Origin of the sequence: Novosphingobium sp., from assembly GCF_024642085.1 — a bacterium.
GTDB lineage: Bacteria > Pseudomonadota > Alphaproteobacteria > Sphingomonadales > Sphingomonadaceae > Novosphingobium.
On the sequence record NZ_JAHEBV010000008.1, the window covers coordinates 56,439 to 105,970 of the forward strand.

48 protein-coding genes, 1 tRNA gene and 1 pseudogene (1 of these 50 only partly in view) are annotated in these 49,532 nt (G+C 63.7%); 30 read left to right on the forward strand and 20 right to left on the reverse strand.

Annotated elements, in window-relative coordinates:
• The 8 genes from Q0L62_RS05235 to cobA form a co-directional block, all read left to right on the forward strand.
• Positions 1–748 carry the 3' portion of a CmpA/NrtA family ABC transporter substrate-binding protein gene (locus tag Q0L62_RS05235; RefSeq protein WP_296677449.1) on the forward strand. The gene continues 662 nt to the left of window position 1, outside the view, so 748 of the gene's 1,410 nt are visible here — the last part of the coding sequence; its start codon lies beyond the left edge, outside the window; its stop codon occupies positions 746–748.
• 13 nt (positions 749–761) lie between these two features.
• Positions 762–1,769 carry an ABC transporter permease gene (locus Q0L62_RS05240; RefSeq protein ID WP_296677452.1) on the forward strand — a complete coding sequence of 336 codons (1,008 nt, stop codon included), beginning with the start codon at positions 762–764 and terminating at the stop codon, positions 1,767–1,769.
• Between the two features lie 2 nt (positions 1,770–1,771).
• Entirely contained in the window at positions 1,772–3,457 is a 1,686-nt protein-coding gene (locus tag Q0L62_RS05245; RefSeq protein ID WP_296677455.1) for a nitrate ABC transporter ATP-binding protein, read from the forward strand.
• Positions 3,458–3,514: 57 nt separating this feature from the next.
• Positions 3,515–4,768: an alginate export family protein gene (locus tag Q0L62_RS05250; RefSeq protein ID WP_296677458.1), complete on the forward strand. Its 1,254-nt coding sequence runs from the start codon at positions 3,515–3,517 to the stop codon at positions 4,766–4,768.
• Between the two features lie 279 nt (positions 4,769–5,047).
• Positions 5,048–7,495 (forward strand): nitrite reductase large subunit NirB, encoded by a 2,448-nt coding sequence (gene nirB, locus Q0L62_RS05255; RefSeq protein ID WP_296677546.1) that lies wholly within the window; start codon positions 5,048–5,050, stop codon positions 7,493–7,495.
• A complete protein-coding gene (nirD, locus tag Q0L62_RS05260) occupies positions 7,492–7,845 on the forward strand; it encodes a nitrite reductase small subunit NirD (protein ID WP_296677461.1) in 354 nt (117 codons plus the stop codon). Before nirB ends, nirD begins: the two co-directional genes overlap by 4 nt.
• Before the next feature lie 2 nt (positions 7,846–7,847).
• On the forward strand, positions 7,848–10,409 hold the full coding sequence (locus tag Q0L62_RS05265; RefSeq protein WP_296677464.1) for a nitrate reductase: 2,562 nt from the start codon (positions 7,848–7,850) through the stop codon (positions 10,407–10,409).
• On the forward strand, positions 10,406–11,281 hold the full coding sequence (gene cobA, locus Q0L62_RS05270; protein WP_296677467.1) for a uroporphyrinogen-III C-methyltransferase: 876 nt from the start codon (positions 10,406–10,408) through the stop codon (positions 11,279–11,281). Before Q0L62_RS05265 ends, cobA begins: the two co-directional genes overlap by 4 nt.
• Before the next feature lie 548 nt (positions 11,282–11,829).
• Here the strand turns inward: cobA and Q0L62_RS05280 are convergent.
• From Q0L62_RS05280 to Q0L62_RS05300, 5 genes and pseudogenes are all read right to left on the reverse strand, one after another.
• A complete protein-coding gene (locus tag Q0L62_RS05280; RefSeq protein ID WP_296677553.1) occupies positions 11,830–12,135 on the reverse strand; it encodes a hypothetical protein in 306 nt (101 codons plus the stop codon).
• Between the two features lie 79 nt (positions 12,136–12,214).
• Positions 12,215–12,523 (reverse strand): annotated as a pseudogene (locus Q0L62_RS05285) (Arm DNA-binding domain-containing protein); the annotation flags it as partial.
• A gap of 133 nt (positions 12,524–12,656) precedes the next feature.
• A tRNA-Gly gene (locus Q0L62_RS05290) sits at positions 12,657–12,730 on the reverse strand.
• Positions 12,731–12,788: 58 nt separating this feature from the next.
• Entirely contained in the window at positions 12,789–13,562 is a 774-nt protein-coding gene (locus Q0L62_RS05295) for an enoyl-CoA hydratase (RefSeq protein ID WP_296677470.1), read from the reverse strand.
• Between the two features lie 12 nt (positions 13,563–13,574).
• The gene (locus Q0L62_RS05300; RefSeq protein ID WP_296677472.1) at positions 13,575–14,366 is read right to left on the reverse strand and encodes an SDR family NAD(P)-dependent oxidoreductase; all 792 of its coding nucleotides are present in this window, start codon (positions 14,364–14,366) and stop codon (positions 13,575–13,577) included.
• Between the two features lie 100 nt (positions 14,367–14,466).
• Between Q0L62_RS05300 and Q0L62_RS05305 the strand changes: the two genes are divergently transcribed.
• A complete protein-coding gene (locus tag Q0L62_RS05305) occupies positions 14,467–15,645 on the forward strand; it encodes an acyl-CoA dehydrogenase family protein (RefSeq protein WP_296677474.1) in 1,179 nt (392 codons plus the stop codon).
• Between the two features lie 15 nt (positions 15,646–15,660).
• Here the strand turns inward: Q0L62_RS05305 and Q0L62_RS05310 are convergent, their stop codons facing one another.
• From Q0L62_RS05310 to Q0L62_RS05335, 6 genes are all read right to left on the reverse strand, one after another.
• Complete coding sequence (locus tag Q0L62_RS05310) at positions 15,661–16,269, reverse strand: 2-hydroxychromene-2-carboxylate isomerase (RefSeq protein WP_296677475.1); 609 nt, start codon at positions 16,267–16,269, stop codon at positions 15,661–15,663.
• Positions 16,263–16,985: an SDR family NAD(P)-dependent oxidoreductase gene (locus tag Q0L62_RS05315; protein ID WP_296677477.1), complete on the reverse strand. Its 723-nt coding sequence runs from the start codon at positions 16,983–16,985 to the stop codon at positions 16,263–16,265. The genes Q0L62_RS05310 and Q0L62_RS05315 overlap by 7 nt, the downstream gene beginning before the upstream one ends.
• Positions 16,982–17,428 carry a hotdog fold thioesterase gene (locus tag Q0L62_RS05320; RefSeq protein WP_367183255.1) on the reverse strand — a complete coding sequence of 149 codons (447 nt, stop codon included), beginning with the start codon at positions 17,426–17,428 and terminating at the stop codon, positions 16,982–16,984. Before Q0L62_RS05320 ends, Q0L62_RS05315 begins: the two co-directional genes overlap by 4 nt.
• Before the next feature lie 43 nt (positions 17,429–17,471).
• Positions 17,472–19,001: an NAD(P)/FAD-dependent oxidoreductase gene (locus Q0L62_RS05325; RefSeq protein ID WP_296677479.1), complete on the reverse strand. Its 1,530-nt coding sequence runs from the start codon at positions 18,999–19,001 to the stop codon at positions 17,472–17,474.
• A gap of 128 nt (positions 19,002–19,129) precedes the next feature.
• A complete protein-coding gene (locus tag Q0L62_RS05330) occupies positions 19,130–19,717 on the reverse strand; it encodes a DUF2585 domain-containing protein (protein WP_296677481.1) in 588 nt (195 codons plus the stop codon).
• A complete protein-coding gene (locus Q0L62_RS05335) occupies positions 19,714–20,244 on the reverse strand; it encodes a GNAT family N-acetyltransferase (RefSeq protein WP_296677484.1) in 531 nt (176 codons plus the stop codon). The genes Q0L62_RS05330 and Q0L62_RS05335 overlap by 4 nt, the downstream gene beginning before the upstream one ends.
• Positions 20,245–20,334: 90 nt before the next feature.
• Here Q0L62_RS05335 and crtI point away from each other — a divergent pair, with 90 nt between their 5' ends.
• The 12 genes from crtI to Q0L62_RS05395 all read left to right on the forward strand — a co-directional run bounded on the left by crtI (position 20,335) and on the right by Q0L62_RS05395 (position 34,946).
• Complete coding sequence (gene crtI, locus Q0L62_RS05340) at positions 20,335–21,840, forward strand: phytoene desaturase family protein (RefSeq protein WP_296677486.1); 1,506 nt, start codon at positions 20,335–20,337, stop codon at positions 21,838–21,840.
• A complete protein-coding gene (locus Q0L62_RS05345; RefSeq protein WP_296677489.1) occupies positions 21,837–22,418 on the forward strand; it encodes a TIGR00730 family Rossman fold protein in 582 nt (193 codons plus the stop codon). The genes crtI and Q0L62_RS05345 overlap by 4 nt, the downstream gene beginning before the upstream one ends.
• A 180-nt stretch (positions 22,419–22,598) precedes the next feature.
• Entirely contained in the window at positions 22,599–25,325 is a 2,727-nt protein-coding gene (locus tag Q0L62_RS05350) for a TonB-dependent siderophore receptor (protein WP_296677490.1), read from the forward strand.
• A 101-nt stretch (positions 25,326–25,426) separates the two neighbouring features.
• Positions 25,427–27,154, forward strand: a complete 1,728-nt coding sequence (ggt, locus tag Q0L62_RS05355; RefSeq protein WP_296677491.1) for a gamma-glutamyltransferase — start codon at positions 25,427–25,429, stop codon at positions 27,152–27,154.
• Positions 27,154–27,690: a GNAT family N-acetyltransferase gene (locus Q0L62_RS05360; protein ID WP_296677551.1), complete on the forward strand. Its 537-nt coding sequence runs from the start codon at positions 27,154–27,156 to the stop codon at positions 27,688–27,690. The genes ggt and Q0L62_RS05360 overlap by 1 nt, the downstream gene beginning before the upstream one ends.
• A 31-nt stretch (positions 27,691–27,721) precedes the next feature.
• Positions 27,722–28,615, forward strand: a complete 894-nt coding sequence (locus Q0L62_RS05365) for a prephenate dehydratase (RefSeq protein WP_296677493.1) — start codon at positions 27,722–27,724, stop codon at positions 28,613–28,615.
• A 60-nt stretch (positions 28,616–28,675) separates the two neighbouring features.
• Complete coding sequence (locus Q0L62_RS05370) at positions 28,676–29,341, forward strand: hypothetical protein (protein ID WP_296677494.1); 666 nt, start codon at positions 28,676–28,678, stop codon at positions 29,339–29,341.
• Complete coding sequence (locus Q0L62_RS05375) at positions 29,338–30,645, forward strand: DUF4350 domain-containing protein (protein ID WP_296677497.1); 1,308 nt, start codon at positions 29,338–29,340, stop codon at positions 30,643–30,645. Before Q0L62_RS05370 ends, Q0L62_RS05375 begins: the two co-directional genes overlap by 4 nt.
• Positions 30,642–31,613 (forward strand): MoxR family ATPase, encoded by a 972-nt coding sequence (locus Q0L62_RS05380; RefSeq protein ID WP_296677498.1) that lies wholly within the window; start codon positions 30,642–30,644, stop codon positions 31,611–31,613. The genes Q0L62_RS05375 and Q0L62_RS05380 overlap by 4 nt, the downstream gene beginning before the upstream one ends.
• Before the next feature lie 5 nt (positions 31,614–31,618).
• Entirely contained in the window at positions 31,619–32,962 is a 1,344-nt protein-coding gene (locus Q0L62_RS05385) for a DUF58 domain-containing protein (protein ID WP_296677500.1), read from the forward strand.
• Positions 32,962–34,020, forward strand: coding sequence for a stage II sporulation protein M (locus Q0L62_RS05390; protein WP_296677503.1), 1,059 nt, complete (start codon positions 32,962–32,964; stop codon positions 34,018–34,020). The genes Q0L62_RS05385 and Q0L62_RS05390 overlap by 1 nt, the downstream gene beginning before the upstream one ends.
• Positions 34,017–34,946 carry an RDD family protein gene (locus tag Q0L62_RS05395; protein ID WP_296677505.1) on the forward strand — a complete coding sequence of 310 codons (930 nt, stop codon included), beginning with the start codon at positions 34,017–34,019 and terminating at the stop codon, positions 34,944–34,946. The genes Q0L62_RS05390 and Q0L62_RS05395 overlap by 4 nt, the downstream gene beginning before the upstream one ends.
• A gap of 24 nt (positions 34,947–34,970) precedes the next feature.
• Here Q0L62_RS05395 and Q0L62_RS05400 read toward each other — a convergent pair whose 3' ends face one another.
• Entirely contained in the window at positions 34,971–35,417 is a 447-nt protein-coding gene (locus Q0L62_RS05400) for a hypothetical protein (protein ID WP_296677507.1), read from the reverse strand.
• A gap of 189 nt (positions 35,418–35,606) precedes the next feature.
• Between Q0L62_RS05400 and Q0L62_RS05405 the strand changes: the two genes are divergently transcribed.
• The 7 genes from Q0L62_RS05405 (at position 35,607) to Q0L62_RS05435 (ending at position 40,531) form a co-directional block, all read left to right on the forward strand.
• Positions 35,607–36,074, forward strand: a complete 468-nt coding sequence (locus tag Q0L62_RS05405; protein WP_296677509.1) for a GNAT family N-acetyltransferase — start codon at positions 35,607–35,609, stop codon at positions 36,072–36,074.
• Positions 36,071–36,595, forward strand: coding sequence for a GNAT family N-acetyltransferase (locus Q0L62_RS05410; protein WP_296677511.1), 525 nt, complete (start codon positions 36,071–36,073; stop codon positions 36,593–36,595). Before Q0L62_RS05405 ends, Q0L62_RS05410 begins: the two co-directional genes overlap by 4 nt.
• Positions 36,596–36,644: 49 nt before the next feature.
• Complete coding sequence (gene ispG, locus Q0L62_RS05415; protein WP_296677513.1) at positions 36,645–37,784, forward strand: flavodoxin-dependent (E)-4-hydroxy-3-methylbut-2-enyl-diphosphate synthase; 1,140 nt, start codon at positions 36,645–36,647, stop codon at positions 37,782–37,784.
• A 49-nt stretch (positions 37,785–37,833) separates the two neighbouring features.
• Positions 37,834–38,358, forward strand: coding sequence for a TIGR02281 family clan AA aspartic protease (locus Q0L62_RS05420; RefSeq protein ID WP_296677515.1), 525 nt, complete (start codon positions 37,834–37,836; stop codon positions 38,356–38,358).
• 29 nt (positions 38,359–38,387) lie between these two features.
• On the forward strand, positions 38,388–39,281 hold the full coding sequence (locus Q0L62_RS05425; protein ID WP_296677517.1) for an EamA family transporter: 894 nt from the start codon (positions 38,388–38,390) through the stop codon (positions 39,279–39,281).
• Positions 39,281–39,760 (forward strand): GNAT family N-acetyltransferase, encoded by a 480-nt coding sequence (locus Q0L62_RS05430; protein WP_296677519.1) that lies wholly within the window; start codon positions 39,281–39,283, stop codon positions 39,758–39,760. The genes Q0L62_RS05425 and Q0L62_RS05430 overlap by 1 nt, the downstream gene beginning before the upstream one ends.
• Positions 39,761–39,832: 72 nt before the next feature.
• The gene (locus Q0L62_RS05435) at positions 39,833–40,531 is read left to right on the forward strand and encodes a murein L,D-transpeptidase catalytic domain-containing protein (RefSeq protein ID WP_296677521.1); all 699 of its coding nucleotides are present in this window, start codon (positions 39,833–39,835) and stop codon (positions 40,529–40,531) included.
• Between the two features lie 67 nt (positions 40,532–40,598).
• Here Q0L62_RS05435 and Q0L62_RS05440 read toward each other — a convergent pair whose 3' ends face one another.
• Positions 40,599–41,972 carry a L,D-transpeptidase family protein gene (locus Q0L62_RS05440; protein ID WP_296677523.1) on the reverse strand — a complete coding sequence of 458 codons (1,374 nt, stop codon included), beginning with the start codon at positions 41,970–41,972 and terminating at the stop codon, positions 40,599–40,601.
• Positions 41,973–42,241: 269 nt separating this feature from the next.
• Between Q0L62_RS05440 and gnd the strand changes: the two genes are divergently transcribed.
• Positions 42,242–43,234, forward strand: coding sequence for a phosphogluconate dehydrogenase (NAD(+)-dependent, decarboxylating) (gene gnd, locus Q0L62_RS05445; RefSeq protein ID WP_296677525.1), 993 nt, complete (start codon positions 42,242–42,244; stop codon positions 43,232–43,234).
• A complete protein-coding gene (locus tag Q0L62_RS05450) occupies positions 43,234–44,082 on the forward strand; it encodes a MipA/OmpV family protein (RefSeq protein ID WP_296677527.1) in 849 nt (282 codons plus the stop codon). The genes gnd and Q0L62_RS05450 overlap by 1 nt, the downstream gene beginning before the upstream one ends.
• Here the strand turns inward: Q0L62_RS05450 and Q0L62_RS05455 are convergent.
• The 7 genes from Q0L62_RS05455 to Q0L62_RS05485 form a co-directional block, all read right to left on the reverse strand.
• Positions 44,079–44,948 (reverse strand): enoyl-CoA hydratase-related protein, encoded by an 870-nt coding sequence (locus Q0L62_RS05455; RefSeq protein WP_296677528.1) that lies wholly within the window; start codon positions 44,946–44,948, stop codon positions 44,079–44,081. The genes Q0L62_RS05450 and Q0L62_RS05455 overlap by 4 nt on opposite strands.
• On the reverse strand, positions 44,945–46,174 hold the full coding sequence (locus Q0L62_RS05460; RefSeq protein ID WP_296677531.1) for a cytochrome P450: 1,230 nt from the start codon (positions 46,172–46,174) through the stop codon (positions 44,945–44,947). Before Q0L62_RS05460 ends, Q0L62_RS05455 begins: the two co-directional genes overlap by 4 nt.
• Before the next feature lie 3 nt (positions 46,175–46,177).
• A complete protein-coding gene (locus Q0L62_RS05465) occupies positions 46,178–47,539 on the reverse strand; it encodes an NAD(P)-binding domain-containing protein (protein ID WP_296677533.1) in 1,362 nt (453 codons plus the stop codon).
• 67 nt (positions 47,540–47,606) lie between these two features.
• Positions 47,607–47,918, reverse strand: a complete 312-nt coding sequence (locus tag Q0L62_RS05470) for a transcriptional regulator (protein WP_296677535.1) — start codon at positions 47,916–47,918, stop codon at positions 47,607–47,609.
• Entirely contained in the window at positions 47,915–48,361 is a 447-nt protein-coding gene (locus tag Q0L62_RS05475; protein ID WP_296677537.1) for a hypothetical protein, read from the reverse strand. The genes Q0L62_RS05470 and Q0L62_RS05475 overlap by 4 nt, the downstream gene beginning before the upstream one ends.
• Positions 48,362–48,445: 84 nt before the next feature.
• Entirely contained in the window at positions 48,446–49,075 is a 630-nt protein-coding gene (locus Q0L62_RS05480; protein WP_296677539.1) for an SOS response-associated peptidase family protein, read from the reverse strand.
• Positions 49,076–49,292: 217 nt separating this feature from the next.
• On the reverse strand, positions 49,293–49,490 hold the full coding sequence (locus Q0L62_RS05485; RefSeq protein WP_296677542.1) for a hypothetical protein: 198 nt from the start codon (positions 49,488–49,490) through the stop codon (positions 49,293–49,295).
• Positions 49,491–49,532: the final 42 nt, after the last annotated feature.

Sequence of the window (49,532 nt, forward strand, 5' to 3'; positions counted from 1 at the left end):
GATCTCGGTAACGCCGCCGCCGCAGATGCCCGCCACGCTGGAGGCCGGAACGATTGACGGCTATTCGGTGGGTGAGCCGTGGAACCAGGCCGCGGTGAAGAAGAAGATCGGCTCACCTGTAATCACCGACGCAGAAATCTTCCCGGACAATCCCGAAAAGGTTTTCGGGATGACCGATGCCTTTGCTGTCGCCAACCCCAAGACGGTTCAGGCACTGTTGCGGGCGCTGATCAAGGCGCAGCAATGGCTCGATGCCGATGGCGGCAAAAACCGGGCCGAGGCGGTCAAGATCCTGGCGCTGCCCAAATATGTAGGTGCCGATGCAGAAGTTATCTCGGCCTCGATGACCGGCAAGTTCACCTTCGCCCAGGGTGACACCCGCGATGCCCCGGGCTTCAACATATTTTTCGGTAAGTTTGCAGGCTACCCCTACTATTCCGACGCGATCTGGAATCTGACTCAAATGCGCCGCTGGGGCCAGATCGCCAGCGACAAGCCCGACCAGTGGTATTTCGACACGGCCAAAGCGGTCTACCGCCCGGATCTCTACATGACCGCGGCCAAGAGTCTGGTAAGCGACGGCGCGATCCCGGCTGCAGCCGTGCCCGAAACGGATGGCTTCAAAGCGCCCCAGTCCGGCTTTATCGACGGCATAACCTATGATGGCAAACAGCCCAACGCATACCTCGCCAAGTTCCCGATCGGGCTGAAGGCTGGGCAGTCGGTTTCCCCAGCCGGCGTAAAGTGAGGACGTGTTCGATATGAATGCCGCACCGACCAGAAAAGTTGATTTCGCGATGGACCACGAAGTCGGTCCGCCTGCTGACGTGGCGGCCCGGTCCGGGCAGGAGGAGCCGTCCAAACCGGCGCGACGCCTCCTGCCCGCCGGGTTAGAGCTTCCTCCAGCGCGCGCCATATTCGATGCAATGTGGCCGCCGCTAGCTGGTATCGCGGCCTTCCTCTTGTTGTGGGCAATTCTGGCCCCGTTGGTGAAGACGTCGCTGGGTACGCTGCCCGGCCCGAGTGACGTATGGCAGGCTTTCCTTGCTCTGATGAGCGAATATTCGGTCGCCCGCGCCGAAGCGGCAGCGGCTGTTGCTGCGGGGTCGAGCTATGCCGGCCCGCCGACTTTCATCGATCAGATCTTCACCTCGCTTGAAACAGTGGCACTGGGCTTTGTGCTCGCAACGCTGGTGGCGGTGCCGGTCGGACTGGTTGCAGGCATGTCAAAGCGGATCAATGCAGCGATCAACCCGCTGATCCAGGTGATGCGCCCGGTTAGCCCGCTGGCCTGGCTGCCGATTGTGACGATGGTGGTGTCCGCCTCAATCAGCGGCGATGACGGGATGCTGCCCAAAAGCTTCGTGATCTCTGCGGTGGTGGTGATGCTGTGTTCGCTGTGGCCAACGCTGATCAACACGGCGGTTGGCACCGCTTCGATCGACAAGGATTTGCTCAATGTCGGACGGGTGCTGCGGCTGGGCTGGTTTGCCAAGCTTCGGAGGCTCGTCCTGCCCAGTTCGCTGCCGTACATCTTCACGGGTATGCGGCTCTCGCTGGGCACCGGCTGGATGGTGCTGATCGCGGCGGAAATGCTGGCGCAGAACCCCGGGCTGGGCAAATTCGTCTGGGACGAGTTCCAGAACGGTAACGAGAAGTCGCTGGCGCGGATCATGGTCGCGGTGGTGGTGATCGGCCTGATCGGCTTCCTGCTCGACCGGGTGATGATGGCGATGCAAGCCTTCGTCAGCCGCAACCATACGGTGTGATCATGGCCCAGAACCCGATCCTGACTCTGTCAAACGTCACCAAGAACTATACCAGCAAGAGCGGCGGCGTCAGCGAAGTGCTTGGCGGAATCGACCTGGCGGTGGAGGAAGGCGAATTCATCGCGATCCTCGGCTTTTCGGGCGCTGGCAAATCGACGCTGATCTCGGCGATTGCCGGACTGGTTGATCCTGATGGCGGGGAAATCCGCCTGAAAGGTCAGCCGGTCAAGGGCCCGGACAAGGACCGCGGGCTGGTGTTCCAATCCTATTCGCTGTTCCCCTGGCTGACCGTCGAGCAGAACGTCAGCCTGGCGGTCGACGCGGTGCACAAGGACCGCAGCAAGGAACAGCGGGACACGTTGGTTCGTCAGAAGGTTGAGCTGGTCGGGCTAGGCCATGCCCTGGACCGCAAGCCAGCGCAACTTTCCGGCGGCATGCGCCAGCGCGTGGCAGTGGCGCGGGCGCTGGCGATGGAGCCGGAAATCCTGCTGCTCGACGAGCCGCTGTCGGCGCTCGATGCGCTGACCCGCGCCAAGCTTCAGGACGAGATCGAGCGGATCCGGGCCCACGAAGGGCGCACGATCATCTTGGTTACCAACGATGTCGATGAAGCGCTGCTGCTGGCAGACCGGATTGCGGTACTGACCCCGGCACCAGCGGCAAAAATCGGGCGGCTGTTCGATGTCGGCATTGCCCGCCCACGCGACCGTGAGGCCGTCAATGAAGACCGCGCCTATCAGGCTCTGCGGGCCGAGATTGTCGGCTATCTGGGCTCGCTGGTGGCGGGACAACAGCGCAGTGCCGCGGAATATGCCGCGCTGCCCAATGTCACCCCGCTGGATCTGGCGCCCCCGCCGCAAGCCTACCGCGATGCGGCCAAAGGTGGCCCGGCGCGGCGCTACATGGAGTTCTATCGGCTCGGCAAAGTCTACCCCACTCCCAAAGGGCCGCTGACCGTGGTCGAGGACTTTAACCTGCTGATGGACAAGGGCGAGTTCATCTCGTTGATTGGCCATTCGGGCTGCGGCAAATCGACCGTGCTGACCATGGCGGCCGGGCTCAACGCGATCAGCAAGGGCTCGGTCGTGCTCGACAACCGTGAGATCGATGTGGCCGGGCCCGACAAGGCGGTGGTGTTTCAGGCCCCCAGCCTGATGCCGTGGCTGACCGCGCGGCAGAACGTCGCGCTGGGGGTTGAACGGGTCTATCCGCACGCGGCCAAGGCCGAGCGCCGCGAAATCGTCGACTATTACCTTGACCGGGTCGGGCTGGCCGATGCCAAGGACAAGCTCGCCGCCGAGATGTCCAACGGCATGCGCCAGCGCGTCGGGATCGCCCGTGCCTTTGCGCTCTCTCCGCGGTTGTTGCTGCTCGACGAGCCCTTCGGGATGCTCGACAGCCTGACTCGCTGGGATCTGCAGGACGTGCTGGTGGAAGTTTGGAACCGCACCAAGGTTACCGCGGTGATGGTCACCCATGACGTTGATGAAGCGATCCTGCTGGCCGACCGCGTGGTGATGATGACCAACGGACCCAATGCCACGATCGGCAAGATCCTCAAAGTCGATCTGCCGCGCCCGCGCGACCGCAAGCAGCTGCTCCAGCATCCGCAATTCTACGCTTACCGCCATGAGGTGCTGCACTTCCTGGCCGAATATGATCACGGACCGACCGCGGCAGCGGCGTAAAGCAAGTTCCGGGGGGAAGATGCCTGTCGCGGCAAGGTTCGACAGGAGAAATTGACGATGAAGTTTCGTTTCTGTGCGGCGGCCGCGCTTGTGGCCCCGATCGCCTTTGCTCAACCTGCGCTGGCTGCGCCCGGTGATCCGGTCAAGGTCTCGCCCGAGCTGACCATCGATCCGATTATCGATGCGCGGCTGCGCTACGAAAGCGTCGATACGCCGACGCTCGACGCCGACGCAGTGACGCTGCGGATCCGCGCCGGGGCCGAGCTGAAGCACAAGTCCGGCCTGTCGCTGCTGGTCGAAGGCGAAGGGACGCTGGGGATCGTCTCAGAATACAACGCCTTCCCCTTCGTAATCACCGATAGCCAGCGCCGTCCCGGTTTTGCGGCGGTGCCTGACCCCATGAACGTCGAGCTTAACCGGCTGCAGCTGCAGTATAAGGGCAAGGCTGCGACTATCACCGTCGGGCGGCAGCGGATCAATCTTGACGATCAGCGCTGGGTCGGTGCAGTCGGCTGGCGGCAGAACGAACAGACTTATGACGCGGCGCGGGCCGAGCTGAAGTTTGGCAAAGTATCCTTCGATGCGACTTATGCGATCGATCAGCGGACTATCTGGGGCGTGGATGGCGGGCCGCGCGCGGCCTTTGGCGGCAATTTCGTGTTTCTTGGCGCGGGTAGCAAACTTGGCCCCGTCCAGGTCAAAGCCTTCGCCTATATGCTGGACTACGACACCGCCGAACAGGTCGGGGCGCTGGCGACGGTCATGGCCGATACGCAGACCTACGGCCTGCGCGCAGCGGCCAGCTTCAAGCTGTCCCCCAAGGTCACGCTGGGGCTGACCGCTAGCTATGCCCGGCAATCGGACTGGCAGGACAATCCGCTCGACTACGCAGTCGACTACATCGCCGCCGAGGGCAGCCTGAGTTTTGGCAACTTCGGCGTGCTGGCTGGCTATGAAGGCCTGGGCGGCAATGGCACCCGCGCGCTCCAGACGCCGATGGCGACGCTGCACAAGTTCAATGGCTGGGCTGATCTATTCCTGACCACCCCGGTCAATGGCTTGCAGGACTATTACGGCGGAGCTTTGATCAAGTTCCCCAAGGTCAAGGCGCTGCCGGGGCTCAACGCCGCAGTGACCTATCACCGTTTCGAAAGCGATCTGGGCGGGCTGCACTATGGCAACGAATGGGATGCTTCGCTGGGCTTCAAACTTGGACGCTACACCCTGCTTGCCAAATATGCCGATTACGATGCGGCGGCTTTCGGGGCCGATTCCCGCAAGATTTGGCTGCAAGTCGAACTGGCCTTTTAGCAAAATCCCCTAAGGGGAAAAATTGTTGCACTGCACAATTTTCGCTTGCCTGATGGGCAGCGAATCGCTTACACTTGCAGCCAAGCGATAGGTGCCGCCCAATGCAGGGCGAACCAGCACTAGTCGCCCAAGCAGCGAACAATGCGTGGCAACGAAGCCGCCCGATCCGGTCAACCGACCGGGACGAGGCGGCTTTTCTTGTGCGCGCGCGAGGCAAGGAGCATATCGGTGAACGCGCCAGCGACTTTTAAATCGACCGGGACCGGCACCTCCGAGCGGCTGCCTGAACGTCTCGTCGTGATTGGCAACGGCATGGCCGGGTGCCGCGCAGTCGAAGAGATTCTCGAGCGCGATCCGACGCGCTATGCGATCACGATTTTCGGGGCCGAACCAAGGGTCAATTACAACCGGATCATGCTCTCCCCGGTGCTGGCAGGCGAGAAGAGCTTTGACGAGATCGTGATCAATGACGCGGCCTGGTATGCCGACAATGCGATCACGCTGGTCTCGGGCGATCCCGTGGTTTCGATCGACCGCGTCACCCAGACGGTGATCGCCAAGTCGGGCCGGGTCGAGCCATACGACAAACTGCTGATCGCCACCGGCAGCGATCCATTCATTATTCCGGTGCCAGGCAAGGACCTACCCGGTGTAGTGACTTTCCGCGATCTGGATGACGTCGACAAGATGCTCGCTGCCGCTGAGGGCGGTGGCAGCGCAGTGGTGATCGGGGGCGGCTTGCTCGGACTGGAGGCGGCGCATGGCCTCTCGCTGCGCGGCATGGCGGTCACCGTGATCCACCTGATGCCGACCTTGATGGAGCGCCAGCTCGATGAGGCGGCGGGGTGGCTGCTCAAGGAAGAGCTCGAACGGCGCGGGCAGGTGATTCTGACCGGGGCCGATACAGCAGAGATAGTCGGCACCGATGGTCATGTCAGCGGCATCCGGCTCAAGGGCGGGCGCGAAATCGCTGCCGCGATCGTGGTGATGGCAGTCGGGATCCGGCCTGCCACTGCGCTGGCCAAGGCGGCAGGGCTCGATGTCGAGCGCGGGATCATGGTCGATGATCACATGGTCACTTCGGACCCCGACGTGCTCGCGGTCGGCGAATGCGTGCAGCATCGCGGCGCCTGCTATGGCCTGGTCGCGCCGCTGTGGGACATGTGCCGCGCGCTGGCCGATCATGCCACCGGCGCGCCTTCGGGCTATGAGGGATCGGTAACCTCAACCAAGCTTAAGGTATCTGGAATCGACGTGTTTTCGGCCGGCGATTTCTCCGGCGGCGACGGCGCAGAGGACATCGTCATGCGCGATGCAGCGCGCGGGGTGTACAAGCGGGTGATCGTCAAGGACGACAAGCTGGTCGGCGCGGTGCTCTATGGCGATACCGCCGACGGTAACTGGTATTTTGACCTGCTAAAGAACAACGAGGACATTTCCGATATCCGGGAGGCGCTGATTTTCGGACAGGCCTTCGCGTCCGGGGGTGCGCTGCTGGACCCTAATGCAGCCGTTGCGGCGCTTTCCGACAATGCGGAAGTGTGCGGCTGCAACGGCGTTTCCAAAGGCAAAGTCGTCGGATGCATCCTCGGTGGGGCGCACAGCCTCGATGCCGTGCGCTCTGCCTGCAAGGCCAGTGCCAGCTGCGGGTCATGCACCCCGTTGGTCGAGAGCCTGCTCTCGCTCACCCTCGGCGGCGAGGTTGAAAGCGGTCCGAAGACGTTGTGCAAATGCACCAGCTTTGGTCACGATGACGTCCGGCGACTGATCCTGGAAAAACAACTCAAGGCCATCCCGCAAGTGATGCAGGCGCTGCACTGGACCACGCCTGACGGCTGCCATTCGTGCCGCCCCGCGCTCAACTATTATCTGCTCTGCGCTTGGCCGGGTGTCTATGTCGATGAACAGCACAGCCGCTTCGTCAACGAACGGATGCACGCCAATATCCAGAAGGACGGGACCTACTCGGTGGTCCCGCGGATGTGGGGCGGGCTGACCAACCCGCGCGAATTGCGCGCGATTGCCGACGTGGTAGAGAAATACGATGCGCCGATGGTGAAGGTCACCGGCGGGCAGCGGCTCGATATTTTCGGGATCAAGAAGGAGGACCTGCCCTCGGTCTGGCGCGATCTCAACGCCGCCGGGATGGTCTCGGGCCATGCCTATGGCAAGAGCCTCCGCACGGTTAAAACCTGCGTCGGCTCCGAATGGTGCCGCTTCGGCACGCAGGATTCGACCGGGCTGGGGGTGCAGATCGAGCGGATGACCTGGGGCTCATGGATGCCGCACAAGTTCAAGATCGCCGTCAGTGGCTGTCCGCGCAACTGCGCCGAGGCGACGATCAAGGACTTCGGGGTGGTCTGCGTCGACTCGGGTTACGAATTGCACGTCGGCGGCAACGGCGGGATCAAGGTCCGCGCTACCGACTTGCTGTGCAAGGTCGAAACCGAAGCCGAGGCGATGGAGCACTGCGCCGCGTTCATCCAGCTCTACCGCGAAGACGCCTGGTATCTTGAGCGCACCGCGCCGTGGCTTGAGCGCAAGGGGTTGGAGTGGATCAAGGCGTCCCTGTTCGATGATCCGGCCACAGTTGCGCGGCTTGCCGCCAAGTTCCGCTATTCGCAGCAATTCATGCAGGACGATCCGTGGGCCAAACGCGCCGCAGGAGAGGATGCCGAACTGCACCAGCACCTCGCCGAAGTACGGCCGCTGGAACTCACGTCGTGATCGGCGATTGGCTCGACATCGGCCCGGTCGATCAGATCGCCCCCGGCAACGCTCGCACGCTTCCAGTGCGCGGCGGCCCAGATAATGAAGCGGGGGAGATCGCGGTGTTCCACACCCTCGACAACCAGTTCTACGCGCTGGTCAACAAGTGTCCGCACAAACAAGGCCCACTCAGTCAAGGCATCGTCCACGGCACCGTGGTGACCTGCCCGCTGCACAACTGGAACATCTCCTTGAAGACCGGCGAGGCGCTGGGGGATGACAAGGGCTGTGTCCCAACGATCCCACTGCGGGTCGATGCCGGGCGCATCTACCTGCTGCGCGAAGCAGTGGTTCGGAAAGCCGCCTGATCGTGAAACTCGTCCGCACCACTTGCGCCTATTGCGGAGTTGGCTGCGGGATCAATGCGAAGGTCACCGGCCCGCGTCAGGTCGAGATTAAGGGGGACCCCACGCATCCGGCCAATTTCGGCAAGCTTTGCTCAAAGGGCACGCACTTGGGCGAAACCGTTGGTCTCGAAGGCCGCTTGCTCCATCCGATGATCGGCGAGCGGCAGGCCAGGTGGGACGAAGCGCTCGATCTGGTCGCAGGCCGGATGCGCGCATGCATCGCCGAACATGGACCGGATTCGGTCGCCTTCTATGTCTCAGGGCAATTGCTGACCGAGGACTATTACGTCGCCAACAAGCTGATGAAAGGCTTCATCGGTTCCGGCAATATCGACACCAATTCGCGGCTGTGCATGGCCAGCGCCGTCGCCGCGCACAACCGCGCGTTTGGCGAGGATGTTGTGCCGTGCACTTACGATGATCTGGACGAGGCCGATCTGATCCTGCTGGTCGGCTCGAACACCGCCTGGTGCCACCCGGTGATCTGGCAACGGATCGAGCGCGCGCGCGAACGGCGTGGAACAAAGCTGGTGGTGATCGACCCTCGTCGGACCGAAACTGCTGAGCAGGCTGATTTGCATGTGCAGCTTGCGCCTGACGGCGATGTCGCGTTGTTCAATGCGCTGCTGGCCGAGATGGCGGCGCGCGGGTTGGTGGACGATAGCGGGCTGGAAGTTTCCGAGGGGTTTTGGAACAATCTACCTTGTGACCATGGCATCGACCAAGTCACCTTCACCCAACTCGCCGATCTCGTCGCCGCGAACCGCCGCATGGTTACGTTGTTCTCGCAAGGCGCCAATCAGTCGATTAGCGGCACCGACAAGTGCAATGCGATCATCAACCTCCACCTCGCCACCGGCAGGATCAACCAGCCAGGCGCCGGGCCGTTCAGCATTACCGGCCAGCCCAACGCGATGGGCGGGCGCGAGGTGGGCGGGCTGGCCAATATGCTCGCCTGCCACCTCGGCTTTTCGCAAGCCGAGCGTGCCGATGTCGCGGAGTTCTGGAACGCGCCGAACCTTTGCTCCGGCCCGGGCCTCAAAGCCGTCGACATGTTCCGCGAGGTGCACGATGGCCGGATTAAATTCTTGTGGGTGATGGCGACCAATCCAGCAGTTTCGATGCCCGACAGCCAGTTTGTCCGCGAGGCTTTGGCCAAGTGCCCAACAGTAGTAATCTCTGATGTCATCGCCGATACCGATACGGCCAAGTTCGCCCACATCCGCCTGCCTGCGCTTGGCTGGGGCGAGAAGGATGGCACCGTCACAAACTCCGAACGCCGGATCAGCCGCCAGCGCGCGCTGTTCGCGTCACCGAGGGAAGCGCGCGCAGACTGGCAAATCATTTGCCAGGTGGCCGAACGGCTGGGTCACGGCGCGGCCTTCGCCTTTCCCAATCCCGCCGCCGTCTACCGCGAATATGCCGCGATGACCGCGCTGGCAGGCAAGCACGGCAGACTGTTGGATCTCACCGCGCACGCCGAGATCAGCGATGGGGGTTACGATCAGATGCAACCCTTTCTGTGGGGCGGCGCGCATCCCCTCGCCGCGCGCTACCCCACCACCTCGGGTAAGGCGCGACTGGTTGCGGTGACAGCTCCTCCCGCCCTGCACGACCCCGCCTACCCGCTGCGGCTCAACACCGCGCGCTACCGCGACCAGTGGCACACCATGACCCGCACTGGCCTTTCGCCGACGCTCTCGCAGCACCGGCGCGAAGCCTTGTTAGAAATCCACCCTGCCGATGCCGCTGCGCAAGGGTTGAGCGAGGGCGGCCTCGCCCGGGTGATAACGCAAAGCGGCGCGGCCGTGTTCCGGGTCCAGCTAAGCCCAGGCCAAAGGCGCGGCGAGCTTTGCGTTCCGATGCACTGGACCGATCAGCTATCTGGTGAAGGCCGCAGCAATCGCTTGCCCGATCAAGCCTGCGATCCCGTCTCCGGCCAGCCCGGCTTCAAAAATAGCGCGGCCCGCGCCGAAGCGGTTGAGCCTGAATGGCGCGCCTTTTTGGTCAGCCGTGACGCGCCTGACCCGCCGGGCCTGCTCTATTGGTCCCGAGCCAAAGTGGCGGGCGGCTGGCTTTATGAACTGGCTGGTATGGGCATGGTCGATGCCGCTGCGCTGCTGCCCAAAGGCGAACAAATCGAAGTGGTCGATCAAGCGCGCGGCATGCGACGGATCGCAGTGCGCGGCGCTGACGGCGCGCTTGAGGGCGCGCTCTATCTCACCCGCGCGGGCCAGCTCCCGGCCCGCGAATGGGCTGCGGCTCAGCTTGGTCACACCGGAAGCGCTCCGGCCGAACTGCTCGCCGGACGCCCCAGCACGCCGCTGCCGGATCGCGGCGCGATTGTCTGCGTCTGCCACGGAATTGGCGAGCTCGCGATCACCGCAGCTGCCCGCGGCGGCGCTGCCACAATCGATGCTGTCGGCAAGGCCACGTGCGCCGGAACCAATTGCGGCTCGTGCCGCCCGGCCATCGCCCGTCTGCTCGAATTGGTGCTGTCGGACCAAAAGGAGGCCGCAGAATGACCTCACGCCAAGCTCAAGGCAGTCCGACGGATTTTCCCGCTGGCACCGTCTGGCTAGTCGGCGCAGGCCCTGGCGATCCCGAATTGCTGACCCGCAAGGCCGAACGACTAATTGGCGCGGCGAGCGTCGTTTTCCACGATGCCTTGGTCGGTCCAGACATTCTCGAACTCGCCGCACCGTCTGCGCGGCTCATCTATGTCGGCAAGCGCTCTGGCCGCCACTCGAAAGATCAGGCGAGCATCGACCAGCTGATCGTCAAAGCTGCACTGGCGGGCGAACGCGTGGTCCGCCTCAAAGGCGGCGATCCGGCGGTATTTGGCCGCGCCACTGAAGAACTTGAGGCATGCCGCGCAGCTAGTGTCTCGGTGCACATCTGCCCTGGCGTAACCGCCGCCAGCGCTGCCGCCGCCTCGCTCGGCCTCTCGCTCACCCTGCGAGGAACGGCACGCAAGCTGACTTTGGTCACCGCCCATGCCCGCGCAGGCGAAGAGCTCGATCTCGATTGGAAGGCCCTCGCCGATCCGCAGGCAACGCTAGCGATCTACATGGGCAAATCGGCCGTTGCCACTCTTACTCAACGCCTGATTGCGGCGGGCCTGGCCGGATCAACTCCGGTGGCCATGGTCGAAAACGCCAGCCTGCGCAATGAACGGCAATTCCGAACCCGGCTCAGTCTGCTGCCGCTCGCCGCGAAGACCGCTTTGGGGGACGGCCCAGCACTGCTTCTGATTGGCGAAGCACTGCGTGGCGTGGCGCCGATCTTGCGCCTTCCCGCCAATGCCAATGCACGCAAGGATAGAGGTTCCGGCAGCGGATTGGCCACGGAAAGCAGCTCAAAGTGGCCATCTGTGGATGTCAAGCAGGATCGATAGACAATCCGGCATTTTCAAGCTCAGCCAAATACGAATTGGCACCATAAACCAACTACCTGGTTCAGACCCGGGCCCGCAGCTGCACGAAATGGGAGTTGGAAGTCTGCCAGGACGTTGTTCCAAATCTTCTCAATTTTCACGCTGCGGTGGACCTACGAGTCGCATGGTCAGATGTCGCCGGGAACATGGACTGAACTTGCCAGTTCAATGAGGCCTATATTCGAATTGGCCATCATGGCCATCGCAGAAGTCACATGGGACATTCAGATTTAGACCCCGCAGTGCATGATCGGTGCCTTTGGAATGCGGGGCGAAATGTGCGGCCAAAGCGTCCGCTCAAAGCGCGCGATATCTGGGCAATTCGGTTCTTTGGTGACGAGCACAGGCGTCTGCGTGACCGAGCGCTGTTCGATTTGGCCATTCGCGACGTTCGGATCCGCCAATCCATAACCGAACGATTGTCGGCTGTCGCGGCCTGATAGCCAAGTTCGGACCGTTCGCTTCCGGCCTTATGCCGACCTCTACGCAACCGCAATCCAAGGCAGCTTTCAGCGTGTCGATCTGAGCGATTGGTCGAGCAGGATTAGTGAGAACAGGCGGCTGCCGAAACTGTGCACCAGGATGTCGGGCGCCGCTGAGAGGCCGCGCTCGCGCGCGTAGTCAGCGGCTTTGCGCATGCGCTGCCCGAGTCTCTTGGCGAGCCGGCGGTGGATCCACCGGGCGAGCACGTCGACAGTCGCCCAGCCATATTTGTAGATCAGGATCGGCGCGGAATATTTGAGCCGGTTGTCGATCAGCCAACTGAAGTCCTCCTGCCATGCGCCGCGCGTGTTCATGCCGTGAACGACGATCATCCAGCGCAGGTCCCGGCTCGGCGCGCTGGCGAGACGGTAGCGCGTCAGGGCTTAGGGGCGGTTCGTCCTTGCGTGCCGGATCCTTGCCCGCAGCCATAGCGTCGCGGGCTTCGTCGCGTCGTCTGCGCGCCTCTCCCAAGCCGATCTCTGGATAAGGGCCAATCGCCAGCTTCTTCTCGCGTCCGTCAACCCGGTACTTGAACCGCCAGAGTTTTCCGCCGGTTGGCTGGACCGGCAGGAACAGGCCGTGGGAATCGCCCATTCTGTAGGGCTTCGGACCCGCCTTAGCATTGCGGACAGCAACATCGGTAAGTGCGACGATTTCAATCCCTTGCATCCCGGGTGTCCCCCCAGGCTGGGGGTCACTCGAATTGAGCGAAACCCACATGCCCCCAAAATGGCCCCCAGATTCGCAAAATGAGGCGGGAACAGGTGGGCGATAGCGGGACAAATGCGGAGCGGAAACCCCAGGATTTCCGAGGTTTTCGTAGCATTTTCGGGATGTTGTGGGAGGCGGCGGCTGGAGCGGGTGAAGGGAATCGAACCCTCGTATTCAGCTTGGGAAGCTGCTGCTCTGCCATTGAGCTACACCCGCTTGAGCGCGCGCGGCCCTTGCCACAGGGGCCTTTGTCCGGTCAACAGATTCGGGTTGTTCAGCCCTGCTGGTTGCGGCCGCGTTCCATGACTGCGCGGCGGCGTTCTTCTACAGCGGCACCTTCAACGCGGGCATTGCGCGCCGATGAAACCGCGTGTTCATGCGCCATTGCCGGACCGAAGGGCAGTGCATAGCCTTCGTCGATCAGTGTCTTGTAGGCCTGGACCATATTCGGATCGGCGCTGGCCATATCGTGTGCGAGCGCCTTGGCAGCCGGCAGCAGCTCGTCTGCCGCAACCACGCGATTGACCAGGCCCCAGGCGCAGGCGGTCTGCGCATCGAGAAAATTGCCGGTCAGCGACAGTTCCTTGGCCCGGCTGATCCCGATCATCCGGCTGAGTTTTTGCGACAGGCCCCAACCCGGCATTACCCCGACCCGGGCGTGGGTATCGGCAAAGCGGGCGTTCTCGCTGGCGATCAGCACATCGCAGGCCAGCGCCACTTCGAACCCGCCGGTGATTGCCACCCCGTTGATCGCGCCGATTACGGGCTTGCGGCACTGTTCGATCGCCTTGACCGGATTGGCAGCGGCATCTTCAGCGTTGGCGGCGCCCAGCCCGTGGATGCCCAGTTCCTTGAGGTCGAGCCCGGCGGTGAAAGCGCGCGATCCCGCGCCGGTCAACACCACCGCGCGGATCGCGTCATCATGATCAAGGTCGGTCATCACCCTTGCCAACTGGGCGCGCAAATCGCGCGACAAGGCGTTCATCGCATCGGGCCGGTTCAGAGTGACAAGGGCCACTGCGCCATCACGCTCAACAGTCACAAGCATGGTTTAACCCCTTTAAAGCCGCGCCCGCGCGCTCTGCCCGTCATCAACCTTGATCGTAGCGCCGGTCACGCATTCGCTGGACGGGGCGACGAGATAGAGCAAGGTCGAATCGAGCTGTTCGGGCACCGGCACCCGCTTGCGCGGAAGCTGCTCGGCCGGATTGCCGCCCATCCGTTCGAACATCCCATCGGTCATTTCGGTCACGAACATGCCCGGCGCAATGGCGTTCACGTTAATGCCATAGTGCGCCCATTCGACGCTGAGAGTTTCGGTCATCCGGGCTATTGCGGTCTTGGTCACCGCGTAAAGCGCCGCGCCGCCGCCGTCATAGCGGAAATGCGCGGTCGAACTGATGTTGACGATGCGGCCCGGCCTGCCTGCCGCGATCAGCCGCCGTGCAACCTCGCAGGCCAGGATCCACGGGCCGCGCAGGTTGACCGCCAGCACCTGGTCGATCAGCGCGGTGCTCATCTTGTGGGCGCGCTGGGCATCGGGCATTCCGGCATTGTTGATCAGGATGTCGACCGTACCGAACGCCGCTTCACCCGCAGCGACAGCGGCGACCAGGCTGTCGGCATCGGCCGCGTCCATCTGCACTGCCAGAGCTTTGCCGCCCGCCGCCGCAATGTCTGCGGCCAGTGCATCCAGCCTGTCCTTGCGCCGCGCTGCCAGCACCACGGCCGCACCCTGACTGGCGAGCACCCGGGCAAAACGTGCGCCAAGGCCCGAAGATGCGCCAGTGACCAGAGCGACGCGGCCGCTCAGATCGGTTGACGCGTTGGGCAGCGGGTAATCACTATTCATGGTGGCGTTCCTCGTCCCGGTGTGCTTGGCACGGTTTCAACCGCGCGGTTAAATTGCTTGATGGAGGGCAATGCCGGGCTTGGCAAGGAGTGGATGGGCGATGACAAGCACACGGGCATTTGAGATCGCAGGCCGGGTGGAACGCTTTGTCCGCGATGTCGTGGTCCCCTATGAACACGACCCGCGCCGCGATCACCACGGCGCCCCGCTGGACGAACTGGTCCATGAAATGCGCGGCCATGCCCGCACGGAAGGGGTGCTGACCCCGCACATCCTGAAGGGCGGCGATCACCTGACCCAGCGCGAAACCGCGACCGTGCTGATCGCCAGCGGTCTGTCACCGCTGGGGCCACTGGCCTGCAACACGATGGCCCCTGACGAAGGCAATATGTACCTGCTGGGCAAGGTGGGCAGTCCGGCGCTGAAGGAACGGTTCCTGGAACCGCTGGTTGCGGGCCGCGCGCGGTCGGCCTTCATGATGACCGAGCCGGCTGACGAGGGCGGGGCCGGGTCCGATCCCTCGATGATGCAGACCACCTGCCGGATGGACGGCAACCACTGGGTTATCAACGGCCGCAAGACCTTCATAACCGGGGCGCAAGGGGCCAGTGTGGGGATCATCATGGCCAAGGCTGGGGATGTCGCCTCGGGCGGGGGCGCCTGCCTGTTTCTGGTCGATCTGCCCGATCCGGCAATCCGGATCGACGATGTGCCCAATACCATCGACAGTTCGATGCCGGGCGGCCATGCGACAATCACCATCGACAATCTGCGCGTGCCGGCAGACCAGATGCTGGGCGATGCCGGCGAAGGTTTCAAATATGCGCAGATCCGGCTCAGCCCAGCCCGTCTGTCGCACTGCATGCGCTGGCTGGGGGCGTGCATCCGCGCCAACGAGATCGCGTCAGACTATGCCAATCGCCGCCATGCCTTTGGCAAACCGCTGATCGATCACGAAGGCGTGGGCTTCATGCTGGCCGAGAACCTGATCGACATCAAACAGGCCGAACTGATGATCGACTGGTGCGCCGGCGTGCTCGACACCGGATCGCTGGGCACGGCGGAAAGCTCGATGGCCAAGGTCGCAGTATCCGAAGCCTTGATGCGCATCGCCGATCGCTGTGTTCAGGTGATGGGCGGCACCGGCGTGACCGACAAGACCATCGTCGAACAGGTGTTCCGCGAAGTGCGCGCTTTCCGCATCTATGACGGCCCGACCGAGGTCCACAAGTGGAGCCTGGCCAAGAAGATCAAGCGCGACTGGAAGGCGGCGCAGTAACGCACTGCGCGCCGTTCAGCCGCCAGCCGCTTCAACCACATCGCGCAGGCGGTCCTTGCCGAACCACATCTGGTCGCCCAGAAAAAAGGTCGGCACCCCGAAGGCGCCGCGGTCCACCGCGCGGGCTGTGCTGTCCGCCAACCCGGCCTTGATCCCGGGATCGGCCGCCCCTGCCGCCAGCGCGTGGGCATCAAGCCCCGCTGCGGCAACGGCACCGGCCCAGACTTCGGGATCGTCCAGCTTCAGCCCGTCCTGCCACAGTGCAGTGTACATTGCATCGCGGTAGGCCGGGCCGCAGCCCATCTGGTCTGCCGCCACGGCCCCGCGCATCGCCAGCAGGGTGTTGACCGGAAAGTGCGGGTTGAAGGCAAATCCGGTAATGGCGTGACGGGCCATGAAGCGGTCCATTTCCAGCCTGTCATAAGCAACTTTGGCGGCAACGTGGCCATAGGTCATCATCGGCGGGCTGTTGCCGGTCGCTTTGAAAAGCCCGCCCAGCAGCACCGGGACATAGCGAAAGCGGACCTTGCCCTGCGCCTCGATCGCAGGCAGCGCGCGGTGGACGAACCACGAATTGGGTCCGCCGAAATCATAGATGAACTCAATCTCGGTCGGCATCACCATGTCTCCCCGTATGGGCGGATTTCCTGTTCGAATGTCCAGGCGGCGCGTGGCTGGCTAAACAGCGCCCAATAGGCGCCCGCAACCGCTTCGGGCGGCATCAGCAGATCGGGCTGCGCGGCCAGTGCCGCTGCCCCGATGCGTTCTTCCACCCGCGCGCGGACCCAGGCTGTATCAACGCCTGCATCGATCACCAGATGGGCCACGTGGATACCCTGCGGCCACAGCTCGCGCGCAGAAGATTGCGCCATCGCGCGCAGCCCCGCCTTGGCTGCGGCAAAGGCAGCATAACCCGGGTTGCCGCGCAGGCCTGCAGTGGCGCCGGTGACGAAGATCTTGCCCTGCCCGCGCGGCAGCATCAACCGCGCCGCCTCGCGCACAGAAACAAATCCCGCGAAGCAGGCCATTTCCCAGACCTTGCGAAACACCCTGTCGGTGGTTTCGGTCAGCGGGAACTGGACATTCGCGCCGACGTTGAAAACAACGCAGGCCAGCGGGGCGATTGCCTCAGCCTCGGCCAGAAACGCGGTGACATCGTCGGGCTCTCGCGCATCAAGGCTGCGCCCGGTAATTGGGCCGCCCAGCAGGGGCGTCAGCTTGTCACCATTGCGGCGTCCGGCGTGAACGGCAAAGCCTTCGGCGGCAAACTTGCGGACAATGGCCGCGCCGATGTGATCGCCCGCGCCGATCACCGCGACCGAGGCCGTGGGTGCGGTCATTTGCGCTCCATCGGGATCACGGCCACGGTCAGCCGGGAAATGCAGATCAGCTTGTCCGCGGCATCGGTAATCCGGATCGACCACACCTGGGTCGTGCGGCCCAGCGATTCCGGACGGGCCGTCGCCGTCACATAGCCGTCATAAGCCGGACGGATGTGGTTGGCGTTGATTTCCATGCCCACCGCGACAAACTTTTCGCGGTCGATGCAGAACGAGGCGGCGACCGAACCGATCGTTTCGGCCAGCGCGACCGAAGCCCCGCCGTGCAGGCGCCCGAACGGCTGATGCGTGCGGTGATCGACCGGCATTCGCCCGCGAATCCAGTCATCGCCGCAATCGACGAACTCGATCCCCAGCAGGCCAGGCATGGCGTTTTCGCCCAGCGCGGTCATCGGTGCGAGGGGCGGGCGCTGGCCGCCCCACCAGATCATTGCGTTGCTCATCGAAACCAGACTTGCAAGCGGGTGCCCGGCTGTAAAGCGCCGATCACGCCGGTTCGGCCACCTTTTTGCGTGCGTTCACCCCGTCATAGAAGAACTCGCTGCTATCAAGGTCGATCAGCGGCAACTCTTCGCGTTCTTTCCAGTAGTGCTGGTTGTGGCGCCATTCGGGCTTGTCGCCGCGGCGCGGCATTTTGTGCAAATCGCGCATCAGGTAACCGGGATTGAAATTGTCCTCCTCGATCCACGGCAGGATCGCCATGTCGGCATCTTCCGGGCGCAGCTTAACGTCGACCCGCTTTGCACCAAGCGCATCCATGTGGTTGAGCAGGCGGCACACGAAATCACCCATCAGATCGACCCGCAGTGTCCAGCTGGCGCGGAAATAGCCCATTACCCAGGCCAGGTTGGGCACATCGGTAAACAGCATCCCGCGATAGTTGATCGTCTCTGCCCAGTCGACCGGGCGGCCGTCTACTGCAAAAGGAATTCCGCCCAGCACCAGCAATTTAAAGCCAGTCGCGGCGATGACAATGTCGGCTTCGATTGTTTGGCCCGACTTGGTCAGCACGCCGGTTGGGGTGAAGCGGTCTACTTCGTCCGTCACGATGCTGGCCTGCCCGTCGCGGATCGCCTGATACAGGTCGCCTTCGGGAATGAACGCCGCGCGTTCCTGCCAGGGATTGTAATCGGGTGTGATATGCGGCGCGGTTTTGGCATAGGCTTCGCCCAGCAGCTCTTCGGCGGCGGCCAGAAGTTCGGCCTTGACCGCTTCGGGTTCGGATTTGCAGCGCTGCATCAGGCCTTCGAACTCGTGGTTGATCTTGGCGCGGACGACGCGGTGGATGGTCTCTTCCTCGATCCCGCTTTCGCGCAAGGCGTCAGCCAGTTCGTTTTCGTTGGGGTTGGGTATGTACCAGATCGGGCGGCGTTGCAGCTGGGTCACCTGGGCACCGGCCCGGGCCAGTGCCGGCACCACGGTGGCCGACGTCGCGCCCGAACCGATCACCAGCACTCGCTTGCCGCTGACCTCGATCGCCGGATCCCACTGCATCGCATGGACGATCGTGCCCTTGTATTCGGCCATTCCCGGCCATTCGGGCATGTTTGGGCGTTCGTGATCGTAATAGCCCTGACACATCCACAGAAAGTTGGCGGTAAAGGTGACGCTGGCCCCATCGGATTTGCGCGTAGCTGCCAGCGTCCACAGGTTGGTCTTGCTGTCCCAGTCGGCGCGGGTGATCTTGTGGCCATAATGGATGTGCGGGCCGATCCCGTTCTCCTCGATCACTTCACCCATGTAGCGCAGGATCTTGTCTGATGTCGCGATCGGCGCATCGATCCACGGCTTGAAGCGGTAGCCAAAGGTGTAAAGGTCGGAATCGGATCGCACGCCCGGGTACTTGTGGGTTTCCCAGGTACCGCCGAAAGTGTCCTTCATTTCAAGGATCGCATAAGTCTTGCCCGGACATTGCTCTTGCAGGTGATAGGCCGATCCGATCCCCGAAATCCCCGCACCCACGATCAGGACATCGACGTGGGACACTTCCGAAATGGCACGTGCGGTGGCGCTCATCGGCGACTCTCCTCTCCAGGCATTAACTGCACGATTAAGAACCTGTTTGCGCCGCTTGCCAAGCAGGTAATTTTCGCACGGAAGGCAGTTTCGCAGTCGCGCCGGTTATTCGCGTTGCAGCCTGTCCGCTAAACCCCGGCCTGCCATTGGCGCACCGCTTCCAGCGGCCAGACCAGCATCAGCACGTTGAGCGTCAGGTTGTCGCGGATAAAGTACAGCGTGAACAGTTCAAGGAACACGCCCAGCACCACGCTGGCCCAGACCGGCAGCTTGCTCGCCGCCCAGAAACCCAGCGCCATAAAGCCGATGTCGGACAGCGAATTGACCACGCTGTCGCCTTCATAGCCAAAGCTGACTGTCACGGCGCGGTAACGGTCGATGATCAGGGGCGAGTTTTCCAGCAGTTCCCAGAACGATTCAAAAGCGACTGCAATCGGCAATGCCCAGCTGGCGGGTTTGCCCCCAAACAGTTTCCAGCGCCGCCACAGCAGGTGCGCAAAGAAATAGAACAGCAGCCCGTGGATCAGGTGGCTGGCGCTGTACCAGTCCATGATGTGCTGGCTGTTTTCCGCCGACTGGACTGTGCCCCACCACAACTTGACCGTGCCGCAGGTGCAGATCGGCGTGCGGCCCATGACCAGCAGGATCGCCCCTGCGACCAGCGCGATTGCCAGCGCGGCAAGCGCGCCGCGGCGATTGGGTAGCAGGCTGGTCATTGCGGTTCCTCCGGCGGCGGGGTCAGGGCGCCCTCGCCCAGCGCCGCCTGCATATAAACGGTGTCCAGCCAATGGCCATGCTTGCGCCCGATCGCCTGCATGCGCCCGGCGTGGACAAAGCCGCAAGCCGCGTGCAGCGCCACCGACCCCGGCTCGGCCCCGCCGATCACCGCGAACATCTGGCGAAAGCCCTGGTGCATCGCTGCCTGCATCAGGGCGATCAGCAGGGCTTTGCCGGTCCCTTCACCGCGCCGGTCATGGCGGATGTAGATCGAGTTTTCGCAGGCATAACGATAGGCCGTCCGGTCGCGAAACTGGCTGGCGTAGGCATAACCCAGCAACAGCCCCGAAGCGTCGCGGGCAACCAGCCAGGGCCAGCCCGCGTCGATCACCTTGGCCATCCGGCTGCTCATTTCGGCAATACCGGGCGGACGGGTTTCATAGCTGGCCGTGCCGTGGATCACATGGTGGGCGTAAACCGCCGCAATTTCAGCAGCATCGTCCAGGATGGCCGGCGTTATCAGCATCGCTGCGCATCTTGCCGCTTTCGCGCCGCGGTGCAAGGCCCGCCAACGGCGCCGTTGCATCGCCCCTTGGGGTGGTTACAACCTTGCATCATGAACAATGCCAGCACACCGCCGGAAAGCTGCCGCGTCGCCGTGATCGGCGCCGGGCTGGGCGGACTTGCCACCGCGCTGCGGTTGCAGGCAGGTGGCTTCCCGACCACGGTGATCGAAGCGCGCGATCATCCTGGCGGACGCGCGGTGAACGAAGTGCGCGATGGACTGACCTTTTGCGCCGGTCCTCCCGGTATTGCCGATCGCGCCGCGCTGGAAGAACTGTGGGCGCTGACCGGCAATGCGGTGGAACGCGATGTGACGCTTCATTCGGCGGCGCCGCTGTGCCGCTATGCATGGCCCGATGGTGCCACGTTCGATCTCCACGCCGATGAAGCTGCGACGACGCGTGAGGTTGCCCGCTTTGCACCAGCCGATCTGGCCGGATTTGCCGACTATGGCGCTATTGCCGCAGCCCAGCTGGCCGATTTTCGCAGCCGGCCCGGGCCCGAACCGTTTGCCGACCCGCGCGAGGTGGCCGGTTTCGTGCCGGAACTGGCGCGCGCGCAGGCATGGCGCTCGCTCTGGTCAGTGATCGCTGCGCATATCAAGGACGATCGTCTGCGCGAAGTGCTGGCAGTGCCGGCCCTGATCGACGGCGCCAACCCGTTCACTGCCAGCGCGCTGCTCGCCGCTGGTCATGCGCGCCTGCGTCAGGGCGGGCTGTGGTGGCCGCAAGGGGGGCTGGCGGCGCTGGCCGCTGCTTTGATGAAACGGTTTGAGGCCCTGGGCGGGACCATGCGGCTGGGCGATCCGGTGCGCCGCATCCACGTTTTGGGCAACCGCATTCACGAAATCGAGACACAGAGCGGCTGGATCCGGCATTTTGACGCAGCTGCCAGCACCGCCGACCGCGACCACGTGTGGCGCGACCTGTTGAGCGGCACCTTGCGCGGAGAGACCATGGCCGCGCGCACCCGCTCGCGTCAGCATGGGTTCGGCCTGTTCACAGTGCACTTTGCGCTGGAAGGCACCTGGCCCGGCATTCCCCATTTCATGGTACTGCTGGGTGAGCGCTTTCGCGCGCTGATCGAGGATATCAGCGTCCACGGCGTGCTGCCCCAGGACCAGATGATCTGGCTGACCCATCCCAGCCTGACCGATCCCACCCTGGCCCCGCCCGGCAAGAGCATCTTTCAGGCGCAGGTCCCTGTCGCCAACCTGCGCAAGCTGCCGATCGACTGGGAAACGGTCGGCCCGCTGCTGGAAGGCCGCGTGCTGGACGAAGTTGGCCGCCGCCTGGTGCCCGATATCCGCGACCGGCTGATCACGCGTTTTCACACCACGCCGCGCGATGCGATGCTGGAGTTCAATGCAGCGCAGGGAACCGGTTTTGGCCTGGCGCCGCAGCCGTTGTGGCGCAAAGGCGCCTATCATCCGCGGCGTGACAAGACCTTTGGCAACCTTTACTTCGCCGGCGCCGCCGCCGCGCCCGGGGGTGGTTTGCCTTCGGCGCTGGCCGCATCGCGCGCCTGTGCCACCCTGATGCTGGAGACCCTTACGTGAAACGCCTTGCTGTCTACTGCGGTTCTGCCAGTCCGGCCGACCCGCGCTATATCGATCTTGCCCGCCAGCTTGGCGCAGACCTTGCCGGGCGCGGGATCGGCGTAGTTTACGGCGGCGGACGGCTGGGCCTGATGGGCGCCCTGGCCGAAGGTGCGCTGGACGCTGGCGGCGAAGTGATCGGCGTCATTCCGGAAGCGCTGGTTTCCGGAGAGGTCGCCAACCACGACTGCACCGAATTGCGCGTGGTCAAGGACATGCACGAACGCAAGGCAGCCTTTACCGTGTTGTCGGATGGATTTCTGACCATTCCCGGCGGCGTGGGCACGATGGACGAGCTGTGGGAAGCGGTCAGTTGGGCGCAGCTGGGCTATCACGCCAAGCCGGTCGGGCTGCTTAACGCTTTCGGTTTTTTCGATCACCTGATTGCGTTCAATAACCACATGATTTCAGTAGGTTTTATCCGGCCTGCCCACCAGGGCATCATTATTCATGAGAACGAGCTTGACCTGCTGCTGACCCGTATGGCGGCCCATGAACCACACCGTCCGATCTTCGGCATGCAGGCCAGCGAACTTTAAGACAGTTGCGCTGTACCTGTGACTTCGATTGCAAAAATGTCACAACAACGGACAATTCGCTGGGAAATCATGCGACGCGGCTTGTCTTGACGCGGTGATGCAATAGCTTTTGCGCGCATTTGCTGGCGGGGGGACTTTTCGCTGGCAAGGCCTGAAGAAACCACAAAGACGGAGCATTCCATGCGATCATCCGCCATCCGGCGCGGGCGCAGTGCGGCACTTGCCGCTACCGCCACAGCCACTGCCATGTCCTTTATCCTCGCCACTCCGGCTTTTGCGCAGACCGCGCAAACCGACGAGGCGACCAGCGACGAACCCTCGATCGTGGTTATCGGCACGCGCCGTACCGACCGTACCGTCACCGACAGCGCATCGCCTGTTGACGTGATCAGCGCCGCTGAACTATCTTCGCAGCCGACGCCCAACATGCTCGACGCGGTCAAGAACCTGGTGCCTTCGTTCTTCGTTCCGCAGAACACCATTTCCGACGCATCGACCTTCGTGCGCGCCCCTTCGCTGCGCGGCCTGCCGGCGGACAACATTCTGGTCATGCTCAATGGCAAGCGCTTCAACCGCTCGCCCCTGGTCCAGGTCTACACCGGCGGTGACACCGCTCTGTCGTTCGGCTCGCAAGGTTCGGACATCTCCTCGATCCCGTCGATCGCGGTCGGCAACCTGCAGATCCTGCGCGACGGCGCGACAGCGCAGTATGGTTCCGACGCCATTGGCGGCGTGCTCAACTACGGGCTGCGCAAGGACAGCGGGATCGAATTGCAGGCGCTTTATGGCCAGCATTTCGACAGCTACGGACCCAAGACCCCCTATGGCAACAACGGCCGGACCTACCAGATTTCGGGCGATGTCGGTTTCAAGCTGGGTGACAGCGGGTTCATCAACGTAGCGGGTGAGTTTTCGGATTCGCGCGGTACCAGCCGCGGTGAAACGCGCGCCAGCGCGGTGCAGTTTGCAACGAACTTCCCGGCTCTTGCCAGCCAGCTGCCGAACTATCCCGGTCCGGTGCAAATCTGGGGCAGCTCGCCCAGCCACGGGTACAAGTTCGTGGTCAACAGCGAATTTGACGTGGGTGAGAACAGCCAGCTCTATTTCTTTGGCAACCTGGCGCACACCAAGGCCGATCAGAGCTTCAACTACCGCCTGTCGGTTACGCAAGCTGGTCTTCAGGCTTTCAACGGTACCAGCAACATCACGGTATCCGATGGCGCGAACTCCGCGTTCTCGCATCCGGTCTATCTTACCCCTTGTCCGGCCGCCAGCTCGTGCGCCGGGTCCGGCAACTTCGTTAAGTCAAACCTTGCCGGCACTGCGCAGACCTTCAACTTCAGCTCGCTGTATCCGGCCGGATTCACCCCGCGCTTTGTCGGTGTGAACGACCAGATTTACGGCGTGGTCGGCTTCCGCGGCGGCGATGCCAGCGCGATCAAGTACGATGCATCGGTCTCTGCCAGCAAACAGCAGCTTGACCTGTCGATGTACAGCTCGCTCAGCCCGTCCTATGGGCCGCAATCGCAGACGGAGTTTGAATTCGGCAAGCTGATCCAGCGTGAAATCAACGCCAACCTTGATCTTAGCCACGAACTCGATGCCGGCTTCGCAAGCCCGCTGACGATCTCTGGCGGGCTTGAGTTCCGCCGCGAAACTTACGAGGCAACCGAAGGCGACGTCCAGTCCTACGCCGCCGGACCTTACGCCGTGCAGCGCCTCTATGTTGAAACGGCACCGGGGGTCTACGCCTTCGATTCGCAGGTCTCGATGCCGCCGGGCGCCAGCGGTTATGGCGGCACCAGCCCGACCTTCGCCGGCAGCAGCAGCGAAAACTCGTACGGCGGCTATCTCGGGCTCGAAGGCGATCTGACCGAACGCTTCAGCATGGGCATTGCCGCGCGTTACGAGCATTACCAAAGCTTCGGCGACGCCTTTGTGGGCAAGCTCAACGGTTTGTGGAAAGTCACCGACAACATATCGCTGCGCGGTACGGTCGGCACCGGCTTCCACGCACCGTCACCGGGCCAGAACAACGTCCAGATCCTGACCACGACCTTCGTCAACGGCGATCAGGTCCAGGTCGGTACCTATCCGGTGACCAGTTCGATCGCGCAGTATTTTGGTGCGACCACACTGGGTCCGGAACGGTCAACCAACTACGGCGCGGGCATCGTGCTCAAGCCGCTGAACAACCTGTCGCTGACAGTCGATGCCTATTCGATCAAGGTGAAGAACCGCATCGGCCTGTCGCAGACGTTCAACGTCACTGCGGCGGACCTGGCGGCACGGCCCGAACTGGCCGGTGTCGGCGTTGGCGGTTCGGTTCAGTACTTCACCAACGGGTTTGACACCGTGACGAGGGGGATCGACGTTGTCGGCAGCTATCGCACCGACCTTGCCGGCGGCAAGCTCAACCTGACTGCGGCTTACAACTACAACCGCAGCAAGGTGACCCGCTTCGATCCTGGCGTCATCGGCGTTACGCAGCTGATCGACATCAAGTACCTGGCCCCGGCGCACCGCGCCAACTTCTCGGCCAACTGGCAGATGGGTGATTTCGCGCTCAATCTGCGTGAAGCGTACTATGGCGAATGGCGTGTTTCGAACGACTATCCGATCCGCGAAGGCAACCTTGCCGGCGGAGCGATCATTGATGGTCAGCACTTCGGTGCGAAGTGGATCACCGATCTTGACGTAAGCTACACCTTCATGGATCACTACACTCTGACGGTGGGCGCCAATAACCTGTTCAACACTTATCCGGACAGGATTGCAGCTACGGTCAACAACCGCATCTACGCTTTGACCAACGCCACCCAGAACGGTTCGGTTTACCCCCGTTCGGGCGGACCGTTCGGCATCAACGGCGGGTTCTGGTATGCCCGTCTGCGGGTGAAATACTGATAGCTGGCCAGACGGCTTGTTTCAGGATCGGGGCGGGGTGGCGCAGGCTTCCCCGCCCTTTTCTTTTGTGCCAGTGCCGTAATCTTGAAAAACACGAGGGGATGTCGATGAAAGCGCTGCGTTCGGTACTGGCCGGCCTGCTATCGGTCGCGCTTGTCGCCAGCCCGCTTGAAGCGGCTTCGCCCCAGCCGGAAACGGCCAAAAACGGCATGGTCGTATCTGCCCACCGCCTGGCGAATGCGGCCGGGCTGGACGTACTGAAGCGCGGCGGCAACGCGGTCGATGCGGCAATCACCGTTGCCTATGCCCTGGCCGTTACCTTTCCCGAAGCCGGGAACATTGGCGGCGGCGGTTTCATGACCGTGCGCATGGCGGACGGCCGCGCCGCCTTCATCGACTTTCGCGAGGAGGCCCCGGGCAAGGCGTCCGCCGCGATGTACCTGGACGCAGCCGGCAAGGTGATCCCGGGCAAAAGCACGCGCGGCCACCTGTCTGCCGGCATACCCGGTACTGTCGCGGGCCTGGAAATGGCGCTGACCAGATACGGTACCCGCCCGCGGGCTGAGCTGATGGCCCCGGCGATCGCGCTGGCCGGCACGGGCTTTGTCCTTGACGCGGGCGATGCGGCTTTCCTGTCCGAAGGCGCCGCCGATTTTGCCAAGGACGCGCCCAGCGCGGCGATTTTCCTTAACCGGGGCAAGCCGTGGCAGGCGGGGCAGCGGCTGATCCAGGCCGATCTGGGGCGCACGCTTGCCGCCATTGCCAAAGGCGGAGCGGGCGCGTTCTACACCGGGCCGCTGGCGGCGCGGATCGCTGCTGCCAACCGCGCCGGGGGCGGGATCATGACCGCGCAGGATTTTGGCCGCTACAAGGCGGTGGAGCGCAAGCCGATCGAGTGTGATTACCGCGGCTATCACGTCATTTCCGCGCCGCCGCCCAGTTCAGGCGGAGTGGTGCTGTGCGAAACGCTGAACGTGCTGGAAGGGTACGATGTCAGCGCGATGGGCTGGCATTCATCGGCCGCGGTCCATGTCACGGCCGAGGCGCTGCGCCGCGCATTTCGCGATCGCAACCTCAACCTGGGCGATCCGGATTTCGTCAAGGTCGATACAAGCCGCTACACCAGCAAGGCCTATGCACAAACCCTGCGCGCCGGGATCAGCATGGACACGGCGACCCCGTCGGCCAGCCTGGCTGCGCCGGGGATCGGCAAGGAAGGGCAATCGACCACGCACTTTTCCATCGTCGACAAGACGGGCAACGCCGTATCGCTGACCTACACGCTGAATGACTGGTTCGGCGCGCGGGTGACGGCGGCGGGAACCGGGATCCTGCTCAACGACGAGATGGACGATTTTTCCGCCAAGCCGGGCGAACCCAACATGTACGGGTTGGTCGAAGGGCCAAACAATGCCGTCGCGCCCGGCAAGCGCCCGCTATCGTCGATGACCCCCACGATCGTGACCCGGGACGGCAAGCTGTTCATGGTCGTCGGCACGCCAGGCGGCAGCCATATCCCGACGGGCGTGCTGCAGGTGATCGTGAACGTGATTGACCACAAGATGGGCCTGACCGACGCGGTCAACGTGCCGCGCATCCATGCCCAGTGGCTGCCCGATGTCATCTATTTCGAAAAGGACGCCTTGAGCGCCGATACCCGCGCAGCGCTGGAGGCCAAGGGCCACACGCTGGAACAGATGGATTACTGGAACCAGATCGCCGCGATCCTGGTCGGCGCGCCGGGGGTGGGTGCGGCGCAGATCGGCGGCGCCACGCTGTACGGCGCCAATGATCCGCGCCTGCCCACCGGCGGGGCGCAAGGCTATTGATCGTGGCCTTGACCCACCGCCTGGCAACCGAGGATGATCTGCCAGCGCTCAACGCGCTGATGACCCGCGCGATCGAACATTTGCAGCAGGGCTTCCTCAGCCCCGATCAGGTCCGCGCCAGCCACAAGGTGATGGGGCTGGATACCCAGCTGGTGAAGGATCGCACTTACTTTTTGGTCGAAGCGGACGGCGTCTTGGCCGGATGCGGCGGCTGGTCCTATCGCGCCACGCTTTACGGCGGGGATGACAGCGTTGTCGCGCGCGAACCGGCCCGGCTTGATCCCGCTACCGACGCGGCGAAAGTGCGCGCGATGTACACCGATCCCGCGTTCATCCGGCGCGGCATTGGCAAGCGCGTGCTGGAACTGTGCGAAGGGGCGGCGCGCGATGCCGGGTTTTCGCGGGTCGAGCTGATGGGCACCCTGGCCGGAGTGCCGCTGTACAGCGCCAGCGGTTATCTTCCGGTCGAAGATGTGCTGTCCGCCCCGATCGACGGCGTACAGGTGCCGTTGCTGCGCATGGAAAAGCGGCTATAGGCGGCCCCCGCGCCGCAGCAGGATTGAACCGATGAACTCCTACCCCGCCCCCGCGCTCGCCCGTGTCGAGGAAATGGTCGCCGCTGCAGCGGCTGACCCCGCACGCGCGGTCAGTTTTCAGGGCGCTCCGGGCTGCAACGGCCACCGTGCCGCGCTGGAATGGAACGGCGACTGTCTGCCCCTGCCGTGCTTCAGTTTTGAAGATGCTCTGGAAGCGGTCAAGGATGGCCGCGCCGATCATGCGATCATTCCCATCGAAAACTCGCAGCACGGGCGCGTTGCCGATATCCATTTCCTGCTGCCGGAAAGCGGGCTGTTCATCGTTGGCGAACATTTCATGCCGATCCATCACGCACTGATGGCACTGGGCGCGGGGCCGTTCACCGCCGCCTATTCGCATCCCCAGGCGCTGGGCCAGTCACGGGTGTTCCTGCGCAGCCGCGGGATTGTTCCGATGGCCTATGCCGATACCGCCGGTGCAGCGGCCTATGTGGCCGAACTGGGCGACCGCCAGGCCGCCGCGATCGCCCCGCGCATCGCCGCTGATCTGTATGGTCTGAACGTCATCGAGGATAACGTCGAGGACGCGGCAGACAACATGACGCGCTTCGTCCTGCTGGCCCGCAAGCCGCTGGATCCCGCAGAGCTTGCCAGCGCGGACACCATGACAACCTTCGTGTTCGAAGTGAAGAACATCCCCGCCGCACTGTACAAGGCGATGGGCGGCTTTGCCACCAACGGGGTCAACATGACCAAGCTGGAAAGCTACCAAAAAGGCGCCAGCTTTGCCGCAACGACGTTCTTTGCCGATATTCTGGGGGCGCCGGGGGATCCGGCGGTTGACCGCGCGATCGAGGAACTGGCTTTCCACAGCAAGGAGCTGCGGATTCTGGGCACCTACCGGCAGGAACGCGCACGGGGTTAACTGCCTATTCGCCTTGACCATTACTTGCAGGTCAAGGCTTTGCGTGCGATCACAGCCCCCGTGTTATTGTCTGCCCCCGTCATCCAAGGTGCCGAAGCGGCAGACAGCGCGGCACGTGATTGGCAGGCGGTCCACGCCGATCCGTCGATCCAGTATGCCCCCTTGCCGCCAATGACGCTGCCGGTCCCTCCTGATCCTGCCTGGCTGCGCTGGCTGGCCAAGATTTTTGAACCGATTGCCCGGGCGCTGGGCACTTCGTGGCCGGTGCTCAAATGGTGCTTGCTTGCTTTGGCCATTGCCCTTGCGCTCTATGCCCTGTGGCGCCTGACCGAGCCGCTGCGCGAGCGGCTGGGGACCAGCATCAAGGCCGCCGAAGAACCCGGCTGGTCTCCTGATCGCGATGCCGCACTGGCCCTGCTGGAAGATGCTGACCGCCTTGCTGCCGAAGGCCGCTTTGACGAAGCGACACATCTGCTGCTGCAGCGCAGCGTCAGCCAGATCGCCAGCGCCCGGCCCGATTGGGTCAATCCCGCCAGTACAGCGCGCGAAATCGCCGCGATCCCGGCTTTGCCCGGTCTGGCGCGGCAGGCCTTTGCAGTGATAGCCGGGCGGGTTGAACGCAGCCTGTTTGCCCTGCGCGCCCTGGACGGCACCGATTGGCAGGCCGCGCGTGCCGCCTATGCTGATTTTGCCTTGCAGGAAATGCCGCGCGGGATGCCGGCATGAATGCCCAAAGCCGCACCGCCGGACCGTTTTCGCCGCGCGTAGCGCTGGCCCTGGTGGTCGCAGGGGTGGCGCTGTTCTTCCTGGTGCTGTGGCTGATCGGTTCAGGAATGAGCGAGCGCAAAGCCAACAATGGTCAGGCGCACGCCGGATCAAAGGGGCTCAGCGGCTATGCCGGCTTTGCTTCATACCTGGAAAAGCGCGGCTACCGGGTCACCACGGTCAAATCAGCGGGGGCGCTGCGCCAGCCCGGCGTGCTGGTGCTGACCCCGCCCTTTTTTGCCGATGGCAAGGAACTTGATTCGATCGTCAAGCGCCGCCGCGCGATGGGGCCAACCGTGGTCGTGGTGCCAAAATGGAACGCGATGAAGCCGCCGGTAAAACGCAATGACGCGAAAGACGGCTGGGTAATGCTGATGGGCGCCAGTCAGCCCAACTGGCCCAAGTTTTATGACGAGGTATCACTGGCGCTTGATCGTCAGCGCACCCGGGCCGTCCGCCCAACCTGGACCGGCGCGGGTCTTTCGGGGCAGATGCCCGATTCTTCGGCAGTAGCCACCGGGCGAGGCGACCGGCTGATACCGCTGGTCGAGACGAATGACGGACGCACGTTGGCCGCCTATGTTGCAGACGGCGGCGATTACGGCGCTCTGCGCGGTATGGCCTTGAGGGCGGAACCTGACGTTGACGAAGACGAAGCCCACGGCGATTACCCGGTGGTATTCATCTTCGATCCCGACCTGATCGACAATTACGGCATGGCCCGCCCCGAAAATGCCCAGCTGGGCGAACGCATCCTGGCCGCAATGCTGGACGGGGCTGAACGCAGCGTCAGCTTCGATCTGACCCAGAACGGATTTGGCCGCTCACGCAGCCTGCTGACACTGGCGTTCGAGCCGCCGTTTCTGGCTGCTACCTTGTGCCTGATGCTGGCCGCGCTGGTGCTGGGCTGGCGCGCGTTCAACCGCTTTGGTCCGGCTTTGCTGGGCAGCCGCGCCCTGGCCTTTGGCAAGCGCGCGCTGGTCTCCAACGCGGCCGGTCTGATCCGCCGCACCCGCCGCATGCATCTGATCGGCGGACCCTATGCCGATGCGGCACAGGGGCGGCTGGTTCGCGCGCTTGCCCTGCCGGCACGGCTGGGCGGAACCGAGGCGGAAAGCGCAATCGACCGGGCCCTGGCCGCGCGCGATCCTGCATCGCCAAAATTTACCGAAACTGCCGCCGCGCTGCGCACTGCCCGCCGGCCAATCGATCTGCTGCGCGCTGCGCGCACCCTGCATTCGCTGGAAAGGACCCTGACGAAATGAGCGCTTCCGAAATGACGCTGGAACAGGTGGCCAGCCTGGCCCAGGCGATCCGCGCCGAAGTGGGCAAGGCTGTGGTCGGTCAGGCCGAAGTGGTCGATGCGCTGCTGACCGCGCTGTTCGCACAGGGCCATGTCCTGCTTGAAGGGCCGCCGGGCACTGCCAAGACATTCCTGGCGCAGTGCTTTGCCACTGCCGTCGGCCTCGATTTCGGGCGCATCCAGTTCACCCCGGACCTGATGCCGGGCGATATCCTGGGTTCAAACCTGTTCAACTTCCAGACCAGCCAATTCACGCTGAGCCGCGGGCCGATCTTCTGCGAGCTGCTGCTGGCCGATGAAATCAACCGCACCCCGCCCAAGACACAGGCCGCGCTGCTGGAAGCGATGCAGGAACGCCGGGTCACGCTGGACGGAACTGCCCATGCCCTGCCCGCCAATTTCCTGGTCGTCGCAACGCAGAACCCGATCGAAAGCCAGGGGGTCTATCCCTTGCCCGAGGCGCAGCTGGACCGTTTTCTGTTCAAGGTGCAGGTCGCTTATCCCACGATTGAAGAAGAAACCCGCATCGTTACCGCCTTTGGCCAGCGCGCCGGTCCGCAGCGACCCGCAGACCTGGGGCTGACCGCAGTGACCGGCGGGGATGCAGTGGCCGCGGCGGCGCGCGCGGTAAAGGGCGTGACCCTGGCCGACAGCGTGACCGACTATGTGGTCCGGCTGATCCGCGCCACCCGTGACAGCGCCGACCTGGCATCGGGCGCCAGCCCGCGCGCGGCCGTACTGCTGGCCAATGCTGCCCGTGCCCGCGCCGCGCTGGACGGGCGCGATTTCGTGCTGCCGGACGACGTCAAGGCGCTGGCCGCATCGGTGCTGCGCCACCGCCTGCTCCTGTCCCCCGCAGCCGAGATTGAGGGCAAGCAGGTTGAAGTGCTGGTTGGCGATCTGGTCGAAGCGACCGAAGCGCCGCGCTAGACCCGATGGCAACCGCTCCGCTCCGTTTGCGCGCCCGTGTGGTGCCCACCGCCCGCGCCGCCGCGCTGGTTGTGGTGGCAGCGCCGGTGGCGGTGCTGATCGCGGCGCTGGCGCCCGAGGCGTGGGTGGTGGCGCCGCTGATCGGGGCGGCCGTGCTCGGCCTGATCCTGCTGGATGCCGCGCTGACAGGCCGGGCGATCCGGCTTGATGTCACCGCGCCCGGCGATGTCGAGGTTGGCCAAGACGAGCGCATCCTGCTGGATGCGGCGTTTGCCGGCGGGCGGCGCAGCAGCGTTTCCGCCGCACTGTCCAGCGATACGAGGCTGCTGGCGGGCGGACGGGCCGAGCGTGATCTGACCGCCACCGATGGGCAGCACTGGCAGGGCGAAGTGGCCTATGTCCCCAGCCGCCGCGGGACCGGCCTCTTGGAACATGTGTGGCTGCGCTGGGCCGGGCCGCTGGGGCTGGGCGCACGTCAAGTGGCACGCGAAGTGGGGCAGACGGTGCGGGTGCTGCCAAACCTGTCGCTGACCCGTTCGCCCACGCTGCAAACCTTCCTGAAGGATGCACAGTTCGGCTTGATTGCGCGGCGCATTCGCGGCGAAGGTACGATGTTTGAGGCGCTGGCCGAATACCAGCCGGGGATGGACCGCCGCCGGATCGACTGGAAAGCCAGCGCGCGTCACGCCCATCTCTACGCCAAGGAAATGGAGGCCGAGCGCAACAACCAGATCGTCTTCGCCTTCGATTGCGGGCAGGCGATGTGCGAACCGGTGGCCGGCATGGCGCGGATCGACCGCGCGGTATCCGCGGCCCTCGCCACGTCCTACGTCGCGCTGAAGGGCGGAGACCGGGTGGCGCTGTTCGGCTTTGCCGCCCGGCCCGAGGTATTCACCCCGTTCGTGTCCGATGCGCGGGATTTTCCGCGCTTGCAAAGCGCGGCGGCACTGCTCGATTACCATGCGCAGGAACCCAACTTTACCCTGGCGCTGGCTACGCTGGCTGGCCGGCTGCAGCGCCGCAGCCTGATCGTGGTATTTTCCGATTTCACCGATCCGACCAGCGCGCAGCTGATGATCGAATCAATCGGCCGGCTGACCCAGCGCCACCTTGTGCTGTTCGTGACCATGGCCGATGCCGAACTGGACGATCTGGCCACCCAGCCCCCTGCCGACATGCAAAGCCTGGCCATGGCCGCCACGGCCGATGCCCTGCTGCGCCAGCGCGCACTGGTCCTGTCACGCCTGCGCCAGTTGGGGGTCGACGTGATCGAGGCTGCGCACGACAGGATCGGGATGCGGCTGATCGACACTTATCTTTCGATCAAGCGCAAGGGGGCAATTGGCTGATGGCGCTGTTCGGTCTGTTTGGCGGCAAGGATGCAGCCCGCGATGCCGCGGTCGAGGCGGCCGCGCTGCGGTCCGACCGCTTCCGCCAGGAGCGCGAGGGTGACTGGACCCGGCTTGAGGCCATTGTTGCCCGGATGGAATCGGGCCGCGCCCGGCGCCTGTCCGATGAAGACGTGCTGGCCCTGCCAGTATTGTACCGAACCGTTGCATCCAGCCTGTCGGTGGCGCGCGAAACCTCGCTCGATGCGGCGACGCTTTCCTATCTTGAAGGTCTGGTGCAGCGCGCCTGGTTCCAGGTCTATGGCCCGCGCGTGACCCTGTGGGGCTGGCTGCGGCGTTTCTTTGGCGGAGAATGGAGCCGCGCGGTACGCGGGCTGTGGCCCGAAGTGCTGGCCGCGCTGGCGCTGATGGTGGCCGGAACGGTGGTTGGCTGGCTGCTCGTGGCAGGGGATCAGGACTGGTATTTCAGTTTGGTTCCGGGCCATTTCCAGGACGCCCGCGTTCCCGGTGCCACCCGCGAGGTGCTGCGCGCCACGCTGTTCGATGGCGCCAGGCAGGACGGTCTGACGGTTTTTGCCGCTTTCCTGTTCAGCAACAACGCCAGCGTCGCGATCCTGTGCTTTGCCCTGGGCTTTGCCTTTGGCGTGCCGCCGCTGCTGCTGCTGATCCAGAATACCGCCACTTTGGGGGCGATGCTGTGGCTGTTTGCCAGCCAGGGGCTGCTGTATGATTTCATCGGCTGGCTATCGATCCACGGCACGACCGAACTGCTTGCGATCCTGTTGTCCGGTGCTGCGGGGCTGCATGTCGGCCGGTCGATGGCCTTTCCGGGCAAACGGTCGTTGATCGAGGCTGCGGCAGAGGCCGGACAGCGCGCCGCGGTGGTCATGGCCGGGGTGGTGCTGATGCTGGTCTGCGCCGGTCTGCTGGAAGGGATCGGCCGCCAGACGATCGAGGTGACCTGGCAGCGCTATGCCATCGGCTATGGCATGCTGGTCTTCTGGCTGGCCTATTTCTTCGCCTTCCGCCGCGATGCGGCCGGGGGAGATGCCGCATGAGCGGCGCGGCCCTGCCCCGCCCGGTCAAGCCGCGCAGCGACCGCAACCGCGTGCTGATCACGCCCGAAGGAATCGCCCTGCCGATCGTGCTGGCCAGCCGGTCAACGCGCTTCGGCGCGCTGCTGATCGACCTGACTATCATGGCACTGGGGATCATCATCGGGTCGGTCGTGCTGCTGCTGATCGGGGTTCAGCTGTTTGGCAAGAACGGCGGCGGCGCGGGCAAGGAGGCCGGTCAGTTCGTGGCAATCGTCTGGCTGATCGCAGTCTGGCTGACCCGTTACGCCTATTTCCTGTTCTTCGAACTGGGCCCGCGCGGCGCCACCCCGGGCAAGCGGATGACCGGAATCCGCATCGCGGCACGCAGCGGCGGACGGCTGACCGCGGAAATGGTCCTGGCGCGCAACCTGCTGCGCGATATCGAAGTGTTCCTGCCACTGCAGCTGCTGATCGGCGCGCAGGGCGATGACGGCACCGACTATACCGGGCTGGTGGCGGGCGTCTGGTTCCTGCTGTTCGCGCTGTTCCCGCTGTTCAACCGCGACCGCCTGCGTGCGGGCGATCTGATTGCCGGAACCTGGGTGATCGAAGCGCCGAAACGCAAACTGGAAGCGGCGCTGTCTACCAGCGGCACCGCGCTGCGCGGCAGCAGTTCGGCCACCGGCGCGGTTTACCGGTTCAGCGATGCCGAGCTGGCCGTCTATGGCGAGTTTGAACTGCAAACGCTGGAACGGGTGCTGCGCGAAGATCGCCACGAAGCGATGGTGGCAGTGCAGGACGCGATCTGCCGCAAGCTGGGCTGGAACCCCGGGGCGGGCGATGAACGCGCCTTTCTGGAAGCCTATTACACCCAGCTGCGCGCCCGGCTGGAAAGCGGGATGCGCATGGGCAAGCGCAAGGCCGACAAGTTTACGGGGACGACCTGACGCCGCCCCCGCCAACCCGGAAGGCTACTTTTTCCAAACCCAGGCGCGCAGCAATTGCGAACCCATCTGTGTGCGGTACTTGGCCCGCCCGGCCGACGCGGCCTGCATTTCGGCATCGGTCATTTTCATCTGCGCTTGCATCAGGTCGGACCGGCGCTTGTCCTCTGCGGTGTTGGCAAACTCCTTGAACCGCGTCACCAGATAGACGTCAGGCTCGCCCGCGCGGCGGTTCTCGTTGGTCAGGATCTCATAGCTGGTGATCCAGCCCTGTGCCTTGGCGTAGTCCTGATTGCGCCGCCACAGTCCGGACAGATAGTTCATGTATTCAAGGTCGTGCCCATCTTCGATCGATATCATTCCGATCGACACATAGTCGCCCGGCTCAACCGGATAATCGTCCGCCAGTACCGGTGTTGCATAGGCAAGCGAGATCGACGCGGCCAGAATGGCCGCCTTGCGCAGAGTCAGCATTGGTTTACCTCCTGTTGCATGGCCCGCCGGTTGATCCGGGCGGAGCCTGCGCCTTGCGCTGGAGACGAGCGACCCGGAAAAAAGCGATTCCGGCAGCAAGGATGGCGGGAAGCTAACCGCCTTGCCGCCAGAGTCAACAGTGCCGCACCGCGACTTGCCAGCGAGGCATGCAGGCGGCAAAGCGATGCGATGGCGCAGACGTACACGATTGTTGAGGATGACCTGAGCGGCGCGCAGATTGCATCCTTGCTGCGTCTCCATCTGGAAGAAATGCACGCATGGTCCCCGCCCGAAAGCGTCCACGCCATGCCGATCGAGCGACTGCGGCAAAGTGACGTGACCTTCTATTCGGCGTGGAACCATCAGCAGCTGGCAGCCTGCGGGGCAATCAAGCATCTGGCCGAGCGCCACGGCGAACTGAAATCGATGCGCGCCCATCCCGACTATCGCGGCAAGGGAGCCGGGCGCTCGATCCTTGATCACCTGCTGGCCGTGGCGCAGGCGCGCGGTTATGACCGGGTCAGCCTGGAAACCGGCAGACCCGACGCTTTCCTTCCCGCCCGCCAGCTTTACGAAAGGTACGGCTTTGCCGAATGTCCGCCGTTTGGCGGCTATGTCCAGGACCCCTTTTCCATCTGCATGACGAGGCTGCTGTGACCAGTGTAATCCTGCGCGCGATGACCCAGGCGGATATTCCCGCCCTGTCGCAACTGGCCAGCGACGCCTTTATTGCCAAGTTCGGCCACCTTTACAGCGCGGCGAACCTGGCCATGTTCCTGGACGATGTGCTGTCGCCGGCGGCGATTGCCGGGGATTATGCCGATCCGCAGCAGATTTACTGCCTGGCCGAGGCGGACGGCGCGCTGATGGGATTTGCCAAGATCGGCCTGAAACCCTGCCGCGCAGACCATGCCCGAGGCGCAAAAGCGATGGAGCTGAAACAGCTGTACACCGCCGCCGGAGCGACCGGACAAGGCATCGGCGGCCAGTTGATGGACTGGGCAATGGCGCAGTTTGCGGCGCGCGGAGCGGACGAGGTGCAACTGTCGGTCTATGCCGAAAACTTCGGCGGGCACCGTTTCTATGAACGCTACGGCTTTGCCAAGGTAGCCGACATTACCTTCCAGGTCGGCGATCACATCGATCCCGAGTTCCTGTTTGCACGGATGCTTCGCTAGGCTCTGGAGAGGCTTTCCCCGCCCGCCGCTCTGCTCTATGGGCTGGCGCATGGCATCAATACGGCCCTGGCGGGACATCGCGCGGCGCACTTCGCGCCAGATCATGGTGGGCAAGGTGCCTGTGGGCGGCGGTGCGCCGATCACGGTACAGACCATGACCAATACGCTGACCAGCGATGCCGCGGCAACCATCGATCAAATCAGGCGCTGCGAAGATGCCGGGGCGGATATCATCCGCGTATCCTGCCCCGATGTGGAAAGCACCGCCGCGCTGGGCGCGATTGTCCGGGCGGCAACCGTGCCGATCGTCGCCGACATCCATTTCCACTACAAGCGCGCACTGGAAGCGGCCGATGCGGGCGCCGCGTGCCTGCGGATCAATCCGGGCAATATCGGCAGCAGCGAGCGCGTGGCAGAAGTGGTCCGCGCGGCCAAGGCCAACGGCTGCGCGATTCGCATCGGGGTCAACGCCGGCAGCCTGGAAAAGGATCTCCTTGAAAAATACGGCGAACCCTGCCCCGAAGCGCTGGTTGAAAGCGCGCTTGATCATATCAAGCTGCTGCAGGACCACGATTTCCACGAATACAAGGTCGCGGTGAAGGCCAGCGACGTGTTCCTGGCGGTTGCTGCCTACATGCAACTGGCCGAAACAGTCGATTGCCCGCTGCACCTTGGGATTACCGAGGCGGGGGGGCTGATCGGCGGGACAGTCAAATCCGCGATCGGCATGGGCAATCTGCTGTGGGCCGGGATCGGCGACACCATCCGCGTCTCGCTCTCGGCCGAACCCGAGGAGGAAGTGCGGGTTGGCTATGAAATCCTGAAAAGCCTGGGCCTGCGCACCCGCGGTGTGCGGGTCGTGTCCTGCCCCAGCTGCGCACGGCAGGGCTTTGACGTGATCCGCACCGTCCAAAAGCTGGAGGATGCGCTTAGCCACATCAAGACCCCGATGAGCCTGTCGGTACTGGGCTGCGTGGTAAACGGTCCGGGCGAAGCGCGCGAAACCGATATCGGCATCACCGGCGGCGGCCAGGGCAAGCACATGGTGTACCTGTCAGGCGTGACCGATCACCATGTGGCGGACGCCGACATGATTGGCCACATCGTCAAGCTGGTCGAAGCCAAAGCTGCCGAAATAGACGCCGGCCGCGCAGTCAGCATGGATGTGACCCACGGCAAGGCGGCATAAAATCCGGGCGTTGGCAAAGCGGTAACCTGATCCGCGTTATGCTGGCGCCATGGTCAACCGCTTCGTCGTCCTTGCGCTCAGCGCCATTGTCTCCACAGTGATATTCGCCCCGCGCTTGCCTACGAAAAGCGCGACTTTTTCCAGCACGTCGCAACCGGACGATCCGGTTGCGCCCCGGCACCACGCGCGCGAATCGCAAGGCGGCAGCAATGCAATGGTGCTGGAACGCGATGGCAGCGGGCAATTCCGCCTGACCGCGACGATCGACAACGAAGACGTCAGTTTTCTGGTCGATACCGGCGCCGATCTGGTCGCGCTGACCGAAGACACCGCCAACCGCCTGGGGCTGTTACCGCCCGAGGACGAGTTCCAGCCGGTGATGAAGACCGCGTCCGGAACGGGTTACGGCGCTCCGATCATGCTTGAGACGGTTGAGGTCGGCGGCGAACGGTTCCGCAATGTCGAAGCCGTGGTGATGAAGGGCCTGCAGACCGACCTGCTGGGGCAATCGGTGCTGCGCCGCATGGGCGGGGTTGAATTGCAGGGCGATTCGATGGTTATCCGCCCTAGCTAGGGCCTGCCGCATCGGCTAGGCGGCGGCGCATGGGAAACCTGCACCGCGCCGCACTGCCTGTATCACATCTGGCCCTGGCGCTTGCAGTCACCGCGGTGTGGGGCACCAACTTTGTCGTGATCAAACAGGCGCTGGCGCACTTGCCGCCGCTGACCCTGGCGCTGCTGCGTTTTGCCCTGGCTTTCGTGCCGCTGGCCCTGTTCCTGCCGCGACCCAAGGTTCCCTGGGGCAATCTGGCGGCCTATGGGGTTCTGATCGGGGCCGGGCAGTTCGGGCTCCTGTTCACGGCGATGCGCGCTGACATCACTCCGGGTCTCGCCAGCCTGGTGGTGCAGGCTCAGGCGTTCTTCACCATCGCCATGGCCGCGCGCCTGACTGGTGAGCGCATTGCCGGATACCAGATCGCCGCGCTGCTGCTTGCCACGACCGGGATTGCCACCATCGCCTTGCACACCGATGGCAGCGCGACTCCGCTGGGGCTTGCGCTGGTGCTGCTGGCCGCAGCAAGCTGGTCGGGCGGCAACATGGTGTCGCGCGCTGCCGGGCAGGTCAACATGCTGGGCTATGTGGTCTGGTCCAGCCTGTTCGCCATTCCGCCGCTGCTGATCATGGCCCTGGCCCTGGAAGGCTGGCCCGCGATGCGTGCCGGGATTGCTGCGGCAGATCGCTGGACCTGGGCAGCCGTGCTGTGGCAGGCGTTGGGCAACACCCTGTTCGGTTATGGCGCGTGGGGCTGGCTCCTGGCCCGCCATCCCGCCGCCACCATAGCGCCGCTGGCACTGCTTGTGCCGGTGTTTGGCCTGGGTTCAGCGGCGCTGATCCTGGGTGAAGCGCTCCAGTGGTGGAAACTGCTGGCCTTTGCGCTGGTCATGGCTGGACTAGTGCTGGGTATCGCATGGCCCCGTTTTCGAAAGACTGTTTGATGACCTTGTCGATTCGCCCCGCCGCCGCCGCCGATCTGCCCTTGATCGCCGGTCTGATCCGCGCCCTCGCCGCTTATGAAAAGCTGGCCCACGAGGTCCGTTTCGACGAGGCCGTGCTGGGCGAAAAGCTGTTTGGCGCCCGCCCCTATGCCGAAGTCATCATCGGCGAACTGGACGGAGCGGCGCAGGGCTTCGCATTGTTTTTCCATAACTTTTCGACGTTTGAAGGAAAGCCCGGGATCTATCTGGAAGACCTGTTCGTCCAGCCCCAGGCGCGCGGATCGGGACTGGGCAAGGCAATGCTCGCGCATCTCGCCGCGCTGGCCGTGGAACGGGACTGTGCCCGGCTCGAATGGTCGGTGCTTGACTGGAACGAGCCGGCGATCGGCTTTTACAAGAACCTTGGTGCCCGGCTGATGGATGATTGGACCGTCATGCGAGTCGATGGTGCCGCATTGCATCAATTGGGCGCTGGCTGACGCTTTTCCGCCGATTTTCGCTTTGCGATTCGTTCAGGATCGTTTTATTTGATCTATGGTATAAGGGGCAACATGGACCGTCGATCGATCTTGCGAGGTGGCCTGGCCACGGGAGCGCTGCTGGCGCTGCCCGGCCGCGCGCTCGCGCAATCGGTTACAGACCAGTTTGACCAGGTGTTCGGCGCCGTGCCGATGGCCAAGCCGCCGGCCGAACCGGTCCTGCCGGCCCTGCCGGTCGTCGCCCAGCCCAATCCGCTGTACGACGCCAAGCTGCGCGAGATTGCCAAGCGCGAGCTGGAACGCGCAGGCCGCACCGTGTGGCGCCAGGATCTGGTCGGCATCGCCGATTTCGCCCGGCCCTCCACTCTCCCGCGGCTGCATTTCGTGAACCTTGAAAAAGGCGAGATCCGCTCGTTTCTGGTCAGCCACGGACGCGGCTCGGACCCGGGGCATTCAGGCTTTCTCCAGTCGTTTTCCAACGGCGTAGGGTCTGAGGCTACCTCGCGCGGGGCATACCTGACCTGCGAATGGTACAAGGGCAAATACGGCACCTCGATCCGTCTCGAAGGGCTGGACGGCGATAATTCAAACGCGCTGGACCGCGCGATCGTGATGCACCCTGCGGTTTATGCCGCCGACGACATGATCAGCAAGTTCGGCAAGCTTGGGCGCAGCGAAGGCTGCTTTGCCATGGGCCCCGAGCACTTTAACGAGGCGCTGTGGCACCTGTCCGGCGGACGCTTGCTTTACGCTGACCGGATCATGGTTTGATTTTCTGAACGGTACGGCAATCGCCGGCGCGGACAGGTTTGCATCATCGGCGCGCTTCCTTACCGGATCAAATCGGATTATCCAGCTTGATCACCTTTTCGCTGGTAATGCGCTGACCGTTCCACGCCTCGCGCGGTTTGGCGAAGCTGGCAAGGACCGGCACATCGCGGCCATAGATGTCGGCAAACTTGCCCATCTTGCCGTCGATCCCGGTCGCCATGGTGAAATATGTCAGGTAAACCGGGAAGGTCTTGGTCATCGGGACCTTGGTGTATTTGCCTGACAGGTTGTACTGTACCGCCTGTTCCGGCGTCACGCCGGCACCCAGGATCGCCATGGTCATGCCCAGTTCCACGGCGCGTTCCGTGCGCACGCAGCCGTGGCTGTAGGCGCGAACCGGTGTGTTGAACAGCGACTTGGACGGGGTATCGTGCAGATAGATCGCATGCGGATTGGGCATGTCGATCTTCATCCGGCCCAGCGAGTTGCCGTCACCCGGCTGCTGGACCACCAGAAAAGTGCCGTCCTTGTTCTTGGTCACCTTGTAGCCCTGGCGGGCCGCCGATGATGGGCTGGCCCACAGCCGTGCGCCCAGACCTTCCCCCACCACGATCGACTGCGGCACTGTCCAGGTCGGGTTGAAAACCACATTCTCAACCGTCTCTGCCAGGTTGGGCGTCGCGGTCTTGCCGGGCTTGCCGACAACGGTCCGGTATGACCGGATGATGGTGTTATCGACCGTCAGGCGCAGCTGAAATTCGGGCAGGTTGGTCAAAAGGTAATACTTGCCCATCTCGCGCGGCAGCCAGCGCCAGCGGTCAAGGTTGGCCTGGATCAGGCTGCGCGCCGCCTTGTTAGCCTTTGGCGTTGTTGCGTAAAGCTCTTTCAGCGCGGCGTAATCGGGATGGGTCGGAGCCAGACCCATGATCGTGCCTTCGATGTCATGGCTGGCCAGCGCTGCGGTCATCAGTTTGGTCACGGTATGGGTATCGACATCCTTGTCGACCAGGAACCATTGCAGGCGCGACTGCATCCGGGTGCGCCCGTCGCGCATATCTTCAGCCAGCCAGGCGAACGAGCGGCTGGCCTGCTCGTCCAGTCCGGCACCCGGGCCGGCAAGGATCGCTGCCCGCAGTTTTTCCGGCTGATAGTCGGCAGGGATCAAACCTTCGCCAGCAATATTTTCTATTACCGCCACCAGCGCCGCGGCATCGGCCGTGGTCCATGCCATCACCGGCTCGTCGATTTGCAGCGGCGCTGTTTCGGACGGCACGGGCGGCGGCGTTACCGGCGGCGCGGGGGACGGGCTGGACGTTGGTTGCGGAACAATGCTGGGCGAGGGCGCTGGTGCCTGCTGCGCTGCGGGAGCGGGCGGCAGGATACTGGTCGGCTGACTTGCGGCCTGGGCCATGGCGATGCCGGGCAGGCTCAGTGCAGCCATAGCCGCGCCCCGACCAAAACCCGATTTGACCCGATGCACCATTGTAAATTGACTCCGCCTGAAAACTGGGCGCGCAGCCGCGCCGCGCGTCCGCCCCTTATGCCCGTAACGGCCTTCTTCTTCAAGTATTGCGGCTTGCCACAAGCTGAATTGCGCGCACGTTTGCGGCGCTTTGCGCGTAAGGGGGAAATGCTTTGACCCCCGACAACAGGTGGGAGCATAGACCCGCCACATGCGTTTAGCGGGCGATACGGCAAGGAACAGCGGCAATGCAGATCGGGTTTATCGGGCTGGGCAAAATGGGCGGCAACATGGTCCGGCGGCTCAGCCGGGACGGCCACCAATGCCATATCTATTCAATCGACGCTGCCGAGCGCGCGTCCCTGGCAAGTGAAACTGGCGCGGTTGCCGCAGACAGTCTGGCTGCGCTGGTTGGCGCGATGAGTGCGCCCCGCACGGTCTGGCTGATGGTTCCTGCCGGCAAGATCACCCAAGGCGTTGTCGATGAGCTGGCAGGGCTGCTCCAATCCGGCGATACGATCATCGACGGCGGCAATTCCAACTACCGCGACAGCGTGACCCGTGCCGCAAAGCTGGCGCAGCAGGGCTTGCATTTCCTGGATTGCGGGACATCGGGCGGGCTGTTCGGGCTGGAGCGCGGATATTCGCTGATGATCGGCGGATCGGACCAAGGGGTAGAGCGCGCCCGTCCGGTGTTCGAAACGCTGGCCCCCGGGGTTGACGCGGCACCGCGAACGGCCGTCAAGGCCGGTGGCCCGCTGCAACCTGGCGAAGCTGGCTGGCTGCATTGCGGCAAGGCCGGGGCGGGCCATTATGTAAAGATGGTCCACAACGGAATCGAATACGGCATCATGCAGGCTTTTGCCGAGGGTTTCGCCCTGTTCGCCAGCGCCGCCGATCCGGTCGTTCCCGAAGATCGGTCCTATCCCTTCGATCTGCCCGCGATTGCCGAGGTGTGGCGGCGCGGCAGCGTGGTATCGTCCTGGCTGCTTGATCTGGGGGCTGACGCGTTGGCCGGCGGCAAGGGCCTGGCAGATTACAGCCCGCGCGTGGCCGATTCGGGCGAAGGGCGCTGGACGCTCAATGCCGCGATCGAACAGGGCGTGGCGACCCCGGTGATCGCTGACGCCTTGTTTGCCCGCTTTACCAGCCACGACGATGCCGGCACCGCCAACCGCTTTCTTTCGGCCCTGCGCAGCAAGTTCGGCGGGCACGACGGCGTGCCAATGAAGCAAGGTTGATGGTTTATTACCGTTCCGCTCTTGCCCTCGCTGCCGTGTTTTTGGTCGCCGGGGCTGCTTCGGCCCAGGTTCCGGCTGTACCCGGCCCGCCGCCGGGCATGCGTGACGATGGAATGGACCGTCTGACGGTAGGATTCGGGCTGGGCATTGCGCCCGACTACGAAGGGTCAGACGATTACAAGCTGCAACCTGGCGGGATTTTTCAGGGGCGCGTTGCCGGGATCGATTTTCAGATGCGCGGTCTCAATCTTTACACCGATGTCATTCGCGATGCTCCTGGTAGCCGCACCCGTCTGGTCTTCGGCCCGGTAGTGCAGATCCGGCCAGAACGCAGCGGATCGGTTCGCGATCCGCGCGTAGCGGCGCTTGGCACCCGCAAGACTGCGGTGGAATTGGGTGCAACTGCCGGCATCGGATTTCGCGGTGCAGTTATCCCGCCAGCCAGCCTTAACCTTGATGTAACGGTACTGCACGATGTGGCTGGGGCGCATCGCAGCCTGGTAGTGACCCCGTCGCTTTCGCTTAGTTCACCCGTTTCACGGCGCAGCTTTGCGCGGATCGGTCTGTCGGCGGATCATGTCGGCAGGGGCTATGCCGCAAGCTACTTCGCGGTTGCACCCGGCACGATTTTACCTGCGTACGATCCAGCTGGCGGCGGTTGGAAAAGCGCCGGAGTATCGCTGCTTTATACCCATGATCTGGGCGGGGACGCGCGCAAGGGTCTGGGCGGTTTTGTGCTGATCAACGGCAAACGGATGCTGGGGCGCTTTGCCGATAGCCCGATCGTGCGCGATGCCGGGAATGCCAGCCAGGTCTTTGCGGTAACCGGATTGTCTTACGCGTTCTAGGAAGGACCGCGCCACCACGGCGTTTCGGGCATGTCGGTTGAGACTGCCAGCGAGAAGTCTGGAGTGCGTTTTTCGAGGAACGCGGCCACACCCTCGCGCACGTCCGCCTGCTGGCCCAGCGCGATGTTAAGCGGGGCGTCAACAGCCAGCGCGCCGCGCGGGCTTTCCTGGGCCGAGAAATGCCACAGCATCCGCCGGGTCAGCGCCAGCGCCACGGGCGAACACTGCTGCGCAATTTCAAGCGCCAGTTCACGGGCACGGTTTTCCACCTGATCGGCGGGGACCGTCTCGCTGATCAGCCCGGCGGCTAGCGCCTCTGCCGCGGGGACCAGCGCGCCGGTCAGGCACCACTTTAGCGCGGTCGAAAGCCCGACCAGCCGGGGCAGGAACCATGCCGATCCGGCTTCGGGGACCAATCCGCGGCGCGTGAAGACGCAGCCGAAGCGGGCGTGGTCGGCGGCGATGCGGATGTCACAAGGCAGGGTCAGGGTCAGGCCAACCCCCGCTGCAGAACCGTTGAAGGCTACGATCGACGGCTTGCGGCAGTCCATCATCGCGGCGATGAAATTGCTGCGCCGCCCGCCTCCTCCTGCGCCGCCAAAGTTCTTCGCGCCATCGCCGCCGGCCGTGTCGAAGGCGCCTGCCCCGGCCGACACATCGGCTCCGGCGCAAAACACCTTGCCCCGCGCGGTCAGCACCACGACACGAACTGCGTCATCTGTGTCGGCGTGATCGAAAGCGGCGGCAAGATCAGCCCCCATGGTCGCGGTATAGGCATTCATCGCATCGGGACGGTCGATCCGGATCCACAGGACCGGTCCGTCGCGTTCCAGAACGACTTGGGTCGTTGCGGGCAGCGCGGTCAAGCCGCGGCCTCAATCTGCACCGGCATCGCGGTAAAGCCGTGCAGGAACGGGCTGGCAAGCCGGGTCGGCTTAGCCTGCGGGACGATCCGGATGCGCCGCGCGGCAATTTCGGCGATCAGAGTGGTCAGCTGATTTTCCGCCAGCCGTGCACCGACGCAGCGGTGGATGCCGTGACCAAAGCCCAGATGCCGCCGCGCATTTTCGCGGCCCACGTCAAAGCGTTCGGCATCGGGGAACACGGCCTCGTCGCGGTTGGCGCTGATGTACCACATGACCACCTTGTCGCCTTCGCGGATGGTCTGTCCGGCCAGCTCGGTATCGGCCAGCGCGGTGCGCCGCATGTGGGTGACGGGCGATTGCCAGCGGATGATTTCCTGCGCCGCATTGGCCGCAAGCGCGGGGTCGGCCCGCAGCCGTTCGAGCTGGTCGGGATAACGGTCAAACGCTTCGACCAGCGCAGTCATCGAATTGCGCGTCGTATCGTTGCCGCCCACGATCAGCAGCGCGATGTTGGCGATACGCTCCATCGGCTCCATGTGTCCCATCGCTTCGGAATGGACCATCCGGCTGAGCAGGTCGTCGCTGGGCTCCTTGGTCCGGCGGTCTTCCAGTTCGCGGTCAAAGCGGGCCAGCATCTCGCCCATTTCGACCAGGAACTGAGAGCGGTATTCATCGGTCAGGTTTTCCGCCGAAACGCCGCTGGCCCAGTCCGACCAGCGCTTGATATCGCGCCATTCCTCAAACGGCATGTCGAACAGCCCGCACAGCATGCCCAGCGTCTGGGGGATCGACACCCGTTCGACCCAGTCGAACGTTTCACCGACCGGCAGGCCATCAAGCAGCTGGTTCGTGCGCGCCTTTACCAGCACGTCCAGCTTCTGCATCTGGCTGGGCGAAAAGGCGGGAGAGATCACCCGGCGCTGGGCGGTGTGGATCGGCGGATCCTGCGCGATGAAATTGGGAAAGGCGGTGCCGTTGACTGCATCGGCAATGGTGATGTTACCCAGATCCCAGCGCGACGAAAATACGTCATGGCGCAGCTCCACTTCCTGGATCAGGTCATGGGTGACAACCGACCAGTACGGGCCGAACGGACTTTCCGGGCGGTATGACAGCGGCATTTCGGCGCGCAGCCGGGCAAACGGTTCGCGCCACGTATTTTCGACAAACAGCGCGTCCGCACTGACATCGACCGGAGTTATCGGGCGTGCGGCAAGGCTGGCCATGGTTCAGGCATCCTGTGTCATCCGCGCCTTCAACGGCGCACGGTTTCCGGAAAGTGCGGCGCGTTTGGCGCCCTTGTCCAGTTCCTTTTTAAGTGCGCGGACGTAATGATCGAAGTCGAGCTGGATGGTATGGCGCCGCGCCGCATAATATTGCCCGGTGTAATATTTTTCGTCGGCCTTGATCACACGGTCCATTTCGGCGGGCTCGGGCGGCTGATAGGTACCGGCCAGATAGGCGCCGACCAGCTTTGATTGCTGTTCGGCAAAATTGACCAGTGTCGGCAGCGGCTGGGCCAGGCCCATATAGAACAGGTCGGGTACCCCGGGCTTCATGATCCGCTTGAACAGCGGCGGCGGGCGGTTTTCGGCATCGGCCTTGAAGCTGGGTTCATCGAAGAAGGGAAAGGCTATGTCATAGCCGGTGGCCCAGACAATCACGTCGATCTGTTCGCGCGATCCGTCAGTGAAAACCACGCCGTCCCCGTCCAGTCGCTCGATACCCGGCTTCATCGTGATGTCGCCCGATCCCGCCCGCACCAGGAACTCACCCGATACCGTGCCATGGCTTTGAAACGGGCTGATTTCCGGTTCCGGCAGGCCGTAGTCGCTCATCTTGCCGACCAGGCTTTTGATCATCCGCGCGCCCAGCCAGTTGCGCACGCTTTTGGGCATCCAGGCCGGAGCCGGGTTCTTGTCGAGCGGCTGACCTTTGAAATACTTCGGAAAAATCCACACCCCGCGCCGGGCAGAAACGAACAGCTTGCCGGCCATCGGGCGCTGCGACAGCTCGCTTGCAACGTCCATCGCGCTGTTGCCCATGCCCACCACCAGCACGCGCTTGCCGATGCAATCGACCGGCGCAAATGGCGTGCGGTAGTTGTGGCTGTGAATCTGCGCGCCGGTGAAGTGACCCGGATAGTCGGGGATCCGCGCTGCCCAATGGTGGCCGTTGGCCACGGCCAATGCGTCATAGTCCTTAACCTCGCCGCTGGGCAGCGTTATGGTCCAGCCGCCGCCTGCCTTGCGCTGCGCCTTTTCGACCCGGGTGTTGAAGCGGATATGTTCGCGCAGGCCGAAATGATCGACGTAATCGTGAAAGTACTGCAGCAGCAGCGAATGGTGCGGATAGTCGGGCCAGTCGGCCGGCACGGGATAGTCTTCAAACGCCAGGCGCCATTTCGACGTGTCGATGTGCAGGCTCTGGTAACAGGCCGAGGTGCCGTTGGGGTTGTTGTAGTACCAGTTCCCGCCGATGTTGTCGGACGCCTCGAACACGTCAAACGGGATACCGTGATCCTGCAGACGCTTGGCCGTGGTAAAACCGCTGCACCCCGCGCCGATAATGCAGACCTTGGGCAGTGCCATGTTCGCGCCAACTCCCTTTTTGCCGCTGCGGCAGGAGTATGTTTAAGCGCGCGGTTAATGTCCAGCGCTATCCCGCCGCGCCCGCTGCGCCGGCTGCCGCGACCATCGCCTGCAAGGCCGCGACATGCCCGGTAAAGGCAGCGCGGCCCGGCTTGGTCAGGCTGGCCCAGGTGCGCTGCCGCCCGGCAAGCGCGGACTTGCTTAGCGTCACATAGCCTGCCTCTACCAGCGCCGAGAGATGCTTGGACAGCACCGAATCGCTGACCCCGGTAATCTCTCGCAGCCGCGAAAATTCCCCGCTGTCGACCTGCGCCAGCACGGCTGCGATCTGCAGCCGCGCGGTCGCGGCGAAGGCGGGGTCGAGCTGACCGGCGGTCATCTTGCTGCCTCGACCAGAACCTTGCGTTTCATCCGACCTGCAAGGATGCTTAGTACCGCGCCGGCAATCCCCGCCGCCACCGCATTGGCAGTCAGCAGCCAATCCGGACCACCAGTCTGCTGGACCTGCGCCTGAAAGATAGCCAGCGGAACAAAGAACAAAAGCGCCAGACCCAGGAACACCCGGCCCTGGCGAAACTTGAAAGTATCGAGCGCAATGCCGCTGCGGCGCTTGTCATAAACCAGCTTCCACACCGCAGCGAATGTCACCGACAGCGCGGCCAGCGTGCCAATCATGCCGCCGAACCCGATCCCGGCAACAATCAGGGCCATCAGCCCTGCGCCAAACAGGTGCATCCACCACGGATCGCGCCGCCCGGTGCCAAGCTCGCTACGGCTGGCGGCGATTGCATCGAGTGCCTGCCGGGCATTTTCGAGTTCCATATTCGCGCTCCTTCACTTTCCAATATGGAAAGCGATAGGCGTCACTTTCCTTATTGGCAAGAGATAACTTTCCATTTTGGCAAGTTAATTTGTGCGGCCGATTTCGTGCAGCAGCGATGATGAATAGGGCGCGATCAGTCTGGCGGCCTGCTGCCAATCGGCGTTGAGCCAGCTGCGCCACACCGCCGGGTCGGGCGGCAGAATCGCTGGCATCGCATCGCGGCCCAGGTCGCGCCATGCCGCATTGGCCTCGCAGGTCAGCAGCGCAAAGCTTGGCACTTCGCTGTCCTTCCACACCCCGGCGAGCGCAAACAGCGGCTGATCGGTGCAGCCCAGCCAATGCTGGCGGCGCTTGTTCGTGGCCGGATCGACCCGGCCCCATTCCATCATGCTGGTGGCGGGGACCAAGCAGCGGAACTCGCTGTTGCGCAGATTGCCGATCCAGAACGGGCTGTCGGGATTGCGCACGGTCAGCACCGCGCGCGCGGCTGCGCCAGCCGATGGCGGCGGCGGCACGCCCCACCGCCGCGGGATCAGACGGCGCGGTTGGCGGGAGCCACGCGGCCCGGCAATCGCCTCGCGGCCCGCGGTGATTACCGGGGCAAATCCGCCCGGTGCCACGTGCCCGCGCTGCCACGGATCGTCGCCCGCTGCCGCACCGAAGTGCGGAGCAAACACCGCAACGGGGGCATCAAGACGGTAGAGCACGGTCATCCGGCCTAGATGGACAAATGGTAAGCGGCTGACCAGCCGGTTCGATGCGCCGCAAACCGCCTTCCGTTCATCGTGCAGGTATTGACGCAACCAAGACGAATTAGTATTTAATTTGTATCGAGTCGCGCGTTATATTTAATAACTAACGAAGCTAACTCAATAGCCTCAAATATCTGACCGCATTCTCTAGGTGACTTAGCGTCACTTCAGAAAGCGATTATTTGTGCGATAATTTGGCCGCGCGGCATTTCCCTGCGCGCATTCCATGCGCTCGTGCCTTTGCAGGTGCGGTGCGATCCCCTGTGCCTTGCCAGCCAAGGCCTGCAAAGATTGGAGAAGCCTGAAACGTAATTTCCGTCGGGTCGAAAAAGATAAAACTCCATTTCAAGTGTTTATCAAAAAAGGATGCCGACATGATCAGGAAATTAATAGTAGAGCTGACTTACAGTTCAAATAT

What these genes read in the sequence shown, in the direction of transcription:
- Q0L62_RS05240 (WP_296677452.1), top strand. Translation starts at nt 762, where the DNA reads ATGAATGCCGCACCGACCAGAAAAGTTGATTTCGCGATGGACCACGAA.
- Q0L62_RS05245 (WP_296677455.1), top strand. Translation starts at nt 1,772, where the DNA reads ATGGCCCAGAACCCGATCCTGACTCTGTCAAACGTCACCAAGAACTAT.
- Q0L62_RS05250 (WP_296677458.1), top strand. Translation starts at nt 3,515, where the DNA reads ATGAAGTTTCGTTTCTGTGCGGCGGCCGCGCTTGTGGCCCCGATCGCC.
- cobA (WP_296677467.1), top strand. Translation starts at nt 10,406, where the DNA reads ATGACCTCACGCCAAGCTCAAGGCAGTCCGACGGATTTTCCCGCTGGC.
- Q0L62_RS05280 (WP_296677553.1), bottom strand. Translation starts at nt 12,135, where the DNA reads ATGATCGTCGTTCACGGCATGAACACGCGCGGCGCATGGCAGGAGGAC.
- Q0L62_RS05295 (WP_296677470.1), bottom strand. Translation starts at nt 13,562, where the DNA reads ATGCTTGTGACTGTTGAGCGTGATGGCGCAGTGGCCCTTGTCACTCTG.
- Q0L62_RS05300 (WP_296677472.1), bottom strand. Translation starts at nt 14,366, where the DNA reads ATGAATAGTGATTACCCGCTGCCCAACGCGTCAACCGATCTGAGCGGC.
- Q0L62_RS05305 (WP_296677474.1), top strand. Translation starts at nt 14,467, where the DNA reads ATGACAAGCACACGGGCATTTGAGATCGCAGGCCGGGTGGAACGCTTT.
- Q0L62_RS05310 (WP_296677475.1), bottom strand. Translation starts at nt 16,269, where the DNA reads ATGGTGATGCCGACCGAGATTGAGTTCATCTATGATTTCGGCGGACCC.
- Q0L62_RS05315 (WP_296677477.1), bottom strand. Translation starts at nt 16,985, where the DNA reads ATGACCGCACCCACGGCCTCGGTCGCGGTGATCGGCGCGGGCGATCAC.
- Q0L62_RS05320 (WP_367183255.1), bottom strand. Translation starts at nt 17,428, where the DNA reads ATGAGCAACGCAATGATCTGGTGGGGCGGCCAGCGCCCGCCCCTCGCA.
- Q0L62_RS05325 (WP_296677479.1), bottom strand. Translation starts at nt 19,001, where the DNA reads ATGAGCGCCACCGCACGTGCCATTTCGGAAGTGTCCCACGTCGATGTC.
- Q0L62_RS05330 (WP_296677481.1), bottom strand. Translation starts at nt 19,717, where the DNA reads ATGACCAGCCTGCTACCCAATCGCCGCGGCGCGCTTGCCGCGCTGGCA.
- Q0L62_RS05335 (WP_296677484.1), bottom strand. Translation starts at nt 20,244, where the DNA reads ATGCTGATAACGCCGGCCATCCTGGACGATGCTGCTGAAATTGCGGCG.
- crtI (WP_296677486.1), top strand. Translation starts at nt 20,335, where the DNA reads ATGAACAATGCCAGCACACCGCCGGAAAGCTGCCGCGTCGCCGTGATC.
- Q0L62_RS05350 (WP_296677490.1), top strand. Translation starts at nt 22,599, where the DNA reads ATGCGATCATCCGCCATCCGGCGCGGGCGCAGTGCGGCACTTGCCGCT.
- ggt (WP_296677491.1), top strand. Translation starts at nt 25,427, where the DNA reads ATGTCGATGAAAGCGCTGCGTTCGGTACTGGCCGGCCTGCTATCGGTC.
- Q0L62_RS05365 (WP_296677493.1), top strand. Translation starts at nt 27,722, where the DNA reads ATGAACTCCTACCCCGCCCCCGCGCTCGCCCGTGTCGAGGAAATGGTC.
- Q0L62_RS05375 (WP_296677497.1), top strand. Translation starts at nt 29,338, where the DNA reads ATGAATGCCCAAAGCCGCACCGCCGGACCGTTTTCGCCGCGCGTAGCG.
- Q0L62_RS05380 (WP_296677498.1), top strand. Translation starts at nt 30,642, where the DNA reads ATGAGCGCTTCCGAAATGACGCTGGAACAGGTGGCCAGCCTGGCCCAG.
- Q0L62_RS05385 (WP_296677500.1), top strand. Translation starts at nt 31,619, where the DNA reads ATGGCAACCGCTCCGCTCCGTTTGCGCGCCCGTGTGGTGCCCACCGCC.
- Q0L62_RS05390 (WP_296677503.1), top strand. Translation starts at nt 32,962, where the DNA reads ATGGCGCTGTTCGGTCTGTTTGGCGGCAAGGATGCAGCCCGCGATGCC.
- Q0L62_RS05395 (WP_296677505.1), top strand. Translation starts at nt 34,017, where the DNA reads ATGAGCGGCGCGGCCCTGCCCCGCCCGGTCAAGCCGCGCAGCGACCGC.
- Q0L62_RS05400 (WP_296677507.1), bottom strand. Translation starts at nt 35,417, where the DNA reads ATGCTGACTCTGCGCAAGGCGGCCATTCTGGCCGCGTCGATCTCGCTT.
- Q0L62_RS05405 (WP_296677509.1), top strand. Translation starts at nt 35,607, where the DNA reads ATGGCGCAGACGTACACGATTGTTGAGGATGACCTGAGCGGCGCGCAG.
- ispG (WP_296677513.1), top strand. Translation starts at nt 36,645, where the DNA reads ATGGCATCAATACGGCCCTGGCGGGACATCGCGCGGCGCACTTCGCGC.
- Q0L62_RS05420 (WP_296677515.1), top strand. Translation starts at nt 37,834, where the DNA reads ATGGTCAACCGCTTCGTCGTCCTTGCGCTCAGCGCCATTGTCTCCACA.
- Q0L62_RS05425 (WP_296677517.1), top strand. Translation starts at nt 38,388, where the DNA reads ATGGGAAACCTGCACCGCGCCGCACTGCCTGTATCACATCTGGCCCTG.
- Q0L62_RS05430 (WP_296677519.1), top strand. Translation starts at nt 39,281, where the DNA reads ATGACCTTGTCGATTCGCCCCGCCGCCGCCGCCGATCTGCCCTTGATC.
- Q0L62_RS05435 (WP_296677521.1), top strand. Translation starts at nt 39,833, where the DNA reads ATGGACCGTCGATCGATCTTGCGAGGTGGCCTGGCCACGGGAGCGCTG.
- Q0L62_RS05440 (WP_296677523.1), bottom strand. Translation starts at nt 41,972, where the DNA reads ATGGCTGCACTGAGCCTGCCCGGCATCGCCATGGCCCAGGCCGCAAGT.
- gnd (WP_296677525.1), top strand. Translation starts at nt 42,242, where the DNA reads ATGCAGATCGGGTTTATCGGGCTGGGCAAAATGGGCGGCAACATGGTC.
- Q0L62_RS05450 (WP_296677527.1), top strand. Translation starts at nt 43,234, where the DNA reads ATGGTTTATTACCGTTCCGCTCTTGCCCTCGCTGCCGTGTTTTTGGTC.
- Q0L62_RS05460 (WP_296677531.1), bottom strand. Translation starts at nt 46,174, where the DNA reads ATGGCCAGCCTTGCCGCACGCCCGATAACTCCGGTCGATGTCAGTGCG.
- Q0L62_RS05465 (WP_296677533.1), bottom strand. Translation starts at nt 47,539, where the DNA reads ATGGCACTGCCCAAGGTCTGCATTATCGGCGCGGGGTGCAGCGGTTTT.
- Q0L62_RS05470 (WP_296677535.1), bottom strand. Translation starts at nt 47,918, where the DNA reads ATGACCGCCGGTCAGCTCGACCCCGCCTTCGCCGCGACCGCGCGGCTG.
- Q0L62_RS05475 (WP_296677537.1), bottom strand. Translation starts at nt 48,361, where the DNA reads ATGGAACTCGAAAATGCCCGGCAGGCACTCGATGCAATCGCCGCCAGC.
- Q0L62_RS05480 (WP_296677539.1), bottom strand. Translation starts at nt 49,075, where the DNA reads ATGACCGTGCTCTACCGTCTTGATGCCCCCGTTGCGGTGTTTGCTCCG.
- Q0L62_RS05485 (WP_296677542.1), bottom strand. Translation starts at nt 49,490, where the DNA reads ATGTCGGCATCCTTTTTTGATAAACACTTGAAATGGAGTTTTATCTTT.